Annotated in this window: 56 protein-coding genes and 1 riboswitch (2 of these 57 cut by a window edge); of the genes, 28 read left to right on the forward strand and 28 right to left on the reverse strand. The window is 68.1% G+C overall.

What is annotated here, in order from left to right; all coding sequences use genetic code 11:
- Both DBO33_RS40640 and pta read right to left on the reverse strand, forming a co-directional pair.
- Nucleotides 1–336 carry the 5' end (the start) of an acetate kinase gene (locus DBO33_RS40640; protein WP_107659756.1) on the reverse strand. Its footprint begins 873 nt before the window's first position, so only the first 336 of its 1,209 coding nucleotides appear in the window; it begins with the start codon at nucleotides 334–336; the stop codon falls past the left edge of the window.
- 141 nt (nucleotides 337–477) lie between these two features.
- Nucleotides 478–2,550 carry a phosphate acetyltransferase gene (gene pta, locus DBO33_RS40645; protein ID WP_107659757.1) on the reverse strand — a complete coding sequence of 691 codons (2,073 nt, stop codon included), beginning with the start codon at nucleotides 2,548–2,550 and terminating at the stop codon, nucleotides 478–480.
- Between the two features lie 185 nt (nucleotides 2,551–2,735).
- Here pta and DBO33_RS40655 point away from each other — a divergent pair, with 185 nt between their 5' ends.
- A complete protein-coding gene (locus DBO33_RS40655) occupies nucleotides 2,736–3,242 on the forward strand; it encodes a nitroreductase family deazaflavin-dependent oxidoreductase (protein ID WP_107659759.1) in 507 nt (168 codons plus the stop codon).
- A 7-nt stretch (nucleotides 3,243–3,249) separates the two neighbouring features.
- Here DBO33_RS40655 and DBO33_RS44325 read toward each other — a convergent pair whose 3' ends face one another.
- Nucleotides 3,250–3,369 carry a DUF3761 domain-containing protein gene (locus tag DBO33_RS44325; protein ID WP_234391469.1) on the reverse strand — a complete coding sequence of 40 codons (120 nt, stop codon included), beginning with the start codon at nucleotides 3,367–3,369 and terminating at the stop codon, nucleotides 3,250–3,252.
- Between DBO33_RS44325 and DBO33_RS44330 the strand changes: the two genes are divergently transcribed.
- On the forward strand, nucleotides 3,326–3,772 hold the full coding sequence (locus DBO33_RS44330) for a hypothetical protein (protein ID WP_234391477.1): 447 nt from the start codon (nucleotides 3,326–3,328) through the stop codon (nucleotides 3,770–3,772). The genes DBO33_RS44325 and DBO33_RS44330 overlap by 44 nt on opposite strands.
- A gap of 128 nt (nucleotides 3,773–3,900) precedes the next feature.
- On the opposite strand, the gene DBO33_RS40665 is transcribed toward DBO33_RS44330, so the two are convergent.
- Nucleotides 3,901–4,353, reverse strand: coding sequence for an RpiB/LacA/LacB family sugar-phosphate isomerase (locus tag DBO33_RS40665; RefSeq protein ID WP_107659760.1), 453 nt, complete (start codon nucleotides 4,351–4,353; stop codon nucleotides 3,901–3,903).
- Nucleotides 4,354–4,421: 68 nt separating this feature from the next.
- Here DBO33_RS40665 and DBO33_RS40670 point away from each other — a divergent pair, with 68 nt between their 5' ends.
- Both DBO33_RS40670 and DBO33_RS40675 read left to right on the forward strand, forming a co-directional pair.
- Nucleotides 4,422–5,063, forward strand: coding sequence for a type 1 glutamine amidotransferase family protein (locus DBO33_RS40670; protein ID WP_107659761.1), 642 nt, complete (start codon nucleotides 4,422–4,424; stop codon nucleotides 5,061–5,063).
- A 55-nt stretch (nucleotides 5,064–5,118) separates the two neighbouring features.
- On the forward strand, nucleotides 5,119–5,571 hold the full coding sequence (locus DBO33_RS40675) for a MarR family winged helix-turn-helix transcriptional regulator (RefSeq protein ID WP_107661028.1): 453 nt from the start codon (nucleotides 5,119–5,121) through the stop codon (nucleotides 5,569–5,571).
- 35 nt (nucleotides 5,572–5,606) lie between these two features.
- Here the strand turns inward: DBO33_RS40675 and DBO33_RS40680 are convergent, their stop codons facing one another.
- Entirely contained in the window at nucleotides 5,607–6,365 is a 759-nt protein-coding gene (locus DBO33_RS40680; protein WP_107661029.1) for an HAD-IIA family hydrolase, read from the reverse strand.
- A gap of 297 nt (nucleotides 6,366–6,662) precedes the next feature.
- On the opposite strand from DBO33_RS40680, the gene fgd reads away from it, so the two are divergent.
- Nucleotides 6,663–7,673 carry a glucose-6-phosphate dehydrogenase (coenzyme-F420) gene (fgd, locus tag DBO33_RS40685; protein ID WP_107659762.1) on the forward strand — a complete coding sequence of 337 codons (1,011 nt, stop codon included), beginning with the start codon at nucleotides 6,663–6,665 and terminating at the stop codon, nucleotides 7,671–7,673.
- A gap of 58 nt (nucleotides 7,674–7,731) precedes the next feature.
- Here the strand turns inward: fgd and DBO33_RS40690 are convergent, their stop codons facing one another.
- From DBO33_RS40690 to DBO33_RS40700, 3 genes are all read right to left on the reverse strand, one after another.
- A complete protein-coding gene (locus DBO33_RS40690) occupies nucleotides 7,732–8,946 on the reverse strand; it encodes an O-succinylhomoserine sulfhydrylase (protein WP_107659763.1) in 1,215 nt (404 codons plus the stop codon).
- A 91-nt stretch (nucleotides 8,947–9,037) separates the two neighbouring features.
- Nucleotides 9,038–9,454 carry a rhodanese-like domain-containing protein gene (locus DBO33_RS40695; protein WP_107659764.1) on the reverse strand — a complete coding sequence of 139 codons (417 nt, stop codon included), beginning with the start codon at nucleotides 9,452–9,454 and terminating at the stop codon, nucleotides 9,038–9,040.
- Between the two features lie 14 nt (nucleotides 9,455–9,468).
- Nucleotides 9,469–9,585, reverse strand: a riboswitch (SAM riboswitch).
- A gap of 63 nt (nucleotides 9,586–9,648) precedes the next feature.
- Nucleotides 9,649–10,095 (reverse strand): Rv0361 family membrane protein, encoded by a 447-nt coding sequence (locus DBO33_RS40700; RefSeq protein ID WP_107659765.1) that lies wholly within the window; start codon nucleotides 10,093–10,095, stop codon nucleotides 9,649–9,651.
- A 348-nt stretch (nucleotides 10,096–10,443) separates the two neighbouring features.
- Here DBO33_RS40700 and DBO33_RS40705 point away from each other — a divergent pair, with 348 nt between their 5' ends.
- Nucleotides 10,444–11,835: an FAD-dependent oxidoreductase gene (locus tag DBO33_RS40705; protein ID WP_107659766.1), complete on the forward strand. Its 1,392-nt coding sequence runs from the start codon at nucleotides 10,444–10,446 to the stop codon at nucleotides 11,833–11,835.
- A gap of 60 nt (nucleotides 11,836–11,895) precedes the next feature.
- Complete coding sequence (locus DBO33_RS40710) at nucleotides 11,896–12,768, forward strand: amidohydrolase family protein (RefSeq protein WP_107659767.1); 873 nt, start codon at nucleotides 11,896–11,898, stop codon at nucleotides 12,766–12,768.
- 48 nt (nucleotides 12,769–12,816) lie between these two features.
- Here the strand turns inward: DBO33_RS40710 and DBO33_RS40715 are convergent, their stop codons facing one another.
- Nucleotides 12,817–13,299 carry a DUF456 domain-containing protein gene (locus DBO33_RS40715; protein ID WP_107659768.1) on the reverse strand — a complete coding sequence of 161 codons (483 nt, stop codon included), beginning with the start codon at nucleotides 13,297–13,299 and terminating at the stop codon, nucleotides 12,817–12,819.
- 301 nt (nucleotides 13,300–13,600) lie between these two features.
- Between DBO33_RS40715 and DBO33_RS40720 the strand changes: the two genes are divergently transcribed.
- Nucleotides 13,601–14,698: a CaiB/BaiF CoA transferase family protein gene (locus DBO33_RS40720; protein ID WP_107659769.1), complete on the forward strand. Its 1,098-nt coding sequence runs from the start codon at nucleotides 13,601–13,603 to the stop codon at nucleotides 14,696–14,698.
- Between the two features lie 56 nt (nucleotides 14,699–14,754).
- Here DBO33_RS40720 and DBO33_RS40725 read toward each other — a convergent pair whose 3' ends face one another.
- The gene (locus tag DBO33_RS40725) at nucleotides 14,755–15,582 is read right to left on the reverse strand and encodes an SDR family NAD(P)-dependent oxidoreductase (RefSeq protein WP_107659770.1); all 828 of its coding nucleotides are present in this window, start codon (nucleotides 15,580–15,582) and stop codon (nucleotides 14,755–14,757) included.
- Nucleotides 15,583–15,714: 132 nt separating this feature from the next.
- On the opposite strand from DBO33_RS40725, the gene DBO33_RS40730 reads away from it, so the two are divergent.
- Nucleotides 15,715–16,305, forward strand: a complete 591-nt coding sequence (locus tag DBO33_RS40730) for a TetR/AcrR family transcriptional regulator (RefSeq protein ID WP_107659771.1) — start codon at nucleotides 15,715–15,717, stop codon at nucleotides 16,303–16,305.
- 134 nt (nucleotides 16,306–16,439) lie between these two features.
- On the opposite strand, the gene yczR is transcribed toward DBO33_RS40730, so the two are convergent.
- Nucleotides 16,440–17,945, reverse strand: a complete 1,506-nt coding sequence (gene yczR, locus DBO33_RS40735; RefSeq protein WP_107659772.1) for a MocR-like transcription factor YczR — start codon at nucleotides 17,943–17,945, stop codon at nucleotides 16,440–16,442.
- A gap of 61 nt (nucleotides 17,946–18,006) precedes the next feature.
- Between yczR and DBO33_RS40740 the strand changes: the two genes are divergently transcribed.
- From DBO33_RS40740 to DBO33_RS40750, 3 genes are all read left to right on the forward strand, one after another.
- Nucleotides 18,007–18,459 (forward strand): hypothetical protein, encoded by a 453-nt coding sequence (locus tag DBO33_RS40740; RefSeq protein WP_107659773.1) that lies wholly within the window; start codon nucleotides 18,007–18,009, stop codon nucleotides 18,457–18,459.
- Nucleotides 18,460–18,514: 55 nt separating this feature from the next.
- Nucleotides 18,515–19,084 carry a methylated-DNA--[protein]-cysteine S-methyltransferase gene (locus tag DBO33_RS40745; protein ID WP_107659774.1) on the forward strand — a complete coding sequence of 190 codons (570 nt, stop codon included), beginning with the start codon at nucleotides 18,515–18,517 and terminating at the stop codon, nucleotides 19,082–19,084.
- A gap of 250 nt (nucleotides 19,085–19,334) precedes the next feature.
- Nucleotides 19,335–20,168: an alpha/beta fold hydrolase gene (locus DBO33_RS40750; RefSeq protein WP_107659775.1), complete on the forward strand. Its 834-nt coding sequence runs from the start codon at nucleotides 19,335–19,337 to the stop codon at nucleotides 20,166–20,168.
- 18 nt (nucleotides 20,169–20,186) lie between these two features.
- Here DBO33_RS40750 and DBO33_RS40755 read toward each other — a convergent pair whose 3' ends face one another.
- From DBO33_RS40755 to DBO33_RS40765, 3 genes are all read right to left on the reverse strand, one after another.
- Nucleotides 20,187–21,131 carry a hypothetical protein gene (locus DBO33_RS40755; RefSeq protein ID WP_107659776.1) on the reverse strand — a complete coding sequence of 315 codons (945 nt, stop codon included), beginning with the start codon at nucleotides 21,129–21,131 and terminating at the stop codon, nucleotides 20,187–20,189.
- A gap of 242 nt (nucleotides 21,132–21,373) precedes the next feature.
- Nucleotides 21,374–23,977, reverse strand: a complete 2,604-nt coding sequence (locus tag DBO33_RS40760) for a helix-turn-helix transcriptional regulator (RefSeq protein ID WP_107659777.1) — start codon at nucleotides 23,975–23,977, stop codon at nucleotides 21,374–21,376.
- A gap of 90 nt (nucleotides 23,978–24,067) precedes the next feature.
- Nucleotides 24,068–25,357, reverse strand: a complete 1,290-nt coding sequence (locus DBO33_RS40765; protein ID WP_107659778.1) for an adenylosuccinate synthase — start codon at nucleotides 25,355–25,357, stop codon at nucleotides 24,068–24,070.
- 327 nt (nucleotides 25,358–25,684) lie between these two features.
- Here DBO33_RS40765 and DBO33_RS40770 point away from each other — a divergent pair, with 327 nt between their 5' ends.
- From DBO33_RS40770 to DBO33_RS40785, 4 genes are all read left to right on the forward strand, one after another.
- Nucleotides 25,685–26,344 (forward strand): hypothetical protein, encoded by a 660-nt coding sequence (locus DBO33_RS40770; RefSeq protein WP_234391303.1) that lies wholly within the window; start codon nucleotides 25,685–25,687, stop codon nucleotides 26,342–26,344.
- A complete protein-coding gene (locus DBO33_RS40775) occupies nucleotides 26,341–27,123 on the forward strand; it encodes a site-2 protease family protein (protein WP_107659780.1) in 783 nt (260 codons plus the stop codon). Before DBO33_RS40770 ends, DBO33_RS40775 begins: the two co-directional genes overlap by 4 nt.
- Nucleotides 27,124–27,426: 303 nt before the next feature.
- Nucleotides 27,427–28,293, forward strand: coding sequence for a glycosyltransferase (locus tag DBO33_RS40780; RefSeq protein ID WP_107659781.1), 867 nt, complete (start codon nucleotides 27,427–27,429; stop codon nucleotides 28,291–28,293).
- A 270-nt stretch (nucleotides 28,294–28,563) separates the two neighbouring features.
- The gene (locus DBO33_RS40785) at nucleotides 28,564–29,412 is read left to right on the forward strand and encodes a glycosyltransferase (RefSeq protein ID WP_107659782.1); all 849 of its coding nucleotides are present in this window, start codon (nucleotides 28,564–28,566) and stop codon (nucleotides 29,410–29,412) included.
- 294 nt (nucleotides 29,413–29,706) lie between these two features.
- Here the strand turns inward: DBO33_RS40785 and DBO33_RS40790 are convergent, their stop codons facing one another.
- Complete coding sequence (locus tag DBO33_RS40790) at nucleotides 29,707–30,810, reverse strand: FUSC family protein (protein ID WP_199857073.1); 1,104 nt, start codon at nucleotides 30,808–30,810, stop codon at nucleotides 29,707–29,709.
- 64 nt (nucleotides 30,811–30,874) lie between these two features.
- Nucleotides 30,875–31,327: a DUF3151 domain-containing protein gene (locus DBO33_RS40795; protein WP_107659783.1), complete on the reverse strand. Its 453-nt coding sequence runs from the start codon at nucleotides 31,325–31,327 to the stop codon at nucleotides 30,875–30,877.
- Between the two features lie 187 nt (nucleotides 31,328–31,514).
- On the opposite strand from DBO33_RS40795, the gene DBO33_RS44335 reads away from it, so the two are divergent.
- From DBO33_RS44335 to DBO33_RS40810, 3 genes are all read left to right on the forward strand, one after another.
- Nucleotides 31,515–34,058 (forward strand): Rv0361 family membrane protein, encoded by a 2,544-nt coding sequence (locus tag DBO33_RS44335; protein ID WP_234391304.1) that lies wholly within the window; start codon nucleotides 31,515–31,517, stop codon nucleotides 34,056–34,058.
- Between the two features lie 222 nt (nucleotides 34,059–34,280).
- Nucleotides 34,281–35,354, forward strand: coding sequence for a fused (3R)-hydroxyacyl-ACP dehydratase subunits HadA/HadB (locus DBO33_RS40805; protein ID WP_107659784.1), 1,074 nt, complete (start codon nucleotides 34,281–34,283; stop codon nucleotides 35,352–35,354).
- A gap of 110 nt (nucleotides 35,355–35,464) precedes the next feature.
- Nucleotides 35,465–35,761, forward strand: a complete 297-nt coding sequence (locus DBO33_RS40810) for an excalibur calcium-binding domain-containing protein (protein WP_234391305.1) — start codon at nucleotides 35,465–35,467, stop codon at nucleotides 35,759–35,761.
- Here DBO33_RS40810 and DBO33_RS40815 read toward each other — a convergent pair whose 3' ends face one another.
- On the reverse strand, nucleotides 35,762–36,880 hold the full coding sequence (locus DBO33_RS40815) for a BTAD domain-containing putative transcriptional regulator (protein ID WP_107659786.1): 1,119 nt from the start codon (nucleotides 36,878–36,880) through the stop codon (nucleotides 35,762–35,764).
- Nucleotides 36,881–36,910: 30 nt separating this feature from the next.
- The gene (gene fbaA, locus DBO33_RS40820) at nucleotides 36,911–37,945 is read right to left on the reverse strand and encodes a class II fructose-bisphosphate aldolase (RefSeq protein ID WP_107659787.1); all 1,035 of its coding nucleotides are present in this window, start codon (nucleotides 37,943–37,945) and stop codon (nucleotides 36,911–36,913) included.
- A 344-nt stretch (nucleotides 37,946–38,289) separates the two neighbouring features.
- Between fbaA and DBO33_RS40825 the strand changes: the two genes are divergently transcribed.
- The 3 genes from DBO33_RS40825 (at nucleotide 38,290) to DBO33_RS40835 (ending at nucleotide 41,163) form a co-directional block, all read left to right on the forward strand.
- The gene (locus DBO33_RS40825; RefSeq protein ID WP_234391470.1) at nucleotides 38,290–38,946 is read left to right on the forward strand and encodes a DedA family protein; all 657 of its coding nucleotides are present in this window, start codon (nucleotides 38,290–38,292) and stop codon (nucleotides 38,944–38,946) included.
- Nucleotides 38,947–38,998: 52 nt separating this feature from the next.
- Nucleotides 38,999–39,649, forward strand: a complete 651-nt coding sequence (locus tag DBO33_RS40830; RefSeq protein WP_186818881.1) for a DedA family protein — start codon at nucleotides 38,999–39,001, stop codon at nucleotides 39,647–39,649.
- A 74-nt stretch (nucleotides 39,650–39,723) separates the two neighbouring features.
- The gene (locus DBO33_RS40835) at nucleotides 39,724–41,163 is read left to right on the forward strand and encodes a lipase maturation factor family protein (protein ID WP_107659790.1); all 1,440 of its coding nucleotides are present in this window, start codon (nucleotides 39,724–39,726) and stop codon (nucleotides 41,161–41,163) included.
- A gap of 3 nt (nucleotides 41,164–41,166) precedes the next feature.
- Here DBO33_RS40835 and DBO33_RS40840 read toward each other — a convergent pair whose 3' ends face one another.
- Nucleotides 41,167–42,255, reverse strand: a complete 1,089-nt coding sequence (locus tag DBO33_RS40840) for a glycoside hydrolase family 76 protein (RefSeq protein ID WP_234391471.1) — start codon at nucleotides 42,253–42,255, stop codon at nucleotides 41,167–41,169.
- 261 nt (nucleotides 42,256–42,516) lie between these two features.
- Between DBO33_RS40840 and DBO33_RS40845 the strand changes: the two genes are divergently transcribed.
- Together DBO33_RS40845 and DBO33_RS40850 are read left to right on the forward strand one after the other, a co-directional pair.
- Nucleotides 42,517–42,738 (forward strand): type II toxin-antitoxin system HicA family toxin, encoded by a 222-nt coding sequence (locus DBO33_RS40845; protein WP_199856909.1) that lies wholly within the window; start codon nucleotides 42,517–42,519, stop codon nucleotides 42,736–42,738.
- Nucleotides 42,735–43,133 (forward strand): hypothetical protein, encoded by a 399-nt coding sequence (locus DBO33_RS40850; RefSeq protein ID WP_107659792.1) that lies wholly within the window; start codon nucleotides 42,735–42,737, stop codon nucleotides 43,131–43,133. Before DBO33_RS40845 ends, DBO33_RS40850 begins: the two co-directional genes overlap by 4 nt.
- 5 nt (nucleotides 43,134–43,138) lie before the next feature.
- Here the strand turns inward: DBO33_RS40850 and DBO33_RS40855 are convergent, their stop codons facing one another.
- A complete protein-coding gene (locus DBO33_RS40855; RefSeq protein WP_107659793.1) occupies nucleotides 43,139–43,825 on the reverse strand; it encodes a TrmH family RNA methyltransferase in 687 nt (228 codons plus the stop codon).
- 44 nt (nucleotides 43,826–43,869) lie between these two features.
- On the reverse strand, nucleotides 43,870–44,205 hold the full coding sequence (locus DBO33_RS40860) for a DUF4190 domain-containing protein (RefSeq protein WP_107659794.1): 336 nt from the start codon (nucleotides 44,203–44,205) through the stop codon (nucleotides 43,870–43,872).
- Nucleotides 44,206–44,297: 92 nt separating this feature from the next.
- Between DBO33_RS40860 and DBO33_RS40865 the strand changes: the two genes are divergently transcribed.
- From DBO33_RS40865 to DBO33_RS40875, 3 genes are all read left to right on the forward strand, one after another.
- Nucleotides 44,298–45,671 carry a sensor histidine kinase gene (locus tag DBO33_RS40865; protein ID WP_107661033.1) on the forward strand — a complete coding sequence of 458 codons (1,374 nt, stop codon included), beginning with the start codon at nucleotides 44,298–44,300 and terminating at the stop codon, nucleotides 45,669–45,671.
- A complete protein-coding gene (locus DBO33_RS40870) occupies nucleotides 45,668–46,321 on the forward strand; it encodes a LuxR C-terminal-related transcriptional regulator (RefSeq protein ID WP_107659795.1) in 654 nt (217 codons plus the stop codon). Before DBO33_RS40865 ends, DBO33_RS40870 begins: the two co-directional genes overlap by 4 nt.
- A 98-nt stretch (nucleotides 46,322–46,419) precedes the next feature.
- Nucleotides 46,420–46,866 (forward strand): DUF3592 domain-containing protein, encoded by a 447-nt coding sequence (locus DBO33_RS40875; protein WP_107659796.1) that lies wholly within the window; start codon nucleotides 46,420–46,422, stop codon nucleotides 46,864–46,866.
- Between the two features lie 57 nt (nucleotides 46,867–46,923).
- Here the strand turns inward: DBO33_RS40875 and DBO33_RS40880 are convergent, their stop codons facing one another.
- The 7 genes from DBO33_RS40880 to clpB all read right to left on the reverse strand — a co-directional run bounded on the left by DBO33_RS40880 (nucleotide 46,924) and on the right by clpB (nucleotide 54,471).
- A complete protein-coding gene (locus DBO33_RS40880; RefSeq protein ID WP_107659797.1) occupies nucleotides 46,924–47,622 on the reverse strand; it encodes a lysoplasmalogenase in 699 nt (232 codons plus the stop codon).
- 4 nt (nucleotides 47,623–47,626) lie between these two features.
- Nucleotides 47,627–48,685 carry a beta-ketoacyl-ACP synthase 3 gene (locus tag DBO33_RS40885; RefSeq protein WP_107659798.1) on the reverse strand — a complete coding sequence of 353 codons (1,059 nt, stop codon included), beginning with the start codon at nucleotides 48,683–48,685 and terminating at the stop codon, nucleotides 47,627–47,629.
- Nucleotides 48,686–48,729: 44 nt separating this feature from the next.
- Nucleotides 48,730–49,311 carry an orotate phosphoribosyltransferase gene (pyrE, locus tag DBO33_RS40890; protein ID WP_107659799.1) on the reverse strand — a complete coding sequence of 194 codons (582 nt, stop codon included), beginning with the start codon at nucleotides 49,309–49,311 and terminating at the stop codon, nucleotides 48,730–48,732.
- Nucleotides 49,312–49,313: 2 nt separating this feature from the next.
- The gene (locus tag DBO33_RS44860; protein WP_407670593.1) at nucleotides 49,314–49,517 is read right to left on the reverse strand and encodes a hypothetical protein; all 204 of its coding nucleotides are present in this window, start codon (nucleotides 49,515–49,517) and stop codon (nucleotides 49,314–49,316) included.
- A 236-nt stretch (nucleotides 49,518–49,753) separates the two neighbouring features.
- Nucleotides 49,754–50,929 (reverse strand): type III secretion system chaperone family protein, encoded by a 1,176-nt coding sequence (locus DBO33_RS40900; protein ID WP_234391306.1) that lies wholly within the window; start codon nucleotides 50,927–50,929, stop codon nucleotides 49,754–49,756.
- A gap of 68 nt (nucleotides 50,930–50,997) precedes the next feature.
- Nucleotides 50,998–51,810 (reverse strand): DUF5666 domain-containing protein, encoded by an 813-nt coding sequence (locus DBO33_RS40905; protein WP_107659801.1) that lies wholly within the window; start codon nucleotides 51,808–51,810, stop codon nucleotides 50,998–51,000.
- Nucleotides 51,811–51,915: 105 nt separating this feature from the next.
- Nucleotides 51,916–54,471, reverse strand: a complete 2,556-nt coding sequence (gene clpB / locus DBO33_RS40910) for an ATP-dependent chaperone ClpB (protein ID WP_107659802.1) — start codon at nucleotides 54,469–54,471, stop codon at nucleotides 51,916–51,918.
- Nucleotides 54,472–54,775: 304 nt separating this feature from the next.
- Between clpB and DBO33_RS40915 the strand changes: the two genes are divergently transcribed.
- A protein-coding gene (locus tag DBO33_RS40915) for an NADP-dependent oxidoreductase (protein WP_107659803.1) crosses the window boundary here: on the forward strand, nucleotides 54,776–55,210 show its start. 501 nt of this gene lie beyond the right edge of the window; the window shows 435 of its 936 coding nt (coding positions 1–435); it begins with the start codon at nucleotides 54,776–54,778; its stop codon lies off the right edge, out of view.

Raw genomic sequence — 55,210 nt, forward strand, 5'->3', positions numbered from 1 at the left:
CACGTCGTCATCGATCAGTGTCGGCTGGTAGAACACCTCGCCGCCGTGCACCACCCGGTGCCCTACCGCGCGGATCCCGGAGCGGGTCAGGTCGTGGCCGGTCGCGGCGAACGTATCGAAGATCAACCGCAGTCCGGCCGTGTGATCGGCGACGGCGCTGCGCCGCTCGGTGGTTTCGCCGTCGGCGTGATGCTCGATCCCGGCGTTGTCCTCGCCGATTCGGTCGACCACGCCGGCGGCCGTCACCGCGCCGGATTCCGGATCCAGGAGTTGGTATTTGATGGACGACGAGCCGGAATTGATCACCAGCACCAGGTCGTCGGTACGTTCGCTCATCACGCCTCCTGTGTTCGGCGGGTCACCCGGTCCGGCGCGCTACTCATCACACCTGCCGGATTCGTGGTCCCACATTCCGCAGCAACCTCGCGCGTGGGTCGCCTGTTCCATATCGCGAACCACCTGTGTCCCGAAAGACACTCAGTCCCCCTGGGCTTGGATCGCCGTGATCGCCACGGTATTGACGATGTCGGCGACCAGCGCACCACGGGACAGGTCGTTGACCGGCTTGCGCAGGCCCTGCAGCACCGGCCCGATGGCGATCGCCCCGGCGCTGCGCTGCACCGCCTTGTAGGTGTTGTTGCCGGTATTGAGGTCGGGAAACACGAACACCGTCGCCCGGCCCGCCACCTCGGAGTCGGGCAGCTTGGTGGTGGCCACGGTCGGCTCGATCGCCGCGTCGTACTGGATCGGGCCCTCCACCGGCAGCTCCGGCGTCCGGTCGCGGACCAGCTTGGTGGCCACCCGCACCTTGTCCACGTCGGCGCCGCTGCCGGATTCGCCGGTCGAGTAGGACAGCATGGCGATGCGCGGTTCGATACCGAACCGGGCCGCCGTGCCCGCCGAGGAGATCGCGATGTCGGCCAGCTGCTCCGACGTCGGGTCGGGCACCACCGCGCAGTCACCGTAGGCGAGCACCCGGTCGGCGAGACACATGAGGAACACGCTGGACACGGTGGACACCCCGGGCACCGTTTTGATGATCTCGAACGACGGCCGGATGGTGTGCGCCGTGGTGTGCGCGGCGCCGGAGACCATGCCGTCGGCGATGCCCTTGTAGACCATCATGGTGCCGAAATACGAGATGTCGGCCATGGTTTCGCGAGCCCGCTCAACAGTCATGCCCTTGTGCTTGCGCAGCTCGGTGTATTCCTTGGCGAAATCGTCGAGGTAGCCGGAGGTTCGGGGATCGAGCACCTCCGCGGCGGAGATGTCGACGCCGAGTTCGGCGGCGCGGGCCCGGACCAGCTGCTCGTCGCCGAGGATCACCAGATCGGCGATCTTGCGTTGCAGCACCCGGCCGGCCGCGCGCAGGATGCGGTCGTCGTCGCCCTCCGGCAGCACGATGCGTTTACGGTCGGCCCTGGCGCGTTCGATGAGCTGGTACTCGAACATCTGCGGCGTCACCACGCTGGTGCGCGGAACTTCGATGCGCCGCAACAACTCCACGGCGTCGACGTGTTCCTCCATCAACGCGAGCGCGGTATCGACCTTGCGCGGGCTGCCCGCCGACATGCGGCCGCGGGTGCGGTACGCGGCGCTGGCGGTGTCGTAGGTGCCGAGCTCAGTGGTGAGGATCGGCAGCTTCGGTTTCAAGCCGGTCATCAGCCGCGCCACCGCGGGATGGGGCAGCATGCCACCGTTCATGATGATGCCCGACAGCGACGGAAAGCCTTCTGCCTCATGCGCGTTCACCACACTGAGCAGCACGTCGGAGCGGTCGCCCGGCGCGATCACCACGACGCCGTCCACCAGTCGCTCCAGAATATGTTCGGCGGTCATGCCGCCGACCATGATCTTCAGCGCCTCGCGCTGCAGCAATTCCTGGTCACCGCTGTACATTTCGCCGTCGATGGCGCTACACAGTTCGGCCATGGTCGGCGAGATGAGCAGCGGCACCTCGGGCAGCGTCCAGGTCGGCACGGCGGAGGTACGCAACGCGGTGGCGACCTCATCGATCTGCGCCGGGTCGCAGCGGTTGGCGATGATGGCGACCAGCTGCGCGTGTTCCAGGGCCAGCTCGCTCTGGCACAGCTCGGCCAGCTGCTTCACCTCGACGGGCGTGCGATCCGCGCCGCGTACCACCAGCAGCACCGCGGCGCCGAGATTCACCGCGATCCTGGCGTTGAAGCGCAGCTCGCTGGGGCTGGCGACATCGGTGTAATCGCTGCCGACCACCACCACCGCGTCGCACACCTTCGCGACCTCGTGGAACCGCATCACGATCTCGCTGATCGCGGCGTCGGGGTCGGCGTGCACCTGCTCGTAGGTGACGCCGGTGGCCTGCGCGTAGTCGATATCAGCGGTGCTGTGCTCGAGCAGCAGCTCGAGAATGTAGTCGGGCTCGGTGGTCGACCGGGTGATCGGCCGGAAGACGCCGACCCGCGCGGTGGTCGCGCACAACATCTGGAGCACGCCGAGCGCCACCGTCGACTTCCCGGTGTCCCCCTCGGGCGAGGCGATATACACGGTGGAAGGAGCATGATCGGCCATGCCCGAAAGCTTAGTGAACCAACCGCTAATCAGGCTCGCCTGCGAGACAGTCGTCACGAGCCGCGCGGAATCGACCGTGGCGGGGATGCCACCTGCGCGGCTCTACCGGCTGCGGGCGGTCCGCGGCCTGCTGACGGCGCTCGCTCGGGTCCCGGACACCCCGGATCGGCCGATATAGTCCGCGCATGGCTGAGCAATTTCCGGACCGGCAGTGGGGTTCGCGCACCAACGTACTGTCCCGGCTAGCAAACAAGTTCGCCGCGACCAAGCCCGGTTCCTGGTTCGTCCGCAAGATCACCCCGCTGGACCGTGCCCTGCTCGAGCGCACCGACGCCAAGTACACCGTGCTCGGCCCGATCGGCGCCCCGGTGATCCTGCTGACCACCATCGGCCGCAAGTCCGGCCGGCCGCGCACCCAGCCACTGCTCTACGTGCACGACGGCGACGTGCTGTACGTGATCGGCAGCAACTTCGGCCAGGAACGCCACCCCGCCTGGACCGCCAACCTGCTGGCCACCCCCACCGCCACCGTAGCCATCGCCGGCCAGCGCATCCCCGTCCAAGCCACCCTCGTCGAACCCGAAGCCAAGGACGCGATCTTCGCCCGCTTCGTCGACATCACCGGCGCCTACGCCGCCTACCGCAACCGCACCACCCGCGACCTCCGCATCTTCGCCCTCCGCCGCGCCTAACCCCCGCTCACAGCCAAGTCGCGACGCCGCCGTGGCCTGAGCAGGTGCCGCGACGAGTCTGGCTGAACGAGTAGGTGCCGTCCTTGCACTTGGCGGTGGCACCCGGCGGCGCGGACGGGGCCTGCACCGGGTTGGGGACGCAGTTGCCGCGGGAGTTGATGTACGAATCGGGGCCGCAGGCCGAACCGGGATCGCTCGCCGGCGGCGGTGCGACCAGCGGTACGGGAGCAGGCGGTGGCGGGGCGGGCGGTGGCGGGCGCAATGCCACCGTCGTGCGCGGCACCGCTACGGGCGGCGGGGCGGGCGCGACGGTGGTGACCGGCGGACTGGTCGTGGTCGAGGTCGGCGCGCTGGTCGTGGTCGGCACAGTGGTTGTACTGGACGGGGCAAGACTCGTCGAACTGATTGTTGTTGTGGCAGGCAAGGTTGCGGATGTCCGGGATGGCGCGGCCGGCTCAGCCGAGCAGCCACTGACGAGCACGACGAACGCGCCCAGACCGACGAGAAAACCGAGACCGCTGAAGCGGTAATGCACTGATACTCCGATTGATTGATAGCAAGTCACCTATCGGATGACTCACCTCACTTCATCGAAGGCGCGCTACCACCCATTACCAAACAACCGCAGGTCAGATTGGTTCCGGGGCACGAAACCAGGTCAGTGCTGGTTGCCCTCTTCGATCGCGGACAGGTGGGTGATGTTGGCCTGATCGTCGGGCTCGGTGCTGGGGGCGCCGGCAAACCAGGCGTCGAGGATTTCCTGAAGTTCTGGGGTGGAGGTCGAACGGAGGCTCAGGGCGAGGACGTTCGCGTCGTTCCATTGGCGGGCGCCTTTGGCTGTCTCGGCGTCGGCGCAGAGGGCGGCGCGGACGCCGGTGACCTTGTTGGCGGCGATCGAGGCGCCGGTGCCGGTCCAGCAGCAGACGATCGCCTGGTCGGCGCGGCCCTGGGCGACGTCGCGGGCCGCGGCCTCGCTGGCCCAGGCCCAGTCGTCTCGTTCGGTCTCCGCGAGTGCGCCGTGCGGCAGCGTTTCGTGTCCGCGCCGGATGAGCTCTTCGACCAGTTCCCGCGCCACTCCGACGCGTTCGTCCGCAGCAACCGAGATCCGCATGCTCCCAGCTTAATGTCGGGCCGCGCGAACTGTTGACAGCATGCTGTCAAATATGACAGGATACTGTCATGATCACGAAGACAGTTCACGTAGCCGTTTACGACACCTTCTCCGACTGGGAGATCGGCGCGACCACGGCGCACATCAACCGGACCACCTGGCAGCGGGAGCCGGGCACCTGGCAGACCAAAACGGTTGGGCTGACCACTGATCCGATCACCACGCTCGGCGGGATGCGCATCGTGCCGGACCTGGCACTGGCCGATCTCACGCCCGCCGAGAGCTCGATGCTGATCCTGGCCGGCGCCGACACCTGGGACGGCGAGGAACTCATGCCGTTCGCGCGCAAAGCTCGCGAGTTCCTCGATGCGGGAGTTCCGGTCGCGGCGATCTGCGGAGCAACACTCGGGCTGGCCAGGGAAGGTCTGCTCGATACGCGCAAGCACACCAGTAATGTTCGGGAATTCCTGCTCTACAGCGGATATGCGGGGGCCGACAATTACTCGGACGAGGCCGCGGTGACCGATGGCGATCTGATCACCGCGGGCGGCACCGCACCGTTCGAGTTCGCACAGGCGGCGCTCGGCAAGCTCGGCGTGTACGAGCCGCACGTGCTCGATGGGTGGTACCGCTTGTACGGGCACTCCGATCCGGCGGGGTGGGCGGTGCTGGCGGAGTACGAGGAGCAGCGGTCGGGCGCGCACGTCTGATGCGGAAGAATCACGCGGCGATCCGGCCGGACGGCCGGATCGCCAGGAGGTGGAAGTGACCAGGAATGAACAGGAACTGTTCGCCACGGCCGCCATCACGTCATTTCGACTGAACGGTCAGTTCCTCGCGATCGCCGAGGAACTGGCGCGCCCGGCGGGTCTCACCGCGGCCTGGTGGCAGGTGCTCGGGGCGGTACTGGCCGAACCACTGCCGGTGGCGGGCATCGCCCGGGAGATGGGCATCACCCGGCAGAGCGTGCAGCGCATCGCGGACCTGTTGGTGGACAAGGGACTTGCCGAATACCGGCCGAATCCGGCGCACCGCCGCGCGAAGCTGGTCGCGGTCACCGACGCGGGCCTCGAGGCGGTGCGCCGGATCAATCCACAGCACGCGGTGGTGGCCAAGCGACTGGTGGACGAGCTCGGCTTGGAACAGCTCGCGGCGACCGTGGAGATGCTCACCATGCTGTCCACCGCCTTGGACGCGATCGTCGAAGAACAGGGTTGAGGTGCCCTGCCGCATGACGGACCCGGCGCCCGCGATCAGTCCGCGAACGGCTCCTTCGTACGCCCGACCAGATCCGCCACGGAGTCGAGCACCATGGTCGGCCGATACGGATACGCCTCGACCGAGGCGCGTGTGGAGATACCGGTGGTGACCAGGATGGTGCGCATACCCGCCTCCAGCCCGGAGATGACGTCGGTATCCATCCGGTCGCCGATCATCACCGTGGACTGCGAGTGCGCGCCGATCCGGCGCAGCGCCGAGCGCATCATCAGCGGGTTGGGCTTGCCGATGTAGTACGGGTCGCGGCCGGTGGCACGGGTGATCAGCGCGGCGACCGAACCGGTCGCGGGCAGTGAGCCGTCGCGCGACGGGCCGGTCGGGTCGGGGTTGGTGGCGATGAAACTCGCGCCGCGCTCGATCAGCCGGATCGCGGTGGTGATCGCCTCGAAGGAGTAGTTGCGGGTCTCGCCGAGCACCACGTAGTCGGGGTTGCTGTCGGTGAGCACGTAGCCGATTTCGTGCAACGCGGTGGTGAGACCGGACTCGCCGACCACGTAGGCGGTGCCGTTGGGTCGCTGCTCGTCCAGGAAGGTGGCGGTGGCCAGCGCGGAGGTCCAGATCGCCGTCTCGGGGATGTCGAGGCCGGTGTGGCGCAGCCTGGCCTGCAGGTCGCGCGGGGTGCGGATCGAGTTGTTGGTCAGCACCAGGAACGGGGTCTCGTTGGCGCGCAGCTCGGCGAGGAACTCGTCGGCGCCGGGCACCAGTTGATCCTCGTGCACCAGCACACCGTCCATGTCGGTCAGATAGGACAGGATCGGTTCGTCAGTCACCAGACAATTGTCCGCTATTGGGATAGTTCCGGGGGGAGGTCCGCGTCGATGCGACCCTTCGCACACCGGCGGACGCCGCCGACCCCGGGTCGGAAAAGGCTATGTGCGCGCGTCGGAGCGGGCGCATACGATCGCCGAGGGCGGGAAGGTCCGCGATCTCGTTGCGGTTGCAGCGAGACATGACCGCAGCGTGTCGGCGGTCGACAAGAGTGCGGGAATGCCCGCACCGAGGTGTGCAGCGAAGCGACAGGAGTGGCGCACATGGGTGAGCTCAAGCTCGGATACAAGGCGTCGGCGGAACAATTCGGGCCGCGGGAACTGGTGGAGATCGCGGTGCTGGCCGAGGAACACGGCCTCGACAGTGCCACGGTGAGCGACCATTTCCAGCCGTGGCGGCACAAGGGCGGGCACGCGCCGTTCTCGCTGGCCTGGATGGCCGCGGTCGGCGAGCGCACCGAGCGGATCCAGCTCGGCACCTCGGTGCTCACGCCCACGTTCCGGTACAACCCGGCCGTGATCGCACAAGCCTTCGCCACCATGGGGTGTCTGTATCCCGACCGGATCATGCTCGGTGTCGGCACCGGCGAGGCGCTCAACGAGATCGCCACCGGATACAAGGGTGACTGGCCGGAGTTCAAGGAGCGTTTCGCCCGGCTGCGTGAGGCGGTCGAGCTCATGCGCGCGCTGTGGACCGGCGACCGCGTGGACTTCGCCGGCGAGTACTACAACACCGTCGGCGCGTCGATCTACGACGTGCCCAAGGGCGGCATCCCGGTCTACGTGGCGGCGGGCGGACCGCTGGTCGCGCGTTATGCGGGCCGCGCGGGTGACGGCTTCATCTGCACCTCCGGCAAGGGCATGGAGCTCTACACCGAGAAGCTGATGCCCGCGGTCGCCGAGGGCGCCGCCAAGGCGGGCCGCACCGCCGAGGACATCGACCGGATGATCGAGATCAAGATCTCCTACGACACCGATCCCGAACTGGCACTGGAGAACACCCGCTTCTGGGCCCCGCTGAGCCTGACGCCGGAGCAGAAGCACAGCATCACCGACCCGATCGAGATGGAGGCCGCCGCCGACGCCCTCCCGATCGAGCAGATCGCCAAGCGCTGGATCGTCGCCAGCGACCCCGACCAGGCCGTCGACCTCATCAAGCCCTACCTCGACGCCGGCCTGAACCACCTGGTCTTCCACGCCCCCGGCCACGACCAGCGCCGCTTCCTCGACCTCTTCCAGCGCGACCTGGCCCCCCGCCTGCGCGCCCTGGCCTGATCAAAACGACAAAGGCTCCACCCGTCGCAGCGGCGGGTGGAGCCTTTGCCGTTCGTTGCTAGCTGAGGGCGTGGTCGAGGTCGGCGAGGAGGTCTTCGACGTCCTCCAGGCCGACGGAGATGCGGACCACGCCGTCGGAGAGGCCGATGGTGGCCCGGCCCTCGGGGCCCATGGCGCGGTGAGTTGTGGTGGCGGGGTGGGTGATCAGGGATTTGGCATCGCCGAGGTTGTTGGAGATGTCGATGATGCGCAGGCGGTTGAGCACTTCGAAGGCACGCTTCTTGGCCTCGTGGGCGGGCGCGTTGAGTTCGAAGGTGACCACGGTGCCGCCCGCACTCATCTGACCGGTGGCCAGGTCGTGCTGCGGATGTGACTCCAGGAAGGGGTATTTCACCCAGCTGACGGCCTTGTTGGTCTCCAGGAAGCGGGCGATGCGCAGGGCCGACGCGGTGGAGTGGCGGACGCGCAACGGCATCGTCTCCAAACCCTTGAGCAGCGTCCACGCGTTGAACGGGCTCAGCGCCGGACCGGTATGGCGCATCAGGGTTTTCACCGGACCCTCGATGTAGTCCTTCGCGCCGAGGATGGCGCCGCCGAGCACCCGGCCCTGGCCGTCGATGTGCTTGGTACCCGAGTAGACGACCACGTCGGCACCCAGTTCGAAACCGCGCTGCAGCAGCGGGGTGGCGAAGACGTTGTCCAGCACCACCTTCGCGCCCGCGGCGTGTGCGAGCTCGGTGACCCGGCGCACGTCGACCAGGGTCTGCATCGGGTTGGCCGGTGTCTCGAAGAACACCGCCTGGGTGGGCACCGACAGCGCCTGCTCCCACTGGTCCAGATCCTCGCCGTCGACGAAGACGGTCTCCACGCCCCAGCGCGGCAGGATCTCGTTGCACACCACGAAGCAGGACCCGAACAGGCTGCGCGCGGCCACCAGTCGATCACCGGCGCCGAGCAGTGCGCCCAAAGCGGTGAATACCGCCGACATTCCACTCGCGGTGGCGAAACACGCTTCGGCGCCGTCGAGCAGCCGCATCCGCTCCTCGAACATGGCGACCGTCGGATTGCCGTAGCGGGAGTAGACGAAATGCTCGACGTCACCGGTGAACGCGGCCTCGGCGGCCTCCGCGCTCTCGTAGACGAAACCGGAGGTCAGATACAGCGCCTCGGAGGTCTCCTCGAAACCGGAGCGCCGCAAGCCTCCTCGCACACCGAGCGTCGCGGGACCGACCCCTTCGGGCAGCGGCTTGTCGAACGCACCACCGGTGATCATGACTGCCTCCCGAGGACCCACTGCCCCCTGACGACCCACTGCTCCCCGGCGACACAGCTCCGCGACAAGGCGGCGACCGAACAGCAGCTACTCATGACTGCCGCCACGGCAAGCCGAGGGCGCGCCAGCCGCTGCCGCCCCGATGACCGTTCGCGTCGACCGGGCCTTCGAAGCCCTCGAGCACGTTGTAGGAGGTGCCGAAACCGGCCTGCGTCGCGGCGATGGCCGCGCCGATGGAGCGCTGGCCGGAGCGACAGAGGAAGATCACCGGAGCTTCCCGGTTGTGTCCGTCCAGCGCCTTGACCAGCTGTTCGGTGAACTCACCGTTGCGCGTCCCGGTCGAGTCGACCCACTCGATCAGTACCGTCGGGCGCTCGATCGAACTGGTGTCGGGCACGCCGACGAACTTCCATTCGGCTTCGGTGCGCACGTCGACCAAGACGGCTTCGGGGTTGTCTCGCAACAGTTCCCAGGCCTGCTGGGGAGTGATGTCACCGGCATAACTCATCTGGACCCTCCTAGAATCCGCACTTGCCGCGCTCGGGTTTGACGCGCGGCCAGGTCGTCACCCGGAGCACCCCACCGCGGAGGAGGGTTGCCGACCAGTATTGCCGGGGCTTGACACTGGTTCTCATGACCTTCTGCTGAGATTGCCTCGACAGGGGTCACCCTGTCAAACGGCTGCTCACGGTATGAGAATGCTCAATTACAGACCAGCCATTTGTCGCCGGAGCGGGTCAGATTCCACGTCGAGGTCGCCTCGTCGCCGTCGACCTTGGTGGTGACCGTCGCCATCGCGCGATCGCCGTCCACCTTCGGATCGACGAGTTTCGTGATTTCCACGGTCTTTCCGCCGCCGGAGCGCCCAGCCAGCGGAGAGCGTTTCGGGTCGAAGCCCGGGCAGCCCGTGCCTGGTGGGGGCACCAGATCGGTGCTGTTGGAGCCCTCGACGAAGCCGCGCACCGCGGCCGCGATCCGGTCGGATTCTGTGACATTTTTCTCAGCGGGCGACAGCACCCCGCCGATCACGATCCCGGCGAGCACGAGCACCGCGATGACGGCGGCCGCGATGATCGGTGCGGCGGAACGCTTGTCGGTCTGATCGACCTTGATGACCTCGTCCTCCGCAGGCTGCTGCTCTTTGCTCATACGAGCATGATCCCTGGTCGGCGGGCTTATCCGGCGCTCACCCCCACCACGCGCGTTTATGCCTTACGAACTCCACCGCACCGCAGGGGAATCAGCCCCGCGAGATCGGGTAAGCCGGACAGAACGGATCGCGCGGCATCCGTTCAGTTCACGCACCGGCGGAGGCCGCGTTCGCCGCCACCGATAGAATCGCGAGACTGCGGCCTGCTGTCATAGCCGCGACCGGAATGGCCACGAGCCGACAACTCCGGTGTCCGCATCGTCAGGTGCAACCAGCCAGCGCGTAACTTAGCCTAGGCTAAGGAAGACGCCGTATTTGTTTCTCAACCAAAAGGGTGCGCGTAAAAGATGACCGAACAGAGTGCAGCGACTCGCCCGCTCCGCATCGCCATCGTTGGCGCCGGACCCGCGGGGATCTACGCCGCCGACGCCCTGATGAAGTCCGATGCCGAGGTCAGCATCGACCTGTTCGAGCGCATGCCCGCGCCGTTCGGGCTCATCCGCTACGGCGTCGCGCCGGACCACCCGCGCATCAAGGGCATCATCACCGCCCTGCACAAGGTCCTCGACAAGCCGCAGGTGCGCCTGCTCGGCAACATCGACTACGGCACCGACATCACCCTCGACGACCTGCGCACGTTCTACGACGCGGTCATCTTCTCCACCGGCGCCAACGCCGACCGCGCGCTGGGCATCCCCGGCATCGGGCTGGACGGCTCCTACGGCGCGGCGGACTTCGTGTCCTGGTACGACGGCCACCCGGACGTGCCGCGCACCTGGCCGCTGGACGCGGAGAAGGTCGCCGTGCTCGGCGTCGGCAATGTCGCGCTCGACGTGGCCCGCGTGCTCGCCAAGACCGGCGACGAGCTGCTGCCGACCGAGATCCCGCCGAACGTCTACGCGGGCCTCAAGGCCAACAAGGCGCTCGAGGTGCACGTGTTCGGCCGCCGCGGCCCGGCGCAGGCCAAGTTCACCCCGCTGGAGCTGCGCGAACTGGATCATTCGCCGACCATCGAGGTCATCGTCGATCCCGAGGACATCGAGTACGACGAGGGCTCCGAAGCCGCACGCCGCCACTCCAAGCAGGTCGACATGATCGCGAACACGCTGGAGCAGTGGGCCATTCGCGACGTCGGCAACCGCCCGCACAAGCTGTTCCTGCACTTCTTCGAGTCACCCGCCGAGATCCTCGGCGACGAGGAGGGCAAGGTCGTCGGCCTGCGCACCGAGCGCACCCAGCTCGACGGCACCGGCAACGTCAAGGGCACCGGCGTATTCAAGGAATGGGACGTGCAGGCGGTCTACCGGGCCGTCGGCTACCTGTCGCAGAACCTGACCAACCTGCCGTTCGACGACCAGGCGGGCACCGTGCCCAACGAGGCGGGCCGGGTGATCGCCGACGAGAACGCCGACGGCGCCGACCGCTACGTGCCGGCCACCTACGTCACCGGCTGGATCAAGCGCGGCCCGGTCGGCCTCATCGGCCACACCAAGGGCGACGCCAACGAGACGGTGGCCTGCCTGCTCGACGACAGCGCGAACTTCGCCCCGGCCGAGCGGCCGGAGCTGGACGCGGTCACCGAGTTCCTGGAGAGCAAGGGCATTCCGTTCACCACTTGGCAGGGCTGGTACCGCCTGGACGCGCACGAGCGCTCGCTCGGCGAGCCCGAGGGCCGCGAGCGCGTCAAGGTGGTCGAGCGGGAAGACATGCTGCGCGCCAGCGAGCCGCACAAGGTCTGACCTGACGCGCTTGTTGGGTCCGTAACAGCGGAACGACGCGTACTGAGGCATTCTGTACAGGTGTTCGATGCCCATTTCCACATCTTCGATCCGCGGTTCCCGCGGTTCGAGAACGAGGGCTACCTGCCCGGCCACTTCACCATCGCCGATTATCGAAAGCGCATGTCGCGCTTCGACGTCGGCGGCGGCGCCGTGGTCAGCGGGTCGTTCCAGGGCACCGATCAGACGTATCTGAAGGCGGCCCTCGCCGAGCTGGGCGAGGGCTGGGTCGGCGTCACCCGCCTGGATCTGGACGCCACCGACGACGAGATCCTCGAGCTGGACCGCATCGGCGTGCGCGGGCTGCGGTTCAACCTCAAGCGCGCCGCCGCCGACATCACCGGCATGACCTTGCAGGCGCTGCGCGCGCACGAGCTGGTCGGCTGGCACGTCGAGGTCTATATCGACGGCCAGATGCTCGCGTCGTTGCAGCCGGTCATCTCCAAGCTGCCGGTCTTCGCCATCGACCATCTCGGCATGTCCGAGGAGGGCCTGCCGTTCCTGCTCGATCTGGTCGATCGCGGTGCCAAGGTCAAGGCGACGGGTTTCGGCCGGGTCTCGATGAACGTCGCCGATACGCTGCGCCGCATCCACGCGGTCAATCCCGAGGCGCTGATGTTCGGCACCGACCTACCGGGTACCCGCGCGGGTCGCCCGTTCCGCGACTCCGACGTCGACCTCATCTGCGATGTGGTCGGCACCGACATGTTCGCCGTCCTGGAGGACAACGCCCGCGCTTTCTACCGGCTGCCCGCCCGGGTCCGCGCCCTGCCCACCGACCCGGCGCCCACGCTGCCGCTGTACACCGCGGAACAACCCACGTTGCCGATCCGCCGCGACAGTCTTCCCAAACCCGAAGCGGTGGACACCATTCCGTTGCCGATCATCGAGTAGCGCTGGTAGGCAACACGACTCGATGCAGGAACCCTGCCCGGGGGTGAGTCAGGCGACGATCGCGCCGACCACCCAGATGCCGGTGGCGAGCAGGGCACCCAGGAGTTCGATGAGCATGGACAGGCCGACGCCCTTGAGCGCGTGCACCGTTGCCTGCCAGGCCTGCTGACCGACGCGCAGGCGGTGCAGTTCGGAGAGGTAGACGCCGAGCACGAAGCCGACGAACAGGCCGACCACCGGGATGACGAAGAAGCCGACGATGCCGAGGACCGCGCCTAGCACCAGGGAGCGGTTGGCCACGCCCGCGTCCTTCATCTTCCGGCCGGGCCAGGTGTATTTGATGACGCCGGACAGGACGAGCAGGGCTGTGCTGACGGCGAAGACGGTCCAGGCCGTCGCGCCGCCGGTCATGAAGGCCCACACCGCGATCGCGCCGAAGATCAGGATGACGCCGGGCAGGATCGGGATGATGATGCCCAATAGACCGACGAGAATGACCAGGCCGACAACGACCTCACCCGCAGCACTCATGATCGTGCCTCGCTGGGCTCCCGCATGACTCCACCTCACCGCGCAGGCTCGCCGGACGATCCCGCGAATAGTGCGCTGCTGGGATTGTGTCGTACCGGGTGAACCGGTGCACGGCGGACGCCGCGTGGACAGCGTAAGTGGACCGGCATTCACCGACCGTCCCTCGACCGTGCCGTCCGGACGGGAGGGCGTCCGGCGCACGGCTCGGCGTTATTGTCATACTGTCAATACACCCTCCGGGCCCCTTCCGGAGGAGCGCCGGGACGCCGTGCGCTGGATCAACGACGAACCGAGGTAGGGCGTGAGCACTCCATCCACCGCCGTCAAGGGCCCGCTCGCGGGCATCAGGGTCATCGAGCTGGCCGGGATCGGGCCGGGGCCGCATGCCGCGTTGCTGCTGGCCGATCTGGGCGCCGACGTGGTGCGGATCCAGCGGGCAGGCCAGATACCTGGCGGCTTCGACCGGCCGCAGCAACGCGGGCGCACCATCGTCGAGGCCAACCTCAAGGACCCGGCCGACATCGAGAAGGTGCTCGGGCTGATCGAGAAGGCGGACGTGCTCATCGAGGGCTTCCGGCCCGGGGTGACCGAGCGGATGGGGCTCGGCCCGGACGAGGCGCTCGCGCGCAATCCGCGGCTGATCTACGGGCGGATGACCGGCTGGGGCCAGGAAGGCCCGCTGGCCGATCGCGCCGGGCACGACATCAACTACATCTCCATCACCGGCGTGCTGCACGCCATCGGCCGCAAGGGTGAGCGCCCGGTGCCGCCGCTGAACATGGTCGGCGACTTCGGCGGCGGCTCGATGTTCCTGGTGTTCGGCCTGCTCGCCGCGCTCGTCGAGCGGCAGAGCTCCGGCAAGGGTCAGGTCGTCGACGCCGCGATGGTCGATGGCGCGCTTGCTCTTTCGCACATGATCTGGGGTATGCGCGGGTACGGCGCGTGGTCCGACGAGCGCGGGGTGAACCTGCTCGATACCGGAATGTCGTTCTACGACACCTACGAAACCGCCGACGGCAAGTACATGGCGGTCGGCTCGATCGAGCCGCAGTTCTACGCCCAGTTGCTGGCCGGCCTCGACATCAATCCCGAGGGCCTGCCGTACCAGCTCGATCCGGCGGGTCAGGAAACGCTGAAAAAGCTGTTCACGGAACGCTTCCTGACCAAGACCCGCGACGAGTGGGCGGAGATCTTCGTCGGCACCGACGCCTGCGTCTCCCCCGTGCTCACCTTCGAGGAAGCCACCCGCAACGAGCACATCGCGGCCAGGGGTTCGCTGATCGAGGTCGACAACATCACCCAGCACGCGCCGGCGCCGCGGTTCTCCCGCACGCCCAACGGCATCCCCACCCCGCCGCCCAGCGAGGCGACGCCGATCGAATCCGTCTGGGCGAACTGACTTCTGGCTTCGATCGAGGCCCCGGGGGTTGTGCCCCCCGGGGCCTTTTCGTGCGCTCAGGCGGTGGCCGAAGAAAGCGCGGGACCGATCGGGCGGCCGCCGTCGGCCAGTCCTCGGGTGACGAGCTTGGCGATGCGCGCCACCAGGGTGCGCGGGCGGCGGGGCATCAGGTGTGCGGCGGCGAAGTTCGACGCGCCGGGCACGACGTAGCCCTTGTTGCGTTCGAGCGCACGCAGCGTGGTCTCGACAACCGCTGCGGCGCTGCCCATTCGGCCGAGGGCGGCATCGCGGGTACCGACAGTGTCGAAGAACGGCGTCTCCGTCGGGCCGGGGCACACGGCGAGGACCTTGATGCCGCGGCCGCGGTATTCGCTCCACAACGACAGGCTGAAGTTCAGCACAAAAGCCTTGCCGGAGGAGTAGGTAGCGAAGTAGGGCGACGGCTGAAAGGCCGCGGTCGACGCGACATTGACGATTTCGCCGCTGCCGCGCTCGAGCATGCCGGGGAGGAGGCGGCGGGTAAGCCCGGCCAGCGCAACGACATTGACCATGAGCTGATCGTGCTCGCTGTCGACGCCGAGGTCCTCGAAGCGGCCCGCGCTGCCGAAGCCCGCGTTGTTGATCAACAGGTCGACCGAGAGTCCGCGTGCGGCAAGCTCATCCACCACCCGCGCAGCGGCGTCGGGCACGGTGAGGTCCTGTGCGATGACCTCGACTCGGCCGCCGTGGCGCTGACGTAGTTGTGCGGCAAGGGCTTCCAGGCGTGGCAACGTGCGGGCGACCAAGACGAGGTCGTCGCCGCGGGCCGCCAAGGTGGCGGCGAACTCGGCGCCGATGCCGGACGAGGCGCCGGTGATGAGGGCGGTGTTTCCAGTGCGGGTCATTTCGAGCTCCTTCGATGTGATGCAACATCAGAGTAGCCTTATCTTCAGTAATTGCAACATCAATGTTGCAACTTAGAGGTAAGACGCAGCTCACCTGTAGTATCTCGGGAGATCTCAGCGAACGGAGCACCCATGTCGCCCACTTCCGCGCGCCCACTGCGCGCCGATGCCGAGCGCACCGTGCGCGCCATCCTGGACGCCGCGGAGCGGGTGCTGAGCGAAAACCCCAACGCGACGCTCGAGCAGATCGCGGAGGCCGCGGGCGTCGCCCGCACCACCGTGCACCGGCGCTTCGCCAATCGCGAGGACCTGGTGCGCAGCATCGCGGTGGCCGCATGGCGGCGCATCGCGGCCGCGGTCGACGCCGCACGGCCGCGGACCGCGCCACCACTGGTCGCGCTGCATCAGGCGACCGCCAATGTCATCGAGATCAAGTACGGGGCGTCCTACGCACTCGACCGCGTGGACAGCACCGACCCCGAGGTCGCCGAAATCCAGGCCGATGTGTTCGCGAAATGCGATGCGGTGCTTGCCAGAGCGCGTGCGGACGGCTTCATCGCAGCCGACGCCGACCCGACCTGGGTGCGGCGGGTCTACCTCGCACTGATCAACGAGACCGTGCACGGCAACGCCGAACTGGACGGCAACGCCGACCCGGATGCCCTCGCTGGTCGTGTCATCGACACGCTGCTGAGTGGCGTAGGTACCGGGCGACGCCAGTAGGCCTCGGCGACAAGCAGTCTCGGCCACGCTCGCCGACAAACAAGCGGCGATACCCGGTCAACTGTTGCGAAGCAACGACTTCAGTAGCCGCCGATGATCGCACCGGGGGCGGCGTGCGGAGTCAGCGCCTCGCATCAGTAACAAGTCAACGGCTGGAGCGGATCGGCGGCGCGCGGCGTCAGCGCGTCGTACGCCGCGGCAATCGCCTTGACCCCCAAGCGAAGTTCCGGCTCCTGATGGGTGAAGGGCAGGCGGATGAAGCGCTCGAACGCGCCTTGCACGCCGAATCGTGGTCCGGCGGCGAGCAATACACCGTGGTTGGGCGCGGTGGCGGCCAGTGCGGTGGACACCGGCGCCGGTAGCTGCGCCCACACCGACATGCCGCCGGCACCGTGCAGGAGGCGCCAGTCCGGCAGCTCTTCGGCCACCGCGTCCAGCAGTGCCGCACGTTGCGCACGCAGTTGATCGCGGCGCCGATCCAGGATGGTGTCCGCGTTCGCCAGCAGATGGATGGTGGCGAGCTGGTCCATCACCGGGGTGCCGAGGTCGACGGTGGAGCGGATGCCGAGCAGCTTGGTGATCAACGGCTGGTTCGTGCGGATCCAGCCGACCCGCAGACCACCCCAGAACGACTTGGACGCCGAGCCGATGGTGACGATCTCATTGCCCTTGGCGAAGGCGGCGACCGGCGGCTGCTGCACCCCGTCGGCGAGGTGCAGATCGCCCATCGACTCGTCGATCACCACGGTCATCCGGGTTTCCCTGGCGATGGCGGCCAGTTCGGCGCGACCCTCCGCGTCGAGCAGCAGGCCGGTCGGGTTGTTGAAGTCGGGTACCAGGTAGGCCAGCGTGGCGGCGGTTTGCCTTGCGGCACTGCGGATTCCGTCGAGATCCCAGCCCTTGTCCGGATGTTCGGGGCGCAGCGGCACCGGCACCGGCCGTGCGCCGACGTCCCGGATCGCCTCGATCGCGTTCGGGTAGGTGGGGTGGTCGATGAGTACCCGGGCCGCAGGCGCGGTGAGCACGTTCAGCAGCAGCCGCAGACCGTGCTGGGCGCCGAGGGTGACCAGGATCTGGTCCGGTTCGGTGGGCAGGCCACGCTGCGTGAAGCGGCGGGCGATCGCCTCGCGCAGCGCGAGCACGCCGACCGGATCCATGCCGTGTGTACCGAGATAGGCCGGAAGGCCTTCCAGCGCAACCGAATACGCCTCTTGCATCTCCAGCGGAGCGGCCATGGCGGCGTAGGTCATGTCGATGGTCGGCAGTTCGGACGCCGCCATAATCGCCAGGATGCTGCGCGCGGGCTTGCTGCCGTCGTGCTGCACGTCCCGCGGCAGGGCGACGGTGCTGCGCGAACCCTGGCGGCTGATCAGGTAGCCGTTCTCGCGCAGCAGCGAGTAGGTGGAGGTGATCGTGGTGCGGCTGACCCCGAGGGTGGCCGCGAGGTCGCGTTCGCTCGGCAGCGCGACGCCGAGCGGGGCGCGCCCGTCATGGATCAGCAGCCGAATGCCCTCGGCGAGTGCGAGATACGCCGGACGCGCGGACCGGCGGGACGACTCGGTCTCGCCGTCCTCATCCACATTCCGCCACCGGCCAAGGTCGCGAGCTAGCGTGCCCGCTCCGATCACTCTCGTCGCCATAAGGTCCAGTATCGAGGGAGTGGATATTTAAAGCAAGGCCAGTCGGGCGCAGGCTGGCATCATGACCACATTCGCCGCCTTCCTCGTCATCGCCGCTTTCGGCTACGCGGTCTATCGCTATTTACCGAAGGGTGCCGAGCGCGCGTTCCGGCTGGAACGATTCCACCCGGGCACGCCGATGTCCGACTGGACCCCTTCGTATTACGACGCCCACCGGCGCTATGCGGATCTGGCCGCCGTCTACGGGCGCAGTGACATGCCGGACGAGGTGCCGCCGGTCGTCCGAGAAACCGCCGATACCACGGCGAAAGCCCTTCCGGCACAACGTTCGCAGTCGTCGGTACCGGTTGTCCGCGAGCCGGCAGCCGGGCTACCGAAGCAGAGCCCGATCGACCAGTACGCCTGGCGGTCCCGGCGGACCGTCGCGCGCAGCGCCGGAGGGACACGGAAGCCCGAGCGCGGCGTGCGCCGGCTCGTATCGGAGCAGGACACCCTCGACAGCAAGGCCAGTTGAGCAAAACTGGACTGATATCTCGAACTGTGTCAGCCCCACGGTGCACACTGACAGCATGACCGACCCCCGTTGCCTGTCCGCCGAGGCAACACTCTTCGATACCGCGATCGGCATCTGTGCGATCGCGTGGAGCGCCACGACCGTGATCCGGTTCCAGCTCCCTGAGGCCAGCCCCGCCGCCACCCGTGCGCGCATCACGCGCCGCCGCGCCGGCCTGCCGGACAACGAGGTCCGCGAAGAGACGCCCACCGGTGCGATCGCCGAGGCCATCGCAGGCATCCGCGCCCACCTGGCCGGCGAACTCGACGATCTGCGCTGGATCCCGCTGGACACCAACGGAATTCCGGAGTTCCACCGCGCGGTGTACGAGGTGACCCGCGCCATCGATCCCGGGCACACCCTCACCTACGGCCAGGTGGCCGATCGCATCGGCGCGCCGGGTGCCGCGCAAGCCGTCGGACAAGCGTTGGGCCGCAATCCGATTCCCCTCATCATCCCGTGCCACCGGGTGCTCGCCGCGGACAACGCGCTCACCGGTTTCTCCGCGCCCGGTGGCGTCACCACCAAGCAGCACCTGCTGGAGATCGAACGCACGCCGGGCTTCGGGGAACCAACCCTGTTCTGAGCGGGTGGTTCTCGTGCGCATCGTGGCAAGCTCGAGTGCCCGATACCTGGCACCAGCTACTCCACAGCGCTTTCCGTAAATAACGTTCACGGGCCTGCCAGACGCCTTGACGGCATAGTGAGCAGCATCACAGACTTCGCGGGTTGGGTCGGTCGCCGCTGCCGTCGATGAATCCACACCCTCGGCACCGTCTGAACAGGTACGCCCCCAACGCCCCGTTGGCCGACCTCCTCTCGAAAGTGAGACTGTTGTGGAGACCGTGACCTCCGCCGACGGGACCGTGATCGCGTACGACCGCCACGACGGCCATGCCGGCACGGTGATCCTCATCGGCGGGACCTTCGGTCATCGGAAGTTGCCCACCATGGTCGAGCTGGCGGCGGCACTCAACGAGCAATACGGCCTCACCGTCCTCAATTACGACCGGCGCGGCCGCGGCGACAGCACCGCCGTGTCCGGCGGCTACGACGTCGAGCGCGAGATCGACGACCTCGCGGCCCTGGTCGAGGTGGCGGGCGGGTCCGCAATGCTGTTCGGCTGGTCCTCCGGCGCCGGGCTCGCGCTGCGGGCCGCCGGTTCCGGGCGCATCCTCGGGATCACCAAGGTGGTCGCCTTCGAGCCACCGTTCATCGTGGACCGCGCGGGGTTCGTGCCCGCCGCCGACCTCGAGACGACGCTGCATCAGCTGGTCGCCGCCGACCGTCGCGCCGAAACGGTCCGCTTCTATCTGACCAAGGCGATGGGCGTCCCCCGCACGTTCGTCACGGTCCTGCGTTTCGCGCCGTTGTGGAAACACCTGCTCGCCACCGCGAACTCGACCCCGCACGACTGGGCCGTGATGGGCGAGTTCACCCGCGGCGAACCCCTGCGCGCCGCGGACTGGGCCGCCGTCAAGGCACAGACCCTGGTGATCTCAGGCGGCAAGAGCGATCTCCTGCTCCGCAAGGCCGCCAGGGCGATCGCCGCCGTCCTCCCCGACGCCGAGTTCCAGGAAGTCGCGAAGCTGCGACACATCCCGAAGATCAGCCTGCTCGCCCCACCCGCAGGCGAATTCCTCACCGGCGCAGCGGACAACGCCAACTGACGGGGCTCGGCGCGGCCGTCAGGCAGTAGCGCCGAAACCAGCGCCTGCGCTGCCGCCCAAGATTCCGCCCGCGACACCGCCGGCCACCGCGGCCGGGATACCGAGGACTGCGGCACCGGCAGCCGCGCCGACACCCGCACCGATCGCGGCACCCGCTCCGGTGGTTGCCGCCGCGATGGGCCAGGCCGCGACGAATGCCGCGCCGATCGCGGGTAGTGCACCGACGCCGGCAGTCGGGATTCCCGCGGCGGCGGCCGCGATCGCACCGCCGGCGGCAGTACCCGCGACACCGACCGCGAAGCCGATGCCCGCACCGACACCCGCGCCGATGGCCGCGCCACCGACACCGCCGACCACGGCGGCCGGGATGCCCGCGAGCGCGGCACCGCCCAGTGCGCCGCCGACCGCACCGGCCGCGGTGGCGGCGGCGATCTTGTCGGAGCGGGACGGGTTGATGCCGATGGAGCGGCCGCCGGTGGCGATGGCGGCCTCGACGCCGGCGGCGGTGCCGTTGACGCCGTCGAGGAGATCGCCGGGGACCTCGTCCGGGACCGGGCTGGTGAAATCACCGATGCGCAGGGTGCGCGGCGGCGGCGCGATGGGTGCGACGGGCTCGACCGGCTCCGGGGCGTGCAACTGCTGCGGCTGGATCGGCGGTGCCGGTTCCGGCGTGGGGACCGGACGGGCGTAGTTGAGGCTCTGCCCGTCGGCGGGGTCGGGCTTCGGGCCGACGGCACCCTGCTGATTCGGGGTGGTGACGCCCGGCTGGCTGGGTGAACGCTCGGGTTTGACCGGAGCACTCGGCGTGCTCGGGGTGGTCACGCCCGGCTGCGTGGACGGGCCGGGGTCGGCGACCGCCGCACCCGCGCAGGCGACCGCGATGGCCAGCGGCAGGGCACCGACGATCGGACGCAAGCTACGCCGGGTCGCCGGAGTGTTCAGTTCTCGATACCGACGAGCCACGTCGAAACACCACCATCAGGTTGGGTCAGCCAGCACGTCCCCGCGTACTGCGCGCTCGCACCCTATCCGTAGCTGATCGGATGCTGTCAAGTCGGGAATCGGCCCGAAGAATCCCGGATGACCAGGCAACACTCCCTGAAATGTCCGGTTTGCGGGGAGAGGCTTTCGACAGTGGCACATGGCTGCGGCAACACCCGAGAAGGTCGCTCCATGGTGTGCCACTCGCGCGCCACGTACCTGGTTCAGCCGGCGGAGGATTCGCCCCGCATCAGCGCGCCTAGCGACTCGCGGTCGGTGACGTCCATCTTGATGCAGGCGCGGTAGAGGTGGCCTTCCACGGTGCGGACCGACACGGTGAGGCGGTCGGCGATCTGCCGGTTGGACAGCCCTGCCGCAACAAGATTGGCGATCTCGCGTTCGCGGGCGGTGAGCGGCAACGGCTGGGCCGCCTGCCGCAGCGCGGGCGTGCTGGCACCACCGCAGGCCGCGGCCAGCCGGTTGGCCGCGGCGGCGGACTCCAGCAGGCGGCGGCGATCACCCGCGCGCTCGTGTGCCGAGGCCGCCTGGGCGGCCGCGTCGGCGGCGGAGAGCAGCACGCCGATCCGCTCGAATTCGGCTGCGGCGGCGTCCAATCCGGGTCCGTCGTGGGCGGCGAGGGCCACCGCGTGTTTGGCCTGCACCTGCACCAGCCTGCCGTCCACCTTCGCGGCGAGGTCGGCGAGCCGCCCGGCTGCGGAGTGGTCGCCGAAGCGGGCCGCGGCGTGCAGCGCCATGGCCTCGATCGCGTGCTGGTTCGAGCGGGCGGCCGCGTCGGCCGCGCTCATCGCGAGGCGGATGGCCGGGGTGACGGTGCCTTCCGCGGCGGCGTGCCAGGCGCGGGCGATTTCGAGCTGTGGTTCGTAGACTGCGCTGTGCCTGCCGCCGCGCGCGGTCGCCTCGCCGATCGCCTCGATCGCCTCGGCGGACCGGCCCAGTGCCGAATAAGCCTCGGCGAGACGGATTCTCGCGGGGAACATCCAGGCCGCCGCGCCCTCGGTGGCGAGGGCGGCCAGCGCCTGCTCCAGATTTTCGATGCCGTCCGGGAAGTGCCCCTGCGCCACATCGACGGTGCCCTGCAAAATCTTGGACATGCCCCAGGCCAAGTACTGCCCGGGCGCGGAGTAGCCGAAATACGCTGCGGCACAGAGCCGGGCGGCTTCGAGTTCACCGGTAAGGAACAGTGCCAGTACCTCGGCGTGCGTCGACATGAAACGGTTCAGCCCGTCGATGTCGCTCTCCACCTCGTGGCCACGGGCCGCGTATTGCAGGGCGGCCTCGCCCCGGCCCATCAGGGTCAGCGCCAGCCCGCCGCCGAAGGACGCCCACCAGACCGCCCACGACGGTGCGCCTTTCACCGACATCACCTTCTCCGCCTCGGTGATCGCGGCGTCGATCCGGTTCTCGTTGACCGCGCACGCGGACGCCAGCCCGTCGATGATGGCCGCGATCTTCGGATGCGTCACCTTGCCGCGGATCAGCGTCAACACCTCGTCGGCGCGATCGGCATCACCCATGGCCCACAACAGATTCGCCACCCGCGTGGTGCCCCAGCGCGCCAACTGCACCTCGGTGAGCTCATCGGGATCGAAGGTGGCCAGCATGCGCTCGGCCTCGATGCGATGGCCCTGCCAGAGCAGGGCGCGCGCGAGCAGGTCGGCGGCCTCGACACCACCGCGACGCTCCACCGCCGCCCTGGCGAAGCGTTCGCCCAGTGGCAGATTCGCCAGCCCGATGGCGTCGGCGGCGGCCGCCTCGAACAGCTCCAGATCGGCGGATTTGTCACTGTCCAAAGCCAATTCGGCGAGCCGGATGCGGTCGGCGGCGGAGTTGATCGGCCGTTCCTTGAGCGAGGAGTACAGCCTGCCGCGCAGCCTGCGAGCCGAGGCGATGCCGAGCCTGCGCCGGATCACCTCGCCGAACAGCGGATGGTTGTAGCGCACGGTCAGCTGGTGTGAATTCTCGACAACCCGGATCACGCCACGGGTTTCGGCGGACTCCACCGCCTCCTCGCCGGCCAGTTCGGACAGCACGTCGAGGTCGATCGGCTCGCAGAAGGTGAGCAGTTCCAGCACGTGCAGCACGTCCTCGGGCAGCTGCTCGACCCGATCCTCCAGCAGCGCGGCCAGTTCCGAGGTGACCGCGGCGCGCCCGCGCAGCTGCCACACGCCGTTCACCTGGCGCAGCGAGCCCGCCTCCAGCGCGCCCTCCACCAAATGCCTTAGGAACAGCGCGTTTCCGCCGGAGGACTCCCACATCAGGTTGGCGGTGAAGCCTTCTAGTTGTCCGCCCAGCATCGACTCGACCAGGTCGACACTTTGCCGCTGGGTGAACGGGTTCAGGTCGATGCGCAGCAGGTGGCCGTCTTTCCACAGCGAGGTCACCGCGTCGGGCACCTGCACCCCGCTGCGCACGGTGGCCACGATGTGCGCCGCCTTGTCGATGGCCAGTTGCAAGAGCAGCGTCGCCGACAACTGATCGAGCAGATGCGCGTCGTCGACACCGATGATGGTGTGCCCGTCCGCGAGCAGCGCCTCACGCGCCGCGGACATGAACGTCACCGGGTCGTGCGCCGTATAGACGCCGACCATATGCGCGAACACCCCGAGTGGGATGCTGCGCGCCGATTCGGTGCCCGCGACCCAGCGGATATTGCCGCCGACGGCGGCCGTTGCCTGTCTGGCCAGTGTTGTCTTGCCGACGCCGGCATCGCCGGTGAGGACCGCGCCGACATGTTCCGTGCCGGTGAGGGCCGCGCGGATCGCCTCGAACTCGGTCACACGCTCGATCATCGGCCAGTTCCGAGCCATGACTCTTACTGTAGTTCGCTACCGACCATGATCGTAGAGATCGAACGATGAACAGCGGCAATCATTCAGCCGGACTATAACTTTCCGGTCTCAGCCGAGCACGTCGTGCCGGACGATGGTCTGTTCGCGACCCGGTCCGACGCCGATGCAGGAGATGCGGGCGCCGGACAGTTCCTCCAGCCGCAGCACGTACGCCTGGGCGTTGGCGGGCAGCTCCTCGAAGGTGCGGGCCTGGGAGATGTCCTCCCACCAGCCGGGCATTTCCTCGTAGATCGGCTTCGCGTGGTGGAACCCGGTCTGCGTGGTCGGCATCTGCTCGACCCGCTCGCCGTCTACGTCGTAGGCAACGCAGATCGGCACCGTCTCCAGGCTGGACAGCACGTCGAGCTTGGTGAGGAAGTAGTCGGTGATGCCGTTGACCCGGGTGGCGTAGCGGGCGATGACCGCGTCGAACCAGCCGCAGCGCCGGGCCCGGCCGGTGGTGACGCCGACCTCGCCGCCGGTCTTGGCCAGGTACGCGCCGAACTCGTCGAACAGCTCGGTCGGGAAGGGGCCGGAGCCGACGCGGGTGGTGTAGCACTTGAGGATGCCGAGCACCGCGGTGATCTTGTTCGGCCCGACGCCCGCGCCGACCGCCGCGCCACCCGAGGTCGGGTTGGACGACGTCACGTACGGGTAGGTGCCGTGGTCCACGTCGAGCAGCGTGCCCTGCGAACCCTCGAGCAGCACGGTCTCGCCGTTCTCCAGGGCCACGTTCAGCTTCAGCCGGGTGTCGGCGATGCGGTGCTTGAAGCCCTCGGCCTGCGCCAGCACCTCGTCGACCACCTGCTGCGGGTCCAGCGCGCGCCGGTTGTAGATCTTGACCAGCACCTGGTTCTTGAACTCCAGCGCGGCCTCGACCTTCTGGGTGAGGATCTTCTCGTCGAGCACGTCGGCCACCCGCACGCCGACCCTGGCGACCTTGTCCTGGTAACAGGGGCCGATGCCGCGACCGGTGGTGCCGATCTTGTTGTTGCCGAGGAAGCGTTCAGTGACCTTATCGATGGCCACGTGGTAAGGCATGATCAGGTGCGCGTCGGCGGAGAGCAGCAGGCCCGAGGTGTCGACGCCGCGCTCTTCCAGTCCGGCCAGTTCGTCGAGCAGCACACCGGGATCGACCACGACGCCGTTGCCGATGACGTTCGTCACGCCCGGGGTGAGGATGCCGGACGGGATGAGGTGCAGCGCGAAATTGTCACCGCTGGGCAGCACCACGGTGTGGCCCGCGTTGTTGCCACCCTGGTATCGGACCACCCATTGCACCCGGCCACCGAGTAGATCGGTCGCTTTGCCCTTACCCTCGTCGCCCCACTGGGCGCCGATCAGGACGATTGCCGGCATTGTCTTGTCTCCTACGGTTCGACGTGCAACACCCGGGAGCTGGCAGCCGGTCGAGCCGGCGGGGCGGGTAAACACCAGTGTTGCAGCTACCTGCCGTATCGAGGCGGTGGCCGGGAGCACAGTCTAGTAGACGCGTCGTCAGCGGCGTCGGACCGGATCTCGTCGTAGTGTGATTGGCGGCGTCGAGCTCACGCCGCGGGCGCGACAACCATGTGGCCGGAGCCCGGCAGGGCTATGGTTGCAGCCGTCGGAACCGGGCTGGGGTCGGCGGAAGTGGCGAAGGGTCCGACGGCGTGTCGGCTCGAACCGAGGAGGGTGTACGGCAGTTTGAGTACCCACGTTCTCCGTTGCGACGGCGCACCGGTACCTATCGCCCTCGCGGCGCTGCCGAGCAGTTCGACGGCCGCCATCCCCGATACCACCGAGATCGACGAGTTGCTGCCCGTGCTCGCGGCCGACAGTCTGCCGCGCCTCATCGTGCTCGGTGACGACGCCGCGCTCGCCACGGTGCTGACCCACCTGATGCGCACCGAACGGCTGCACGTGGAGATCGGTTATGTGCCGGTCGACAAGACCTACGGCTCCCGCGCCTATCAGACCGGGACCGGCAATGCCGCCGCCAAGCGGGCCATCGACGGCAGGGCCACCGAGGTGCCGCTGATCCGGGACGACACCGGGCAGGTGCTGGTCGGGCGGGCCAAGATCACCGGTGTCGACGCGGCGAAGCTGGAGGGCGAGGCCTACGTGGACGACGTGCAACTGTTCTCCGGCAAGGTCACCGCGATGCTGGTGTCGCCGATGCTGCACCAGCCCGGCGTGCGGGCCACCACGCAGCGGGGCATGCGCAAGCGCCGCTGGATCGAGGGGCGCGCCGCCCAGCTCGGTACGCCGGGCGCGGTGGTGACGCGCGACGGTGTCCGCAGCGACCGCACGGTGCCCCGGTCGAGTTTCTATCGGCATCACGAGCCCTGGTTGCTGGTCCGATGAGCTCACCCTTCGCCGCCGACCGGCGTTCGCGCGCGGTGCGGCCGAGCCCGATCTTTCTGCTCGTCGTCGTCATCACCATCGTCGGTGGCGCGCTGGCCTGGGATGCCGAGGTGGACTCCACCCGGGCCAAGGTCGGCGTGTTCGTGCTCGTGGTGTTCGGCTGGATCATCACGCTGTGCCTGCACGAATTCGCGCACGCGTTCATGGCTTGGCGAGCGGGTGACCACGAGGTCGAATTGCGTGGGTATCTCACGCTGAATCCATTGAAGTACAGCCATCCGCTGCTGTCGATCGTGCTGCCGATCGTATTCATCGCCTTGGGCGGTATCGGTTTACCGGGCGGCGCGGTGTACGTACACACACACAACTTCTCGCCGCGCACCCAGCGCATCATCAGCGGCGCGGGCCCTGCGGTGAACGCGCTCTGCGCGGTGCTGCTGCTGGTGATCGTGCAGCTGTTCGGCAGTGCCGCAGCGCATCCCGCGTTCTGGTTCGGCCTGAGCTTCCTGGCGTTCTTGCAGATCACCGCGACCCTGCTGAACCTGATCCCGCTGCCGGGACTCGACGGCTACGGGATACTCGAGCCCTCGCTCAGCTACCAGACCAGGCGCGCGCTCGATCAGTTCAAACCGTTCGGCATGCTGATCTTGTTCGCGCTGCTTTTCACGCCCGCCATCAATCAGGTTTTCTTCGACGCGGTGTACGCATTGTTCGAAGTGTCTGGGGTGCCGTCGAATTGGTCGCGCTTCGGTAGTTATCTGACACGCTTCTGGACCTAGCCGCCGGGAGGCGGAACGGGCTGCGGGGATCGATTCGAGCGAGTAGGGTCCGAACTCGATGATCACTATGGGGGGAATGGGGTATTCACACGTACGAGATCGGTAGTAACCACGATCGTCGTGCAATCACTTGGCACACCACGCGATAGTGGCCGGACTGCCGTCTTCGGACCGGCGTCACCGTCGATGACCGGGTCCGGCCGAGCCGCCACCGCGCGCTGACGCGCGCCCGCAGCAGTGAAAACCGGCCGCAGCGTCGGGGTTTTCGGCTGCCCATGAGCGAAATGTGGGAGCAGGACCACTATGACGAACACATCGACAGCGACGGTTTTGTCCGTCGTGATACCCGCACTGAACGAAGCGAAGTGCATCGAGCGCACGCTGGACCGGCTGGTCGCCCAGGATGCGATCGACGAGATCATCGTCGTCGACAACGGCAGCCAGGACGACACCCGCCAGATCGTGCGCGACTACGCGGTCGACCACCCGGAGGTCGCCCTCATCGAAGAACCGACCCGCGGCATCCCCGCCGCCCGCAACACCGGATTCGACCGGGCCCGAGGCGATTTCCTCGCCCGCACCGACGCGGACACCCTGGTCGCGCCGGACTGGGGCGAGGTCATCCGGCAGAACCTGACCGAGCATCCGGACACCGCCGCGGTCACCGGCATTACTACCTACCACGACTCACCAATCGGCTTCTTCTTGAAATTCGGCCTGTACCTGCAGGATCGGCGCGGCAAGCTGGGCGGGCCGGTGGGCAACATGCACGGCCCGAACATGGCCATCCGCCGGTCCGCGTGGCGCACGGTGCGGGCGGAGACCACGACGCGGCCGGACGTCGCCGAGGATTTGGATCTGGCGTTGTGCCTGACCAAACGCGGGCTGCGCATCGACCAGCTGACGGACATGCGGGTCGAAACCTCGTCCCGCCGCCGCAGGACCGGGCCGCGCGACTGGTGGCGCTTCCAATTGACGGGGTTGCGCACCATCACCGAGCAGGGTTACCAGGTGCGGCCGTTTCACCGGGCCGTTATCGTCGGCGCCTGGCTGACGCACACGGTGCAGTGGCCGATCTACCGATTCTGGGACTTCGACCGGCGCCGCTTCACGCTGCGTCCGGCGCCGCCCCGGGTCTCCGCGGTCGGCGAAACGGCGAGCGCCACCTGAGGAGTTGGTGCCCCCAAGGCTTGGGGATTCTGTCTGTGCGCCAACGCAACTAGGGTGAACCAGTGATCATCGCCGGTCGGCCCAGCCGGTAATCAGCAGGCTGCCCGGCCCTGGTCGCACCGACCGTTCGGCGAACTCGCGGCACCGTTGCCGATCGAGTCCCCCTGTGTTTTCACCCATTACCACGCTGACGAGAACGGCTGTTCCGGGCAGATAACAGACCGTTCTGTAGGAAGCTTCACCCGACCCAGAACTGGAGCAGTACCAGCAATGAGCAGCCCCGATTCGGCGACGACCTTATCGATCGTCATCCCGGTCCTCAACGAGGCGGCGTGCATCACGCAAACCCTCGACCGCCTCGTCACCCAGGACGCGATCGACGAGGTCGTCGTGGTCGACAACGGCAGCGACGACGGCACCCGCGAACTCGTCAGCGCCTACGCGCTCGAACATCCGAAAGTCGAACTCGTCGAGGAACCCCAGCGCGGGGTGGCACGGGCCCGCAACACCGGATTCGACAAGGCGCGTGGGGATTTCATCGGCCGGACCGACGCCGACTGCCTCGTCGCGCCCGATTGGGGCGCGGTCATCCGGCAGCACTTGACCGACCATCCCGACGTCGCCGCGCTCACCGGCATCACCACGTACTACGACTCGCCGGTCGGCTTCTTGCTGAAATTCGGCTATTACCTGCAGGATCGGCGCGGCAAGCTGGGCGGCCGGGTCGGCAACATGCACGGCCCGAACATGGCGATCCGCCGCACCGCCTGGCTGGACGTGCGCGAGGACACCGTCGTGCGGCCGGATGTGATCGACGACCTCGACCTGGCGCTGTGCTTGAGCAAGCGCGGCCTGCCGATCGATCAGCTGAAGCACATGCGGGTCGAGACGTCGGCCCGGCGCAGGCGCACCAGTCCGCGCCGCTGGTGGCAGTTCCAGTTGAGCGGCCTGCGCACCATCACCAACCAGGGCTACCAGGTCCTGCCGTTCCATCGCGTCGTCATCGTCGGCGCCTGGCTGGCGCACACCGTGCAGTGGCCGATCTACCGGCTGTGGGACTTCGACCGGCGGCGGTTCTCGCTGCGGCCCGGCCAGGCCAGGATGTTCCCGCTCAGCTAGGAAGAAAGCGGCAACTGACGAACACAGAGCCGCCCGGCCGGACGTCGGACCAGGCGACTCTGCTCCTCGCAACGGGCGTGCTGCCCCAACCCGCACGGCCACCACACCAAATGGCCGGTGGGGCAGTTCGCTCGTGTGCGAAGTGGTCGACCGCGACACCCCTCGTTCGATCGCGGTCACTTGTTCAAGTTATGCGGCCGGGGCCGCCGGAACACGAGTAGCGGACTACCCAAAGATCAGCGAGGACGCCACGCACGGCGACTGGTGCGCACCCAGATCCGCTGAGTAGTCGGATCATTCCTCGGGGGTCACGAACGGTTTGGGCACCGTCGGCGGCAGCAGCGCGATCGCGGAGATGCGCTTCATGCCACACACCTGCATCAGGTCCACCACGATCGAACGCACCTGGGCGAACACCACATGGGCCGAAAGCCCGGCGCCCTCAACGAGTTCCGGCCGCGCCTCCTTGGCGACCGTGCGCAGCACCCTGGCCGCCTCGGCTTGGTCGGGCTGCTCGCCGGGATCGGCGAGCATCATCCGGCGCACCACATCGATGGCCTGACCCAGCCGTTCGACCTCGTCGATCAGGCGGGGGTCGAGGATCTCGTCGTCCTGGACCAGGGTGAGCGAACGGCGCAGCAGCACCCTGGTATTGCGCACCGCGTTGTCCAGCGGGTCGGCGGTGGCCTTGATGCGTTCGAGGCGGGCGCGAGAGTTCCAGTACAGCGGGGAGATTCGGCTGATCTCCTTGCCGCCCTCCAGCGTGGCCCGCAAGGTGTCCAGCTGCGGTTGCGTCGCACGGACCGCCGCGAGCGCGGAACGCACCTTGTCCGGATCTTGTTCGAGCAGGCCGTCGGCGCCGTCGGTGAGCGACTTGCTCATCACCGCAAGGATTTCCGCCGCCTGCTCGCGGGCGCGCCGCACCGGATGCAGTGGAATCGACGCCACCACAACGACTCCCACCAGACCACCGACCAGCGCGTCGATCATCCGGGAGAAACCGCCACCCGCCGAGGGCGGCAGCAGCGTCGCGACCAGCACGGCCGAACCGGCCGCCTGCATGGTGATGATGGAGCCGCCGTCGAGGAACACCGCCGCGGCCATGGCGACGGCGACCACCAGCGCGATCTGCCACACGCCGGTACCCGCGTTGGTGATGAACAGGTCACCGATGCCGATGCCGACCGCGACGCCGACCACCAGTTCCACCGAACGCCGCAGCCGGGCGCCGAAGGAGATGCCGATCGACACCACGGCCGCGGTGGGCGCGAAGAACGGCTGCGCGTGCCCGACGAGGTCACGCGCGATGAACCAGGCCAGTGCCGCGCCGAGGGCGCACTGCAGAATCGGCAACGCGGACAGGCGCAGGCGCGCCCACGACGCGCGCAGCCGATCCATGCTGCTCGCCTTGGCGACGCCGACGCGAGAGCTGGGATTGATACTGAGGTCGATCAACTACGACTCAGTCGAGACCGAGCTCAGCCGCGGCCCGCGGATCGCAGTCTTCGAGCAGATCCAAGCAGCGCGCGTACTCTTCCGTTTCCCCGATCACCTTCGCCGCACGGGCCAGCGCACCGACGCTGCGCAGGAACCCACGGTTGGGCTCGTGGCTCCACGGCACCGGGCCGAAGCCCTTCCAGCCGTTGCGGCGCAGCAGATCGAGGCCGCGGTGGTAGCCGGTGCGGGCGAACGCGTACGCCGCGAGGATGTCGTGATTGATCGGCTCGTCCTGGGCTTCGCCGCTGGTCAGCGCCGCTTCGGCCAGGTAGGCCCAGGCGATCGAGGCCGCCGGATGATCGGCGGCGACGCGGAACGGATCGGCCTTGTCGAGCAACGCTTCTTCCGCGTCGGAGATTTCGGGCAGGAGTACCGGCTGGGGGCCGAGGAGATCACCGAACGAGGTCATGGGCTTCATTGTGCACCGATGCCCCGTTTCCCGGCGCATGCGCTCCGTCGGCGGCGCGAACTCGATCCCACCGCACCTCTTCGGCGTACCTCGGCATTCGCTGCGGCCATGCGTGCTCTGAGAACGGACTACCTCGGCCTCTGCCCGTTAAGCTGGCCGTCGAGTTCAACTGTTCCGCCTGACCGAGGGGTAGTGCGTGTCCGACCCGAACGACGACAAGAACCCGGCGAGCGCCGACCCGGCAACCCCGGCCGCAGCCGACGCACGCCCGGCAGACACCACGGTCCGCCACCCGGTCGCTCCCCGCCCGGCGGAACCCTCGCCCGTAGCGCCCACGCGACCGATTCCCGCCGCGGGTGCGAAGAGTGGTGCGGATAGTAAGGACGCGGCGGATACTTCGGCCGACTCCCCTGCCGCAGCTTCGGGCGCGCCGGGATCGCCCGATGCCGAGAACTCCGGTAAACCCGCCGTGAAATCCAGCGGCACGTCGCCGGATGCCGCCCAAAATGCGGGTTCCGGCACGTCAGACAGCTCGAACTCTGGTGCAAAAACCGGCGATGCCGCAGCGGCAACCGCTGCCGAGCCGGGGAACGGCGCTGAGCCCGTATCGGCCGACTCGACCGCCGACAAGGCCGCGCCCGCCCGGACGGCAGGGCAGAAGTCCGGCGCGACCGAACCCGGGGCCATCCCGAAGATCAACGCACCGGCTCAGCCCGCGAAGTCCGCCGGCGCGGCCCCGCCGAACAGTCCCGCTCCGGGGAAAGCAGCACCGGCCGCGGGTAGCACCGCCAACGCCGAGGCGAAGACCGAAGCGATCGCCCGCAACGAGAAGCCCGGCTCCGCGACACCTCCCGCCGAATCACCTGCCGAGCAAGCCTCGAAAACCCCGGCGGCGCAAGAAAATAAGCCTACTTCCGGCGACGTGGTCGCCGATATCGCCAAGAGTGGTGCCGCTCCGAAGGCAGCGCCCGCAGCCGAAACCGAAGTAATCAAACGGGACAGCCAAACCTCCGCCGGCTCCACGACCGGCACGAACCGCCCGCCCGCAACCGGCACACCCCCGCAATCAGCATCGACGGCGCAATCGAGCGCGAAACCCGCAGCCGCGCAACAGACCAGCTCCGCGCCCGGCGGTGCCGCACCAGCCACACCCGATGCCGACCGATCCGGCGCGACGGCGACACAACCTGGTGCGACCGCCCAATCCGGCGCCCCCGCCGCCCAATCCGACGCAAAAGCGACGCAAACCGGCGACAAGGCCGCACAACCTGATGCGCCCGCCGCGCAACCCGGTGCGTCCGCGACGCAACCCGGCGCAACAGCGGCAATATCCGGTACGCCTGCCGCACAAACCGCCGGTCCGGCAGCGCAACCCGGCACGCCTGCACAACCCGGCGCCACCACCGCACAAACCGGCAGCCCCGCGACGTCACCCGGTGCGACGCCGACACGGCCTGGCGCGCCCGCAGCACAACCTGCCGCGACGGCAGCACAAACCGGCACGGCGGCAGCCGCTGCGGCCCAGAGCGAAACTGCCAGGGGTACAACCACTCCCGCGGACGCAGCGGCGACCGCGCCGGACAGCTCCGCTCCGTCGAAGTCCCGCCCCTGGTTCGGCGGGGAGAAGGCCGGTGCTGCGCAGGACAGCGCACCCGACAAGCCCGCAGCGGCCGAGCAGCCCGAAGCCGCGCAAGCACCGGAACCCGAGATCGCTGACGGGGATGCGCCGACCACGGTGATGCGGGTGCAGCGTCCTGCGCCTCCGGTGGAGGATGCCGCTCCCGACGCGGACACCGTCAAGATGAATACGGCGGCGCCGGACGCCGGGCAGCAGCCGCCGGGGTCCGAAGACGTGACCATGGCGATGCCGGTGATCAAGCCGGGCGTGCTCGAGCCGGACGACGCGCAGACCGTTGCGCTGCCGATCCAGCGGCCCACCGACGCGCCGAAGCCGGCCGGGACCGACCGGGTCACGCCGGGTGCGGGCCGGGTGCCGATCACCAAGCCGCCGACCACTCCGCGCTCCGCTCCGGGACCGAAGCAGCCTGTCCCGCAGGCCCCTTCGGCACCGCCGCCGAGCGGGTCCGGTCCGGTCGAGCAGACGCGGCCCGCGCCGGCGCATCCCGGCCTGCCACGCCAGCACGCGTCGGCCCCGTCGCCCGCGGATGTCCAGCCGACGATGCCCGCGCAGCCGATCGGCTCGCTGCGGCCACCGCAGCCGCGGCAGATCGCCCAGCCGCAGCGAATCGCCCCTCCCGCACAGGCGCCGACCGCCGCCGATCAGACCACCTCGGGCCGGTCCAAGCGATGGCTGCTCGCGGTGGCGGGTGCCGCCGCGCTGGTGGTCGTGCTGGTCGGAGTGATCGTGGCGGTGGTCGTGAACTCGACGGACAATTCGCCGGATACCCAGGTGCGCGCCGCGATTTCCGATTACACCGATGCGCTGAAGACCGGTGACCTGGCCACGTTGCGCGAGACCACCTGTGGTCCGCTGCACGATTTCTATCAGGGCATTCCGGCGGATCAATTCACCGGCGTGCATCAGCTGTCCATGGAGCGCCGCACCATTCCGGTGGTGGACAGCGTGGATGCCATCCGGATCACCGACGACACCGCGATCGCGCAGGCCACGGTTTATACCGAGGCCGATCCGGCCAAGCGCTCCGCGCGCACGTTCGACCTGCAGCGCACCGACGCAGGCTGGAAGGTCTGCGATCCGCCGTCCAGCGCTCCGCAATAGCCGCGACGGAATCGAGCGGAAATGTTGTTCGGCTGCCCACTCAGTGGGCAGCCGAACACGTTTAATAGCCGATAAACATCAATCCCGAACAGCAATGAAAGCCCGTCGCGAGCCGGTAGATGAAGAACAAGCAAATTCGATAGCAATTCCGTATCGATCGACGGTAGCGCTGCTCACACTCGGCTGGTCAACGGTCTTGTTCATTAGTAGCGTGGCCGCATCATGGGCAGGGAACAGACGACGGCGCTCGAAACCGATGACGTACAGCAGACGGCGACACTGGCCGGCCAGCGGTTCCGCGTTCGGGACCACTATGAGGTCGGCCGGGAAAAGATCCGCGAATTCGCGCGAGCGGTGCAGAACCATCACGGCGCGCATCAGCAGGAGGCCGACGCACGCAAGCTCGGCCACGACGGTGTCATCGCACCGCCGACCTTCGCCTCGGTCATCGGCTCGTCCGGCACCCGCTCGCTGCTCGAATCGGTGCTCACCGAGTACGACCTCTCGCAGATCCTGCAGACCGATCAGGTCTTCCAGGCGTATCGGCCCATCCTGGCCGGCGATCAGCTGACCAGCGAGATCCTGATCGAGTCGATCCGTCAGTTCGGCGACAACGACTTCGTCGTCGTCCGCTCCGCGCTGGTCAACCAGCACGGCGAGCTGGCCCTCATCGGCTCCACCACGATCGTGGCCCGCCGCGGCGCCGAGGTGGATCCCGGCCTCACCGACGTGGTCGACAACATCATGATGCACGGCCAGGTGGTCGAATTCCCCACGGCGGGCGGCGGTTCGCACGACAGTTCGGCGCTGATCCCGCTGGGTCTGGGCGAGCTACCCGCGCCGCCCGCCGACCGCGAGCTCGCGCCGGTGCACACGCTGCCCGACTTCGATCAGCTGTCCGTCGGCGATCAGCTGCCCGCCGGTTCCTTCCGGCTGGCCCGCGGTGACCTGGCCAACTACGCCGGAGTCTCGGGCGATGCCAACCCCATCCACTTCAGCGATCACGCCGCCCAGCTGGTCGGCCTGCCCACGGTCGTCGCGCACGGCATGTTGACCATGGGCCTGGCCGGTGGTTACCTGACCTCCTGGCTCGGCGACCCGACCGCCATCGCGAAGTTCAGCGTGCGGTTCTCCGGTTTCGTTCCGGTGCCGCCGAACTCGGCGAGCACGGTGGACTTCGCCGGCCGGATCAAGTCGCTCGATCCGCACACCCGCACCGCGACCATCGTGCTCGGCGGCACCTCGGAGGGCCGAAAGCTGTTCGGGCGGGCCATCGCTGAGGTTCGGCTGACGTAGCGCGGCTTCGGTAGCAGCTCAGCCGCAGGTCGGACTGGGCGGTCCGAACATTTTCCGGCGCACGAAATCCATACCCCACGGCTCCGCGATTTCGGCGCAGGATGGATGTCGTGAGAACTACAGCACTACGCCGCGTGACCCCCGCGATCGGTGCCGCGTGCCTTGTGGTCGGCGTCCTTACCCTGGCACCGCCGACCGCTATCGCCGAGACCCCCACCGCAGCCTTTGTCGCACGCCCCGATTCGCATGAGATCCCGCAGCGGGACGGCGAATCCGAGAAGAAGCGACGGGTGTACACCACCTGTGAACAAGCGCGCGCCGACTACGCGGGGCCGATCTACCGCGGGCTGCCGCAATACAACCCCATGCTCGACCGGGACGGCGACGGCTTCGCCTGCAACGAGTGACTACTGCACGGCCTGGAAGGTCAACATCGTTGCGCCTATGCGGATCTCGTCGCCGTCGGCGAGCAGGGCGCCGTTCTCGATCGGGTCGTCGTTGACGAAAACGCCGTTGGCCGAGTGCAGATCCTTGATCAGCAGTCCGGCCCGGCTCGGCATGATGTGCGCGTGATACCTGCTGGCCTTCGGGTCGTCGAGCACCAGGTCGTTGTCGGTCATCCGGCCGATGCGCAAGCCGCCCTGAGCAATCGACACCACCCGGCCGTCCGGTAGTCGCAGCTGCCCGCTGCGCACCGTACTCGGCGCCTCGGTGACGGTCTCGGTCATCGCCGCGGCCATCCGCTCGACCTGCCGGAGCTCGACGGTGCCGAGAGGTTCCTGGCGCAGTACCCGGTGTTCCAGCTCGATCAGGGCGGGGCCGGGATCGATGCCGAGTTCTTCGGCGAGCACGGTCCGCACCCGGCGGCACGCGTCGAGTGCGTCGGCCTGCCGCCCGGACAGGTAGAGCGCGGTGATCAACTGTCCCCACAGCGGCTCGCGCAGCGGATGCTCGCCGGTCATCGCGACCAGCTCGCCGATCACCGATGACGCACGCCCGCAGGCGATTTCGGCGTCGATCCGGGCGGAGGCGACGGCGAGGCGCTCCTCGTCCATCGCGGTGGCGAAACCGTCGGCGAATTGCAGGCCGGCCAAATCGGCCAGCGCCCGGCCGCTCCACTCGCGCAGTGCAGCACCGTAGAGCTGGGCGGCGCCGGCGTGATCGCCGAGCGCGACCGCGCGGCTACCGGCCTCCCGGCTCGCCTCGAAACGTCCGAGATCGCAGGCGGTCTCGGCGACTTCGAGGCGGTAGCCGGAGGATTCGGTGCGCAATACCAGCGCCGGATCTACACCCGAATTACGCAGCGCCTTGCGGATATTCGAGACGAACACCTGCAGGCTGGCGGCGTAGGAGTCGGGCGGATCCTCGTTCCACACCATGTCGGCCAGCGCGGCCGACGACACGGCGCGCCGCCGATTCACGGTGAGTGCGGCCAGCAAAGCCCGCGGCTTGGGCCCGCCGACCGCCACCGGCTCACCGCCGACTAGCAACCGGACGGGCCCGAGCACGCGCACATCCAGACACATGAGCTGTCGAGCCCCCGGTGGGTTGATGGGTCAGGCGCTGATCGACCTTCCCGCGGACTTCAGATCATTGCATGCCTCGGTGACACGTGCCGCCATCGCGGTTTCCGCCTTCTTGAGGTAGCTGCGCGGGTCGTAGACCTTCTTGTTGCCGACCTCACCGTCGATCTTGAGCACACCGTCGTAGTTGGTGAACATGTGCGTGACGATCGGGCGGGTGAACGCGTACTGGGTGTCGGTGTCGACGTTCATCTTCACCACACCGAAACGCAGCGAATCCTCGATCTCGGACTTCAGCGAGCCCGAACCACCGTGGAAGACGAAGTCGAACGGCTGCGCGTCCTGACCGAGACCCAGCTTGGCCGCGGCCACCCGCTGGCCCTCGGCCAGCACCTCGGGCTTGAGCTTCACGTTGCCCGGCTTGTACACACCGTGCACGTTGCCGAAGGTCGCGGCGAGCAGGTACTTGCCGTTCTCGCCCGCGCCGAGCGCGTCGATCGTCTTCTGGAAGTCCTCGGGCGAGGTGTAGAGCTTGTCGTTGATCTCGGCCTCGACGCCGTCCTCTTCACCGCCGACGACACCGATCTCGACCTCGAGAATGATGTTGGCCTGCGCGCAGGACTTCAGCAGTTCCTGGGCGATCTCGAGGTTCTCGTCGATCGGGATCGCGGAGCCGTCCCACATGTGCGACTGGAACAGCGGGTGCTGACCGTTGTTCACCCGCTCCTGGGAGATGGCGATCAGCGGCCGGACGAAGCCGTCCAGCTTGTCCTTGGGGCAGTGGTCGGTGTGCAGCGCGATGGTGATGTCGTACTTCGCGGCGACCACGTGCGCGAATTCGGCCAGCGCGACCGCACCGGTCACCATGTCCTTCACGCCCTGACCGGAGCCGAATTCGGCGCCGCCGGTGGAGAACTGGATGATGCCGTCGCTGCCTGCCTCGGCAAAACCCTTGATGGCCGCGTTGATCGTCTCCGACGACGTGCAGTTGATGGCGGGGAAGGCAAAGGAGTTCGCTTTGGCCCGACCGAGCATCTCGGCGTAGACCTCCGGAGTCGCGATGGGCACAGTAAGACCTCCGTGTTTGTTGCGGCAAAGACCTATTTTGTCAGCCACCACCCTAGGACAGCAGTGTTTCGCCTGGTATCCAGGGAGGCCGTGTAGTGCCCGCACGAGTGACCAGGCGGTAGTCAGCACGGAACCTTCAGGTGACCAGCAGGTAGTTTGGCGCACAGGGCGGGGTTTCTCAGCCGAACCCGGTACTGTGGGCCCGGTAATTGCGCTGGCCGCCTCCGATGCGATGGCAAGTGATCAGGCCAGCCGTATCCAGAACAGGAGACCACCGCGTGATTCTGCTGGCAGCGACAGAATCGGTGACAAGCAACCTCGCACTCACGGAGTTGCTCGACCCGATGCACCTGCTCACGGAGACGTGGCTCAAGAACGCGGTGCTCCCGGCCATTCTGGCGATCGTCTTCATCGAGACCGGTCTGCTCTTCCCGATCCTGCCCGGCGATTCGCTGCTGTTCACCGGCGGCCTGCTCGCGGCGCAGCCGAATCCGCCGGTGTCGATCTGGGTGCTCGTGCCCGCCGTCACGTTCATCGCTTTCGCAGGCGACCAGAGCGGGTATTGGATCGGCCGGGCCATCGGACCCGCGCTGTTCCACAAGGAAGACACCCGCTTCTTCAAGAAGCACTACGTCACCGAGACGCACGAGTTCTTCGAGAAGCACGGGCCCAAGACCATCATCCTGGCCAGGTTCGTGCCGATCGTGCGCACGTTCATGCCGGTGCTCGCCGGTGTGTCCAAGATGGACTACCGCAAGTTCGTCGCCTTCGACATCGTCGGCGCGATCCTGTGGGGCGGCGGCATCACCGTGCTGGGCTACTTCCTGGGCAACGTCGCGTTCATCCGGGATCACGTCGAGGCGATCTTCCTGCTGATCGTGTTCGTCTCGATCCTGCCCGGCGTCATCGCGGTGGCGAAGAAGCTGCTCAATCGTCGCGCGGAGCCGGCGGTTCGGCCTGAGGCCGAGCTGACCGTCTCGACGAACGAGCCGACCCGCTGAGCGCGTGTTCGCGGCGTCCTCGCCCCTAGCAGTGGGCACCTTCGATCCGCTGATGTCAGCGGGGCCCGCGCTCGTCTGGACAGTGGTGCTCACCTTTGTCTTCCTCGAATGCGCGGTCATCCTCGGGCTGTTCCTGCCCGGCGACTCCATGCTGATCACCGCGGGTGTGGTGATGGCCTCGCACGCCTCCGGCGAGGCGCAGGTGTGGGCACTGTCGCTGGGCACCATGGTCGCGGCCATCGCGGGCAACCAGGTCGGTTACGTCATCGGCGCGCGCACCGGGCATCGCCTGGTGGCCCGCAAGAACGGCCGCTACATCAATACCCGCAACCTGCAACGGGTCACCGAGTTGTTGCAGCGGCACGGGTTCGTCGCGGTGCTGATCGCCCGCTGGATTCCGTGGGTGCGCACGCTGTGCCCGACGGTCGCGGGCGCGGCCGGCATGGACCACCGCAAGTTCACCATCGCGAGCACGATCGGCGCGATCATCTGGGCGCCGGTGCTGCTGTTGATCGGGTACTACGCGGGCAGCTTCCTGGATCGGGTGCCGTGGCTGATGCCCATCGTGATCGGCACGCTGGTGGTCGGCCTGGTCCTGGGGACCGGGCTGGGGATCCGGCACTACCGGCAGGAGATGGCGAAGCCGCCGGAGGAGTTCGACCTGGAGACCACGCCGAGCATGGCGGTCGACGCCGAGAACTGACCGCCGGGTTTCCGCACGATCGGACCGGGTACGCCTGACACGGGCAATTTCCCGCCGTCCGAGGAGCTGCGGGCATGGACTGGTTCACGGCACCGGAGTACTGGCTGAGCAGGCTGGTCTTCCAGCGCGGGCTGGCGGTCATCTACCTGATCGCCTTCCTCGGCGCGGCCATGCAGTTCCGGGCGCTGATCGGCGAGCGCGGGATGCTGCCGGTGCCGCGCTTCGTGGCACGGACGCCGTTCCGGTTGGCGCCTAGCCTCTTTCAGCTGCACTATTCCGATCGGTTCTTCGCCGTGGTGGCGTGGGCCGGGGTCGGGCTGTCGGCCGCTCTGGTGGCCGGTGTGGCCGATCTGGTGCCGCTGTGGGCGGCGATGGGGATGTGGGCGGTGCTCTGGGCGGGGTATCTGTCGATCGTCAATGTCGGGCAGCGGTGGTACGGGTTCGGGTGGGAATCGCTGCTGCTGGAGGCCGGGTTCCTCGCGATCTTTCTCGGTAACGACGAGACAGCGCCGCCGGTGCTGGTGTTGTGGCTGGCACGCTGGCTGCTGTTCCGGGTGGAGTTCGGCGCGGGTCTGATCAAGCTACGCGGTGACACCTGCTGGCGTGACCTGACCTGCCTGTACTACCACCACGAGACCCAGCCGATGCCCGGGCCGTTGAGCTGGTTCTTCCATCATCTACCCAAACCGCTGCACCGAATCGAGGTGGCGGCCAACCACTTTGCCCAATTGGTCGTGCCGTTCGGGCTTTTCGCGCCGCAACCGGTGGCGAGTGTGGCCGCGGGGATCATCGTCGTCACCCAGCTGTGGTTGGTCATCTCCGGCAACTTCGCGTGGTTGAACTGGGTGACAATTCTGTTGGCGTTCACCGTGATCGACGGATCCTTGATGGCGAAGGTACTGCCGGTGCCCGAACCACCCGCGTTGCCGTCGGCACCGATGTGGTTCGCGGGATTGGTGATCGCGTGCACGGTGCTCACCGTGGTGCTGAGTTACTGGCCGGTGCGCAACATGCTCTCCCGCGACCAGCGAATGAACATGTCCTTCAACGCCTATCACCTCGTCGGCACCTACGGCGCGTTCGGCACCATCGGCCGGACGCGGCCGGAGGTGGTGTTCGAGGGGACCACCGACTCGGACGTCACCGAGCAGACCCGGTGGCAGGAGTACGAATTCAAAGGCAAGCCGGGTGATGTGCGGCGACTGCCCCGCCAGTTCGCGCCTTACCATCTGCGGCTGGACTGGCTGATGTGGTTCGCGGCGCTGTCACCGTTCTACGCGCGGCCGTGGTTGTTGCCGTTCGCCGAGCGGCTGTTGACGAACGACCGTGCGACGCTGCGTCTGCTGCGGCACAATCCGTTCCCGGACGCGCCGCCGAAGTATGTGCGGGCGCAGCTCTACGAATACCGCTTCACCACGCGGCAGGAGTTGCGACGCGACCGAGCGTGGTGGCAACGGACGCTGATCGGTGAATACCTGCCGCCGGTGACCTTGGAAAAAACGAAGTCGGCGTAAGGATTACAGCCCGGCGGCGCTGACCTGGTGGGCGGCTTCCATCAGCATCCAGCCGGACAACTGCACCGACAGGTCGCGTTCGGGCACCCGGGACGACGTCACCGAGCCACCGGGAGTGAATCGGCCCGCCCCCGCAATGCCGCCGGGCAGCGTCGCCGGCTTGCCCCAGTCGTGCCCGAACAGCGGCTCACCCTCGACCTCCAGCCGGTTGGCCCAGGCGGCCTCGGCGGAGGCGCGCACGATCGCGGCCGCACACCGTCGATCCGCCTGCTGCTCCTCGTCGTCGCCGGGCAGCATCAGCGCGACCACCGCCAAATAGCGGGCCAGGATGCCGTTGAACAGGCCACCGTCGCCACCGCCACCACCGTTGATGACGCCGCGGGTGGTCAGGTGCTCGTCGACGGCGGCGAGCAGCCGGTGCACCCGCTCGCCGTGCCGCGGCGCACCGGTGTGCACCGCCAGCTCGGTCTCCACGCCGAGCACCACGCCCTGGCAGTAGGTGAACACCGGGCGTTCGATCTCGCCGGACGGTAGATGGATGCCGTCGAGCATCAGGCCGGTCTCCGGGTCGCGCAGCGTCGCGTCCAGCCAGTCGGCCATCTCCTGCGCGCGCCCGTGCCTGCCGAGCCGCAGCAATGCGATGGCGGCCGGGCCATTCGCAGGGGTGTTGTAGTAGTCGGCGCCGATGCGCCAGGGCAGGCCGCCGCCTACCGCCGGATTCCACCCGTCGTACAGCGGCTTCTCCAGCGCGATGAGCCCGCTGCGCGCCTCGGTGACCCCCGCGGTCCGCTCCGCGCGTTCCAGCGCGATGGCCAGCCAGGCCATGTCGTCGTAGTACCTGTTGGTCCAGCCGGTGATATTGCGAATACGGTGCGAGCGCGCGATCGCGGCAATGCGCTTGCGGCGCACCGGCGTCGGCACCCGGTTGGCCGCGTCCACCGCGCAGTCGATCAGATGCGCCTGCCACCAGTAATGCCACGACCCGAACGCGCGCTCCCGCTTGGTCGCCGGCCAGCCGACCACCCCCAGCTGGGTGCCCGGCAGCGCCCACAACGCGCGCAGATGCCGGGACACGATCGCCGATTCCGCCATGTCCGCCCGCTCGGACCACAACGCCGGTGTCACCACAGCCTCTCCACCTCCCGGTGAGCACTCACCCAGTGCCCGCGGCGTCGCGCGCCGCGGATCCTGCGCCCTCCGCGTGGTCATGCGTCAATGGTGCCAGCACCGCCCGGATTTCCGCGCCCGATTTGTTACACAAGTGATGTGCAGTTGTTTTCGAGACTCCTGGCAGCGCACATTTGGGTTGCTAGCACGCTTGCCACTTTTCCGGCTAGCGTGCTAGCTTTTGTAATGATCGCAGAGCAGCCAACCAGGAAAGTCCTCAAAGGCCTCAAGGCCGAGGGCTGGTCGCGGTTGCGCGATGGTGCAGGTAGCCACACCATCTACGGGTGCCGCACGGGCAAACACGATGTGAGCGTCCCGGACGGACACAAATCCATCTCGCCGGGAGTTGTGCGCACCATCAGCAAGGCTGTTGCGTCCTGCGATTGCCCGGAGGAGGAAGAACAGTGAGCAAGTCCATTACCTACGAAGTCCACGCGAACCGCGTCGGCCGTTGGTGGGAAATCACCATTCCCGACGTTTATGGAGATGATCCGTGCGGGCAGGCGCGCCATCTCACCGACGTCGGCTACGAGGCGCGGACCATTATCGCCGCCAAACTCGACGTTCCGCTTTCTCAGGTCGAAACAACATTGATCGTTGACGACTTCGGCGACGCCCACGACGTGCAACCACGGACCGAGCGCATTGCCGTACTCCGCGCCGAGGTCGACCGCTTGTCGAACGAGCTCAAAGCCGAACAGGTTGCACTGGTGAAAGAGCTACGGCGTGAGAACGTTCCCGATGTCGATGTAGCTACCCTGCTCGGCGTGGCCCGGCAGCGAGTCGGACAGCTCGCAGAGTGACCCCCTCACCAGGCGTCGGCGAGGTCGGCGTGTTGGCGGACCCAGGCGTGCATGGCGATGCCGGCGGCGACGCCGGCGTTGATGCTGCGGGTTGAGCCGAATTGGGCGATCGAAACGGTCATAGCCGCTGCGGTTTTCGCGTGTTCGGTGACGCCGGGGCCTTCTTGACCGAACAGCAGGAGGCAGTTGCGGGGTAGTTCCGCTGTCTCGAGGGGGACCGAGCCGGGCACGTTGTCGACCGCGACCACGGTCAGTTGTGCGCGTGCGGCGAAGTCGAGCAGCTCGGCGACGGTCGCGTGGTGCTCGATGTGCTGGTAGCGGTCGGTCACCATGGCGCCGCGGCGGTTCCAGCGCTTGCGGCCGACGATGTGCACGGCCGCGGCGGCGAAGGCATTGGCGGTGCGGACCACCGTGCCGATGTTGGCGTCGTGGCCGAAGTTCTCGATGGCCACGTGGAAGGGGTGCCTGCGCCGGTCGATGTCGGCGACGATCGCTTCGCGCGTCCAATAGCGGTAGGCGTCGACCACGTTGCGGCGGTCGCCTGCCGCGAGCAGTTCGGGGTCGAAGTGCGGATCCCGCGGCGGCGGCTCGGCGTGCTCGGCGGCCCACGGGCCGACGCCGTGCGGGTGCTCGCCCCACTCGGTGGGCCCGGGTGGGTCCTGCTCGGCCGCGTCGGGCACTGGGTGATTCACTCCGACGATGCTAATTCCGGCCGCCGCACGACCGGAGCAGCGGGTCAGTAGGTGCTGCTGCTGCTCCAGACCCCGACCAGCCCGAGCACGACGAACAGCGCGACGAACAGGATGCCGAGAATGATCAGCACCGAGGCGATGATCCCGCAGACGTAGCCGACCATGACGTTCGAGCGACCGCCGAGCGTGCCGCCCGAGGCGTCGATCTCGTTAAGCGCCTTCTTGCCCATCACCCAGGCGACGGGGCCGAGGATCTGGCAGAACACCAGGCCGAGAATGCCGAGGATGAGAATCATGGTGGCCTGCGGGTGTTCCTGCGGCGGGCCGTAACCCCCGTAGGCTTGGTAACCGTACGGTGGCGGCTGCGGCGGGTAGCTCATCAGCAGGATGGTAGTTGGTGTAGCTGGCTACACCACACATTCGGCGGCCAGCTCCATCGAAGACCGCCCGCGCCCCGACAACCATGGAAGCCATGACCGAGATCCACGCCGAACCCACGCTCGTGCTCGACCCGACGCCAGGCAAAGCCGGCCGGTCGGCCGAGCCGGTGGCCCGTGCCATGCTCCGTGCCCCGTTCCAGGCCCGCACCTGGAAAGAACTCGTCTACCTCTTCACGGTGTTCGTGCTCGGCTGCCTGGCCGTCACCTACATGTACCTCGGCTGGGGCGGCGGGCTGATGATCTCGCTCACCATCATCGGCGTGCCGATCCTGGCGGTGATCCTGCTCGGCGGCCGGATCTGGGGGCGGATCTATCGGGCGCTGGCGAAGGATCTGCTCGGCGTGCGGGTGACCCCACCGCCGCCGTTTCGGCCAGAGCCGGGCTTGATCGGCTTCGTCAAGGGCGCGTTCACCGATCGGACCAGCTGGCGGGTCGCGCTGTTCCTGCTCGCGCAGGCGGTGCTCGGTGTCGTGGTCGGCTTCTTCGTGCTGGTTACGGTGGCGATGCTGGTGGTGATCGCGCTCTCGCCGATCCCGTGGGCGCTGCTCGACCCGGTCAATCTCGATGCCCAAGGCGTGGAACATCATTCGATGTTCCAGTTCGGCGACTACTACATCGAAACCTGGCCGCAGGTGCTCGGCTTCGCCGCGGTCGGCCTGCTCGGCTGCTTCTTGGCGCCGTGGCTGGTGCGCGCGGTGTGCTGGCTGCACGGGTTGCTGACCATCGCGTTGCTGAGCGCGACGGCGGCCGACCGGCGCATCGCCGAACTCCAGCAGGGCAGGCAGGCTGCGGTCGACGACTCCACCGCCACGCTGCGCAGGCTGGAGCGGGATCTGCACGACGGCACCCAGGCCCGGCTGGTGACCATCGCGATGGCGCTGGGTCGCGCGGAGGATCGGCTGTCGTCGGGCGGGGATCCACGCGACCTGATCGCGAACGCGCGCGCCAGCTCCAAAGAAGCGCTGACCGAACTGCGCGAGCTGGTGCGCGGAATCCACCCGCCCGCATTGGAACTCGGCCTCGGCCCGGCGCTGGAAACGCTGGCGGCGCGCAGCTCGGTCCCGGTGGAGTTGCGGGTGCATCTGCCCGAACGGCCGAGTCCGGCGATCGAGGCGATCGCCTACTTCTCGGTCGCCGAGCTGCTCACCAACGTGGTCAAGCACGCCGACGCCACCCGGGCCTGGATCTCGGTGGTGCCGACGGACGCCCGGACCATCGCGGTCACGGTGCGGGACAACGGAATCGGCGGTGTCCTGCAACCGACCGAGGGCGCGCTCGCGGTGGGCAGCGGGCTGTCGGGCTTGGCGGCGCGGGCGCGCACCGTGGACGGCACCCTCACCGTGCAGAGCCCGACCGGTGGACCCACCGTGGTAACCATCTTGCTGCCGAAGGACGGATCACGATGACCGAGTCGCTGCGCATCGTGATTGCGGAAGACAGCGCGATCCTGCGCGACGGGCTCGCCGGCCTGCTCACCGAGCGCGGCCACGAGGTGGTCGCCATGGTGGGAGACGCGACGACGTTGAGCGATGTGGTCGGTACGCACAATCCCGATGTCGCCGTGGTGGACGTGCGCATGCCGCCGAGCTTCACCGACGAGGGGCTGCTCGCCGCCATCGAACTGCGCCGCAAGTACCCGATGACCGGCGTCCTCGTCTTCTCCCAGTGGGTCGAAACCCGTTACGCCACCGAACTTCTCGCCGGCGGCGCGAGCGGAGTCGGCTACCTGCTCAAAGACCGGGTAGCCGATGTCCGCGACTTCGTCGACGCCCTCCATCGTGTCGCCACCGGCGGCACCGCCCTGGACCCGGAGGTGGTGAGTCAATTGATGGGCGCATCCCGCCAGCAGGATTCCCTGGCCCGCCTCACCCCGCGCGAACGCGAAGTGCTCGAGCTGATGGCGCAGGGCCTGTCCAACAACGCCATCGCCACCTCCCTCACCGTCACCGAACGGGCGGTGGAAAAACACATCGGCAACATCTTCACCAAACTGGACCTGCCGCCGTCGGACACCCACCACCGCCGCGTCCTCGCGGTCCTGCGCCTCAAGGGGTGACTCGCCGGTTCCATCCGAGCGGCTGCCTCCTGATTTGCGCACGTCAGTGGCGTGACGGGCCTATCCTTGAAGGTCTGACAGTCGGGGTGGAGGCTGGGATGGATCACGGGCGAATTCTGCGCACGGTGCTCGCGGCGACCGCCGGGTACCTGATTGTGCTCGGGATCTGGTTGGGGTGGGTGGTGCAGCACACACCGCCGGGCACGGTGCCGTTTCAAATCATGGCGTTGGTCGGGTTGTTCGGATCGTGCGTGGGCGTCGGGATGATGGTGGCGTCGCGCCCGTCGAAGGCCGACCGGCGGTTGTGGCGGGATGGGCTGGAGGGGTGGGCGACGGTGCACGGGGTCCATCCGTTGCGGCGGACCGACCATCACAGTGAGCTGACCGAGCTGGACTTGGAGCTGACCATTCCGGGCGGCGAAAGCTATCGGGGGACAATAGTTTTCGACGTCGCTCCGGCGGACAAGGCGCGACTCGCAGTCGGTGAGACCATCTCGATCCGCGTCGATCCGGCGAACCGCGATCGCATCATTGTGGTTCTGTGACAACAGCTTTCAGGCACCCGACACCCGCACACGTTTCGTCATGAAGCAGACTAGAAGTCAGGACTGACGCGTCCGTATTTGCGCCTTGGGATCCGCAAGCAGGAATTGGGCTGCGGCGTAGGTCGTCAAGATGACGGCTTCAGTGAGAGCGCGGGTGCGCTCGGTGCGCGCGAACAGCCGGCGCAGCACGATCAAGCCGTCGGAGACGGTGAACAGCAGCGCACCGAGCCCTAGCCGGCTACGTGGGTCGGAGTTCGGGATATTCACGCCCGCAATGGTTTTCGCGGATGGTGCGAGCGCGGGGTCGGAGGCGAGTACGCCTGCGGTACCCAGCGTCGCACCGTAGGCGGTCAGCGGGGCGGCCACACCGGGCGCCTTCGCGCGCAGCAGCGCCGCCGCAACCAGCCAAGCGCCCAGTCGCGGCAGCGCCACCTCGGGAAGCGGGCGGGCCCCCTTGCGCAACCACAGCGCCGAATAGCCGGTCTGCATCACCGCGAACGACGACGCCCCCGCGATCAGGCGGCGATCGTTGTCCGGGTCGATGAGCAGGATGTCACCGAGTGTGGCGGCGGCGAGCGACCCGAGCAGCACCGCGCGATCGGTGCGCTCGAGGTCGGCGCCCTCGGTGACCACGTCAGCCGCCAGCAGCGGCATCATCAGCGGTTTCGCGATCCACTGCACCTTCTCGCGGCCGGTGACGGCGGCATAGACGGTGAGCGCGGCCGCGGCGAGAAACCCCGCCCGGAACACCCGCATGGGGTCAGAAGCTCGGCTCGGTCGGCTTCGGTGGCAGCGTGACGACCTGACCGGCGTAGCTCAGTCCGGCGCCGAAGCCGAGCAGCAGCGCCAGCTGACCACCCTTGGCCTTGCCGCTCACCAGCATCTCCTCCATCGCCAGCGGAATGGACGCGGCGGAGGTGTTGCCGGTCTGCTCGATGTCGTTGGCCATCGGGATGTCGTCGGCCAGGCCGAGGTTCTTCTTCATCAGCTCGTTGATCCGGGAGTTCGCCTGGTGCGGTACAAAGACTTCGATGTCCTCCTTCGCCACCCCGGAGCGCTCCAGCGCGGTGGACAGCGCGCGCGGCAAGGTGACCGCGGCCCAGCGGAAGACGCGCGGGCCCTCCATCCGCAGCGACATCCGGCCGATGGGCTCCACCGCCGGGTCGGTGCCCTGCATCGCCTGCGCCTTCTCCATGTAGTCGAGGAAGTTGACGTCCTGGGCGATGGCACCCGCGTTCTCGCCGTCGCTGCCCCACACCGTCGGCGAGATGCCGTTCTCCTCGCTCGGCCCGATCACCACCGCACCCGCGCCGTCACCGAAGATCATCGCGGTGCCGCGGTCGGTCGGGTCGAGTCCGACGGTCATCGTCTCGGCGCCGATCAGCAGCACGTACTCCGCCGATCCGGCCCGGATCAGGTCGGCGGCCACGCCGAGGCCGTAGCCGAAACCGCCGCAGCCGGAGGTCAGATCGAACGCGGGAATACCGTTGATGCCGAGGTCGTGCGCGACCGAAGGGGCGCCGTGCGGGGTGAGCATGAGCCAGCTCGAGGTGGCCAGGATCAGCGTGCCGATCTTGGAGCGGTCGATGCCGCTGTTGACGATCGCGCGCTCACCGGCGGCGGCCGCGATCGACTGCAGCGTCTCGTCACCACTGATCCAGCGCCGGTTGCGGATGCCGGTGCGCTCGTAGATCCACTCGGGCGTGGAGTCGAGTACCTTGCATACCTCGTCGTTGCTGACGATGCGTTGGGGCCGATAGGCGCCGATACCGAGCATCGCAACGTTGTCGCGATTCTTGTTTGTTGCAATGCTCACCACTGGAGACGACCCTTCGCCTTCGAAGAACTAGACCGCTGCCCAGGTTAGCCCAGGGCCAAATCCTTGAGTCCGAGGATGGAGCGGTACTCCAGTCCCTCGGCGGCGATCACCTGATCGGCGCCGGTCTCCCGGTCCACCACGGTGGCCACGCCGACCACGTTCGCACCCGCGTCACGCAGCGCGCGCACGGCGGTGAGCGGCGAGTTTCCGGTGGTCGTGGTGTCTTCGACGACCAGCACCCGCTTGCCGACGATGTCGGGACCCTCGATCTGGCGCTGCATGCCGTGTGTCTTGGCGGCCTTGCGCACCACGAAGGCGTCGATCGGGCGGCCCGGCGCGTGCATGACGGCCATCGCGACCGGGTCGGCGCCCATGGTCAGTCCGCCGACGGCGTCGAAATCCCAGTCCGCGACCAGCTCGCGCAGCAGCTTGCCGATCAGCGGTCCCGCGCTGTGGTGCAGGGTCGCGCGGCGCAGGTCGACGTAGTAGTCGGCCTCCTTGCCCGAGGAGAGGGTGACCCTGCCGTGCACGACGGCGAGCTCGCGCACGAGCTGCGCCAATCTATCTCGGTCCGAACCGGCCGCGGTGTTCAGCGCCGACTCGTTCGTGGTTGCCTCGTCGATCATTCCTAAGTCCTTCCGCGTGTGGTGAACAGGCCGCGATTCAGTCGGGCCGCCAGGGTTCGCGGGATCATCCCGGCGGCGGTGGTAAGCGCTTTGTACTGCACACCGGGCACACTGAGCACCCGGCCTTTCTCCAGATCACGCAGGGAACCGGCGACTACCTGGTCGACACTCAGCCACCCGGCTTTCGGCAGCGACGACGGAGCCACCTGCCAACCCTTCCGTGAAGGATACGACGTAGGCCTTGGCGTGCGATCCACGTCCGGGGACCACCCCCGCCACACTGGCGAGGTCGACCACCGATCCCTCGGCCGCGGCGATCATAGACGGCACACGATCGATCAATACCACGGGACGGGTGGCGCCGGGCAGGCGCGCGACCACAGGGTTTTCGGTCACCCGCGCACGTGCGATCGACGCACCGCGCGGGTGCGAGCGGCACCGCTCACTGCGGCACAGGTCCCTGGTACGGGCGGAAGCCGGGGTGGAACGGGCCGCCGGGCGGCTCGGCTGCGGCGTCGTCCTCGCGCGCCGCCGGACGACGGATCGGCTCCTCGGCCCAGTCGTCGGCGGGCTCTTCGTCCCGCGGTGCGGAGCGCTTGTCGCGCTGCTGGTTGTCGCGCTCGTCCGGCGACCATTGCTCGCGCGGTTCCGGCGACCACTTGTCCCGCGGCTCCGGCGACCATTCGTCGCGGCGTTCGGGGGCCCACTCGTCGGCGGTCCTGCGGTCCTCGCGCACCCTGGCCCGCGCGTCCGGCACCACGGCCAGCGAGGGGCGGCGCGGCGGTTCCGGTTCGTCCGGTGCCGAGAGCGCCGCACGGTCGTCGAAGTCCTCGTCGTACGCCTGCTCGGCGAACGGCTCCGCGTCCTCGTCCTTGCTCAGCCGCGGCGGCTGTACCCGGGCGCCGCCGACGGGTGCGTCGTGCTCGTCGTCGTCTGTTTCCTCGGGACGCTGGCGGCCACGCGGGCGAGGCCGGCCCGGATCGTGCCCGCCGCTGTCGAAGCGCGGCTCGCTGACCGGCGGCAGCACGTGCAGCAGCCCGGACAGTCGAAGGACCGCGTCGATCGAGGTCTCCCACTCGCGCGCGGAGGTGCCGACGGACAGCATGCCCAGGGTCCAGTTGCCCTCACTCCAGAGCATCTGCACGGTGTCGGGCAGCGTCTCGATGAACGCCACCATGCGCTGATCGACGGCGTGCCTGGCGATTTCGGGGTTGGTCGCGAACACCACCCGGTCGCCGATGGCGCCGAGCAGTTCGAGATCGGCGTCCTTCGGCGGCGACGCGGTCTTGAGCCGCATGTCGACGTCGATGTCCGAGCCGATCTGGCGGCGCACCGCGATCAGCGTCGCGGAGTCTTCCAGGTCGAAGAGCACGAACTTCTCGCCCTTGCGGATACCGGAGACCACATCGACCGCGGAGAGGTAGCCGAGCTTGGCCAGCGCGCCGCGACGCCAGGTCGACGGCAGCGCGGGTTCCACCGACACATACGTGTAGCCCTGGGATTTCGCCCAGACCTGCCGCGCGTGACCGGTCCGCTGTCGCTGGATCCGATCGAAATACAGCAGCACGATCGCACCCACGAGTGCGATCGCCGCCAAGCCGAACCACATTGCCGTCATCACCGTCTAGCCTAACGAGCTCAGCGGGCGAATGCCCGTCGCCACCCGGCGTTGGTTCGTCGGGTCGTTCATCTGACGCCGCCGGGCAGCGCGGTACTGATGATCACTTTGGCGTGAATCGAACCATCCGCGGCCTTCTCACCCTGAATCAGCACGATGTCACCGGTGGGCAGATCGGAGACCTTGGTGCCCGACATGGAGATGACCTGGGTGTTGGCGTCGGTGCGCACGCTCACCGTGCTGCCGAGCAGGGTGCTCACCGTGAGCGTGCCGCCGTCGTTGGCGGTGATGGTGCCCATGGTCGCGCCGAGATCGTCGATATTGCCCAGGCCGGGCACGCTCGGAATCCCGCTCGGCGCGGGCTGACCGGAGCGCGGCGTGCCCGGCGTCGGCCGGTTCGCGGTCGGGAAGGCCGAGGTACTCGCGGCACTGTCGGACCCGGAATCCTTGCCGGCGAGCACAACTCCCGCGACCACACCCACCACGGCGATCAGCGCGACGACCCCGAGGCCGAGCGCTATCCACAGCCCGGTGTTGCGCCGCGGCGGCTCCGGCGGCAGCTGATCCGAGGGCTGCATGCCGTATCCGGGCGGGACGGGACCGCCCGGCGGTGGCGCCGCCCCCGACCATTGATCGCCGTAGACGTTCTCGTACGCGCCCCACTGGTTGTCGTGCGGCGGGAACGCACGGGTGGCGTTCGGCGGGGGCGCTGACCACGGCTCGAACTGCTCGGTCGCCGGATACGCCGAGGGCGCGCCGGACCCGTACGCCTCGGAGTAATCCGTGGTGTGCTGCGGCTGCTCGAACCCGGACTTGCCCGCCAGGTGCTCGGTCGGCGCATCCTCCGGCCGCTGTCCCCACGGATCGTTCGGGTTGGTCATGGACTCCAGGTTAGGCGTTACCGGGCCGGCGCCGGGGGCTTGCGCAGACTGAATTCGGGCCGGCGCGTCGATACCGAGGCATCGAGCGCCGACCCACCGTGACTCTTATTTGCCGACGATCAGCCCGTCACCGTCCGGCGTGACCGTCACCTTCACCGCATCACCGTCGGTGATCTCACCCGCCAGCAGCCCTTTGGCCAGCGTGTCACCGATCGACTGCTGCACCAGCCTGCGCAGTGGACGCGCGCCGTAGACCGGGTCGTAGCCGCGCACGGCCAGCCAGAACCGGGCCGAGTCGCTCACGTCCAGCGTCAGCCTGCGCTGCGCGAGCCGCTTCTGCAGCTGGTCGAGCTGGATGTCGACGATGTGCTCGAGCTGCTCCTCGTCCAGCGCGTGGAACATCACCACGTCGTCGAGGCGGTTGAGGAACTCCGGCTTGAACGCCGAACGCACCGCGTTCATCACGAAGTCGCGATCGCCGCCAGCGCCGAGGTTGGAGGTCAGGATCAGGATGGTGTTGCGGAAATCCACCGTGCGGCCCTGACCGTCGGTGAGCCGTCCCTCGTCGAGCACCGCGAGCAGGATGTCGAACACATCCGGGTGCGCCTTCTCGATCTCGTCGAACAGCACCACCGTGTACGGCCTGCGCCGCACCGCCTCGGTCAGCTGACCACCCTGGTCGTAGCCGACGTAGCCGGGCGGGGCACCGACCAGCCGCGCGACCGAGTGCTTCTCGCTGTACTCGCTCATGTCGATCCGGACCATGGCGCGTTCGTCGTCGAACAGGAAGTCCGCCAACGCCTTTGCCAGCTCCGTCTTACCGACACCGGTCGGGCCGACGAACATGAACGAGCCGGTCGGCCGGTTCGGGTCGGCGACACCGGCCCGCGCCCGGCGCACCGCGTCGGACACCGCCTGCACCGCCTCGGTCTGGCCGACCACCCGCTTGCCGAGCTCCTGCTCCATCCGCAGCAGCTTCTGGCTTTCGCCCTCGAGCAGCCTGCCCACCTGGATACCGGTCCACGCCGACACCACTTCGGCGATGTCGTCCGGGCCGACCTCCTCCTTGAGCATCACCTCGCCGTCGGCCGCCGCGCCGGAGACCTTCTCGGCCTCGACGAGCTGCTTCTCCAGCGCCGGGATCTTGCCGTAGCGCAACTCGGCGGCCTTGCCGAGATCGCCGTCGCGCTCGGCCCGTTCGGACTCCCCGCGCAGCGACTCCAACTCCTCCTTGAGGACGCGGACCTGATCGATGGCGCTCTTCTCGTTCTGCCAGCGGGTCATCAGCTGGTTCAGCTTCTCGCGGTCGTCCGCGAGTTCCTGGCGCAACTTCTCCAGGCGTTGCTTGGAGGCCTCGTCGGTCTCCTTGCTCAGCGCGACCTCTTCGATCTCGAGTCGCCGCACCGCGCGCTCGACCTCGTCGATTTCGACTGGGCGCGAGTCGATCTCCATCCGCAGCCGCGACGCCGACTCGTCGACCAGGTCGATCGCCTTGTCCGGCAGGAAGCGGGAGGTGATGTAGCGGTCGCTGAGCGTGGCGGCGGCCACCAGCGCGGAGTCGGTGATGCGCACGCCGTGGTGCACCTCGTAGCGCTCCTTGATGCCGCGCAGGATGCCGATGGTGTCGGCCACCGACGGCTCGCCGACGAGCACCTGCTGGAAACGCCGCTCCAGGGCGGCGTCCTTCTCGATGTGCTTGCGGTACTCCTCCAGCGTGGTCGCGCCGACCAGGCGCAGCTCACCGCGGGCCAGCATCGGCTTGATCATGTTGCCCGCGTCCATCGCAGATTCACCGGTGGCGCCCGCGCCGACGATGGTGTGCAGCTCATCGATGAACGTGATGATCTGTCCCGCACTGTTCTTGATGTCTTCGAGCACGGCCTTGAGCCGCTCCTCGAACTCGCCGCGGTACTTCGCGCCCGCAACCATCGCGCCGAGGTCGAGCGACACCACGGACTTGCCGCGCAACGACTCCGGCACGTCACCGGCCACGATGCGCTGGGCGAGCCCCTCGACGATGGCGGTCTTGCCCACGCCGGGCTCGCCGATCAGCACCGGGTTGTTCTTGGTGCGGCGGCTCAGCACCTGGACCACCCGCCGGATCTCGGTGTCGCGCCCGATCACCGGATCGAGCTTGCCCGCGCGGGCGGCCTCGGTGAGGTTGGTGGAGTACTTCTCCAGGGCCTGGTAGCTGCCCTCGGGGTCCGGGCTGGTCACCCTGGCGCTGCCGCGCACGGCGGTGAACGCCTCGCGCAGCGCGTCGGCGCTCGCACCGTACTTCTTCAGCAGCATCGTCACATCGGAGTCGCCCGCGGCCAGGCCGACCATGACGTGCTCGGTGGAGACGTATTCGTCGCCGAGCTCGGTGGCCAGGCGCTGGGCCGCGGTGATCGCGGCCAGAGCCTCGCGGCCGAGCTGCGGGGTGGTCGTCGCGCCGGTCGCGCTGGGCAGCCGGTCCACGATGTCCTGCGCCTCGCGCCGCACCGTGGCCGGGTCGACGCCGACGGCCTTGAGCAGCGGGGCGGCGATACCGTCGGTCTGGTCCAGCAACGCCACCAGCAAGTGGGCCGGACGGATCTCCGGGTTGCCCGCGGCCGAGGCCGCCTGCAGTGCGGCGGTCAGGGCCGCCTGGGTCTTGGTGGTGGGATTGAACGAGTCCACAAGTCACCTTCCTACTGGTCGATTGTCACGGCGCCGGAGCCTGATCCGCACGAACTCCACGCGCGGCTGCGTGCCGTCCTCTACATCCAACGTGGGAAAGGTTGAGTCTGTTCCGCTCAAGTTTAGTTATTTTCACCGCGTGTGAACGGTACGCCGCGACACCCTGCCAATGGGCGATGAATCACAGTGTCCATGGGGTATGGATGCATACGATGACCCTGGCCGTTAGTTGATGCATCAGGGAGCGCTTGCAAGCACGAAGGTGCGAGGCCCGCACTCTTCAGCCCGATCAAGGAGCCAATGGATGCGCGCGATTGTCGTACGGAAGTTCGGAGCCACACCCGAGTTGACCGACATGCCGGTCCCCGAGGCCGGAGCCGGCGCGGTCCGCGTGCAGCTCGAGGCGGCGGGCGTCAACCCGTTCGACGCGAAGATGGCCGACGGAATACTGGACGGCAAGCTGCCGCACGACTTTCCGATGATCCTCGGGGTGGACGGGGCGGGCACCGTCGCGGCGGTCGGCCCCGGCGTCACCGGGTTCGCCGTCGGCGACCGGGTGGTCGGCAAGTTTCTCAACCCGCCCGCAGGGCACGGCTCGTTCGCCGAGTTCGCGGTCATCCCGGAGAGCGGCATTCTGGTGCGCGTACCGGAGGCCGTGCCGACCGTCGCGGCCGCGGCGCTACCCACCGCGGGCCTCACCGCGCAGGACATGGTGGACGGCACTGACATCGAGCCGGGC

The sequence above is a fragment of the Nocardia suismassiliense genome (genome assembly GCF_900269665.1).
In the GTDB taxonomy this organism is placed as follows: domain Bacteria; phylum Actinomycetota; class Actinomycetes; order Mycobacteriales; family Mycobacteriaceae; genus Nocardia; species Nocardia suismassiliense.

What these genes read in the sequence shown, in the direction of transcription:
- pta (WP_107659757.1), bottom strand. Translation starts at nt 2,550, where the DNA reads ATGGCCGATCATGCTCCTTCCACCGTGTATATCGCCTCGCCCGAGGGG.
- DBO33_RS40655 (WP_107659759.1), top strand. Translation starts at nt 2,736, where the DNA reads ATGGCTGAGCAATTTCCGGACCGGCAGTGGGGTTCGCGCACCAACGTA.
- DBO33_RS40665 (WP_107659760.1), bottom strand. Translation starts at nt 4,353, where the DNA reads ATGCGGATCTCGGTTGCTGCGGACGAACGCGTCGGAGTGGCGCGGGAA.
- DBO33_RS40670 (WP_107659761.1), top strand. Translation starts at nt 4,422, where the DNA reads ATGATCACGAAGACAGTTCACGTAGCCGTTTACGACACCTTCTCCGAC.
- DBO33_RS40680 (WP_107661029.1), bottom strand. Translation starts at nt 6,365, where the DNA reads ATGGACGGTGTGCTGGTGCACGAGGATCAACTGGTGCCCGGCGCCGAC.
- fgd (WP_107659762.1), top strand. Translation starts at nt 6,663, where the DNA reads ATGGGTGAGCTCAAGCTCGGATACAAGGCGTCGGCGGAACAATTCGGG.
- DBO33_RS40690 (WP_107659763.1), bottom strand. Translation starts at nt 8,946, where the DNA reads ATGATCACCGGTGGTGCGTTCGACAAGCCGCTGCCCGAAGGGGTCGGT.
- DBO33_RS40695 (WP_107659764.1), bottom strand. Translation starts at nt 9,454, where the DNA reads ATGAGTTATGCCGGTGACATCACTCCCCAGCAGGCCTGGGAACTGTTG.
- DBO33_RS40700 (WP_107659765.1), bottom strand. Translation starts at nt 10,095, where the DNA reads ATGAGCAAAGAGCAGCAGCCTGCGGAGGACGAGGTCATCAAGGTCGAT.
- DBO33_RS40705 (WP_107659766.1), top strand. Translation starts at nt 10,444, where the DNA reads ATGACCGAACAGAGTGCAGCGACTCGCCCGCTCCGCATCGCCATCGTT.
- DBO33_RS40715 (WP_107659768.1), bottom strand. Translation starts at nt 13,299, where the DNA reads ATGAGTGCTGCGGGTGAGGTCGTTGTCGGCCTGGTCATTCTCGTCGGT.
- DBO33_RS40725 (WP_107659770.1), bottom strand. Translation starts at nt 15,582, where the DNA reads ATGACCCGCACTGGAAACACCGCCCTCATCACCGGCGCCTCGTCCGGC.
- DBO33_RS40730 (WP_107659771.1), top strand. Translation starts at nt 15,715, where the DNA reads ATGTCGCCCACTTCCGCGCGCCCACTGCGCGCCGATGCCGAGCGCACC.
- yczR (WP_107659772.1), bottom strand. Translation starts at nt 17,945, where the DNA reads ATGGCGACGAGAGTGATCGGAGCGGGCACGCTAGCTCGCGACCTTGGC.
- DBO33_RS40740 (WP_107659773.1), top strand. Translation starts at nt 18,007, where the DNA reads ATGACCACATTCGCCGCCTTCCTCGTCATCGCCGCTTTCGGCTACGCG.
- DBO33_RS40745 (WP_107659774.1), top strand. Translation starts at nt 18,515, where the DNA reads ATGACCGACCCCCGTTGCCTGTCCGCCGAGGCAACACTCTTCGATACC.
- DBO33_RS40760 (WP_107659777.1), bottom strand. Translation starts at nt 23,977, where the DNA reads ATGGCTCGGAACTGGCCGATGATCGAGCGTGTGACCGAGTTCGAGGCG.
- DBO33_RS40765 (WP_107659778.1), bottom strand. Translation starts at nt 25,357, where the DNA reads ATGCCGGCAATCGTCCTGATCGGCGCCCAGTGGGGCGACGAGGGTAAG.
- DBO33_RS40775 (WP_107659780.1), top strand. Translation starts at nt 26,341, where the DNA reads ATGAGCTCACCCTTCGCCGCCGACCGGCGTTCGCGCGCGGTGCGGCCG.
- DBO33_RS40780 (WP_107659781.1), top strand. Translation starts at nt 27,427, where the DNA reads ATGACGAACACATCGACAGCGACGGTTTTGTCCGTCGTGATACCCGCA.
- DBO33_RS40785 (WP_107659782.1), top strand. Translation starts at nt 28,564, where the DNA reads ATGAGCAGCCCCGATTCGGCGACGACCTTATCGATCGTCATCCCGGTC.
- DBO33_RS40790 (WP_199857073.1), bottom strand. Translation starts at nt 30,810, where the DNA reads ATGGATCGGCTGCGCGCGTCGTGGGCGCGCCTGCGCCTGTCCGCGTTG.
- DBO33_RS40795 (WP_107659783.1), bottom strand. Translation starts at nt 31,327, where the DNA reads ATGAAGCCCATGACCTCGTTCGGTGATCTCCTCGGCCCCCAGCCGGTA.
- DBO33_RS40805 (WP_107659784.1), top strand. Translation starts at nt 34,281, where the DNA reads ATGGGCAGGGAACAGACGACGGCGCTCGAAACCGATGACGTACAGCAG.
- DBO33_RS40815 (WP_107659786.1), bottom strand. Translation starts at nt 36,880, where the DNA reads ATGTGTCTGGATGTGCGCGTGCTCGGGCCCGTCCGGTTGCTAGTCGGC.
- DBO33_RS40825 (WP_234391470.1), top strand. Translation starts at nt 38,290, where the DNA reads ATGCACCTGCTCACGGAGACGTGGCTCAAGAACGCGGTGCTCCCGGCC.
- DBO33_RS40830 (WP_186818881.1), top strand. Translation starts at nt 38,999, where the DNA reads ATGTCAGCGGGGCCCGCGCTCGTCTGGACAGTGGTGCTCACCTTTGTC.
- DBO33_RS40835 (WP_107659790.1), top strand. Translation starts at nt 39,724, where the DNA reads ATGGACTGGTTCACGGCACCGGAGTACTGGCTGAGCAGGCTGGTCTTC.
- DBO33_RS40840 (WP_234391471.1), bottom strand. Translation starts at nt 42,255, where the DNA reads ATGGCGGAATCGGCGATCGTGTCCCGGCATCTGCGCGCGTTGTGGGCG.
- DBO33_RS40845 (WP_199856909.1), top strand. Translation starts at nt 42,517, where the DNA reads ATGATCGCAGAGCAGCCAACCAGGAAAGTCCTCAAAGGCCTCAAGGCC.
- DBO33_RS40860 (WP_107659794.1), bottom strand. Translation starts at nt 44,205, where the DNA reads ATGAGCTACCCGCCGCAGCCGCCACCGTACGGTTACCAAGCCTACGGG.
- DBO33_RS40865 (WP_107661033.1), top strand. Translation starts at nt 44,298, where the DNA reads ATGACCGAGATCCACGCCGAACCCACGCTCGTGCTCGACCCGACGCCA.
- DBO33_RS40870 (WP_107659795.1), top strand. Translation starts at nt 45,668, where the DNA reads ATGACCGAGTCGCTGCGCATCGTGATTGCGGAAGACAGCGCGATCCTG.
- DBO33_RS40875 (WP_107659796.1), top strand. Translation starts at nt 46,420, where the DNA reads ATGGATCACGGGCGAATTCTGCGCACGGTGCTCGCGGCGACCGCCGGG.
- DBO33_RS40880 (WP_107659797.1), bottom strand. Translation starts at nt 47,622, where the DNA reads ATGCGGGTGTTCCGGGCGGGGTTTCTCGCCGCGGCCGCGCTCACCGTC.
- pyrE (WP_107659799.1), bottom strand. Translation starts at nt 49,311, where the DNA reads ATGATCGACGAGGCAACCACGAACGAGTCGGCGCTGAACACCGCGGCC.
- DBO33_RS40900 (WP_234391306.1), bottom strand. Translation starts at nt 50,929, where the DNA reads ATGACGGCAATGTGGTTCGGCTTGGCGGCGATCGCACTCGTGGGTGCG.
- DBO33_RS40905 (WP_107659801.1), bottom strand. Translation starts at nt 51,810, where the DNA reads ATGACCAACCCGAACGATCCGTGGGGACAGCGGCCGGAGGATGCGCCG.